We start from the raw sequence: 44,330 nt of genomic DNA on the forward strand, positions 1-44,330 counted from the left end.
ACCATGCAAAGCATAGCCACAGCAGCGAAACCTTTAAGTAAGTTTTTTGACATATTCATATTTTGCACCTCTTATGGTGTGAATTGAGATAAGCATTAGGCTCAGAACCCATAAAGGTTCATCACAGCCAAAGGGTTGGCTCCGAACATCTGGCACATGTTCATCATCGCCAACCTTTTTTCATTTTTCCTAAATACTTTTAAAGAGTGTTTTAATATTTTCTTTATTCCATATATAATTTTTCATTTTTTTCATGTTATTAATAAATGAAAACACCTATATATATATATATATATCGATTTGAATTGAATAGTAAAGTATTTATACGGCAATAGGTTTCCTAATTCCTTATTTATTTAATGGATAACCATCCATCATCTGAATGAAATGAAGGTGAGCTCTAAAATTCGAAGAGTTTTATAATCTTTGGAATAATTTAATGTTAAACTTAATAAAAATCATGGAAATCTTTTGTAAATCTGGTTTCTGTGTAGAGCTCTATAAAAAATAATTTTCCCATTTTCATATTTAAAACCAATTCTGTAATCTCCCATTCTAATTCGATAGTAATACTCTGCCCCTTTTAACTTTTTTACTTCTGAAATTTCAGATAAACTATTTTTATTTGGAATTTCATCAAAAACTAATTTTTTAATTTTTCTTTGAATGTTTTTAGGCAAATCTTTTAAATCTTTAATAAAAGATTTTTTAAAATATACTTCCATTATCCCACTACTCTAATAACTTTTTAGCCGTCTCTAAATCAATTTCCTCTTCATCTTCTACCTCTTCCATTGCCTTCAAAAGTCCATAATCTAATATTAATTCTTCAATTTTTTTAAATACTTTATAATCTAAAATGACTCCTTTAATGTTCCCTTTTTCATCAGCAATATACGATTGAACAATATTCATTTTACCACCAAATAACTATTAATTGGTTATTTTATTTAAATATTTATGTTATATAGATAACCATCCATCACCTGATGAAATGAATGTGAGCCATAAAATCCTATGGAATTTTATAATTTTTGAAGTAATAAACCATTATCTAATTACTATAATAATAATTAAAAATAGATGCACCTGTTAATTTTAAAATAAAAAAATAATAATGCTTTTTCTTATAATCTACTTTTTAATTTTCTCATGTAAAATATATTGTCATCATATTCTAATTTTATCAATTTATTCTCTTTTATCAATTTATCCACAATATCCCAGCCAGCACCGGCTTTTTTTAATAATTCTTCAACACCTTCCTTCCTCATAGGATGAACAGAAGTAATGGACAGCAAATCCTCCTCAATATTTCCAGAATATGCGAATTCGTTGCCCTCATAACCTATTAGATACTCAACTTTATCCAATCCTATGATTTTGGAGAATATTTGAAATACTCTGTTTATAGTTTCCTCATTTGCAGGTTTGATTTTTTCAGCGGGGGGCCTTATAGGGATGCTTATATAACATTTATTTGGGGATAATTTCTTTAAAAATTTTGCAGTATCCATTATTACTTCATCAGTGTAGTTGATTTCATCCAATAGCATGGTTTCGGTTATTATTTTTCCCTTAAACTCTTTTTTAAACTTCAAAATCCCATTTAAAATGTCTTTTAAGTTTAGCTCATCATGAGGTCTATCAATGATTTTCCAGAGCTCTCCATCAACAGCATTTATTTTTAAAGAAACTAAATCAAAATCCATTAAATCCTCTCTGACATCTTCCCTATACATTAAGGAGGTATTTGTGATTATGGCAATGGGAATATTTAATTTTTTTAACTCCTCAACTTCTTTTTTTAGATTAATATCAAGGGTAGGTTCTCCGTCTGGGACATATGTAATATAATCAATTTTCTCATTTCTATTTTTTAGATTGATTATTCTTTTTTCAACGGATTGAATTATATCCTCTACCTTATAAAAGGCCTGTCTTTCTATGGTTTTATTTAGCGTTCTTCCCACTTGGCAGTATACGCAGTCATAACTACAAAATTTATTTGGGATGTTGTTTATTCCCAAACTTTTTCCAAGTCTTCTTGATGGAACAGGTCCAAATACTATTTCCTTATCATCTTTGAAATATTCCATATTTTTTCCTTCTTTTATTTTTTATTTCTTATTTTTATTTATTTTATTTTTTATTTTATGTTAATTTTATTATTTTATTTTATATTTATTTCATTTATTTACTATTTTATTTTGTTAATCTCACTAACAACCTTTAAAACACTTAAAGCTACGCCTTCAACTTCAATTCCTCCCTTCCCTTTAACCCCATCTCCAACAAGATATAGTTTATCATTGACAATAGGATTTAAATCTGTTCCATTTGAAGCATGATTCACAGGTATTTCATCTCTGTATGTTTGAATATGGAGGATTTCATAATTACTTATATTATTTTCGCTGAATAACCGTTCTATATCATTTAAAACAATATCTATTTCATTTTTAACATTATCTTTAATCTGTGTCGCATGAGCCATTATTAAATTATATCCTTTTTTCGCAAGGTTTTTATCAACATTTGATGGACAGTTTAAACCGTTTATTCTCTCACACTCCGGGGTAAATAAAACACCATTATGCTCTATAAATTTTTCTTTACATCCTATGGATACCTTTATACCTTTTGATGGAATAGGTTCTTTTTCTTTTATTATTTTTACATTGGATATATTTTCTGTTAATTTTGGAGATAAATTGCTTATTACTATGTCGAATTCTTCTTCATTTTCTCCATCATTTTCCCCTGGGTTAATATAACATTTATCATCAATTTCTATCTTTTTAACAGCATGATTTGTAATTATCTTTCCATTGTTGTTTTTTATTACACATATTAGTTCATCTATTACGCCCTTACATCCACCAATTGGTATTCCGGGACCTCCAAATTTATGATAATTTTTAGTTATTTCGAGTATTTCTTCCATTGGAGTATCGTAGGCGTTTAAACTTAAAGCCCAGCCTGTAAATGAGTTCCCTATATCCAATGCCAGAGGGATGTCTTCCAAAAATTCTCCAAATGATATATCTTTATCCACCTTCCCAATTTTCAAGTTGGCGGCCATTTTTAGACCTTTTATCTTATCCTTCAATCCTACGAGATTAAATATATTCTTATATGGATGATTCTTTTTATTTACTCTAAAAAGCCCATCAGGATTGGAATTAACTATATTAACATTGCATCCTGCTTTTTTAAGTAGTTGTGCCAAATATCCATCGGCTCCATGTGGTATCATATGTAGAGCTCCTGTGGTAAGATTATATCCTTTATATTCAATATTTGTAAATCTTCCACCAACAATGGGCAATTTTTCATAAATAACCACTTCGTTTTCTTTTGAAAGTAATGCTCCTGCCAATAAACCGCCTAATCCTGCTCCAACTATTCCTATTTTCATACTATCTCCTATGTTTTAAAAAATAAAAAACATAATAAAAAATATCAATGCCAAAAATAATATTAAATAAAAGAATAAATAGAAAAGTTAAGTATTAGAACCTTTTATTTTATTAATTTGCATATTTAAGCATACATCACATGCAATGTTGTGTTTGTTTTATCTCTCTTTTTAGCCCATACTTTTTCAATGGCAGTTAGGAAGTCGTCCATCGTTACATATTCTCTTCCGTCCCTTATAGCAAACATACCCGCTTCTGTGCATATTGCTTTTAAATCTGCACCAACACAACCTTCTGTCATTTCTGCTACCTTTTTTAAATCCACATGCTTTAAATTCATGTTTTTTGTATGGATTTTTAAGATATCTAATCTTCCATCTTCGCTTGGTGCAGGAACCTCGATTATTCTATCGAATCTACCTGGTCTCAATATAGCTGGATCCAGTATATCGGGTCTGTTTGTAGCAGCTATAATCTTTACATCGCCTTTTGATTCAAATCCATCCATTTCAGCAAGAAGTTGCATGAGTGTCCTCTGAACTTCCCTATCCCCACCAGTTAATGACTCTGTTCTTCTGCTTGCTACTGCATCTATTTCATCAATAAATATGATACATGGTGCCTTTTCCTTGGCTAACTTGAATACATCCCTTACAAGTTTTGCCCCCTCTCCTATGAATTTTTTGACGAGCTCTGAACCAACAATTTTTATGAATGATGCATTAGTTTCATGCGCAACTGCCTTTGCAAGAAGGGTTTTACCTGTTCCCGGAGGTCCATATAATAAAACCCCCTTAGGAGGTTCAATGCCCACTTTTTCGAATAATTCGGGGTGTGTTAATGGAAGTTCTACAACTTCCTTAACTTCTTTTATCTGTTCTTCCAATCCCCCTATGTCGCTAAATGATACATCTGGCCTCTCATCAACTTCCATTGCCATTGCCCTATAATCTTTTTCCTTAGGCAAAACATCCACAACAGCCAGAGTTTGCTGATTTAAACAGACCCTTGCACCTGGAACAATCTCATCTTTATTTACGAACTGTGAGATGCTTACAAGGAAACTTGGACCTGTTGAGCTCTTTACAACTACCTTTCTATCATTTACTTTGTCAATTACTGTTCCAAGTATTAATGGTGGAATTCTGAGTTTATCTAATTCTCTTTTAAGAATTTCGTTTTCTTTTTTTAGCTGTGCATTTTCCCTATTTAAATCTTTATTTTCTAATTCCATCCTTAATACTTTACTCTCTAACTCAGCAATATATGTCTTTTCCTTAAATTCTTCAATATTTATTTCATTTTTCTCTTCAACATCGTCGTTCTCGTAGCTTGGAAATACCATAAGATATACCTCCATGTAAATTATAATCATAATGTAATTTAAATTAATATGATGAATAGATAATAATTATAATTATTAATAAATCAATGAAGATATATATATGTAATGGTTTATAAATACCAATTGTTATTTTAAACTTTAATATTTTAAAAATTTTAATATATATAATTATTATATTTAGTAGATTTATATTATTATTTGATTAGGTGAGTATATTATGCAGTGTGAATTATGTGGAAAAGAAGTTAATAAACTCAGAACTGTAAAAATAGAAGGTGTAGAAATGCAGGTATGTGATGAATGTGCTAAATTTGGAGTATCTCCAAAGAGTTATTCAAGAAAACCTAAAAAATTTCTTGGAAGAGGAGCCCCTCAGACAAAAAAGACCATTAGGCGACCTAAAAGAGATTTATTTGATAGCTTAAAAATGATAGTAGAAGATTATGGAGATGTTATAAAAGAGGCTAGGATGAAAAAAGGCATGGATTTAAAAGAACTGGCAAAAAGAGTAGGTATTAAGGAATCAACACTTCACAAAATTGAAAGAAACGAACTGGAACCAGAGGAAAAGTATGTGAAGAGATTGGAAAAAGAGTTAAATATTACCTTATATGAAGAGGGCGAACAGGAATACAATACTTGCTCTTCAAGGAATGAATTCACATTAGGGGACTTTGTAAAGATTAAAAAAAGGAAATAACTTTTAATTCTTATTTTTATTTATTAAATTCTTCTTATTTTATTTTTTTTATATTTTTTTATTTTTATATTATTTTTAATTATATATCGTTTTTATTTACTTTTCTATCAATTAATTTCCGTTCCCTTTACATCCCCAGTTAATGCACTATATATATTCCCTTTTTTATTTCCATTGAAGATTATTGTTTTAATGCCTGAGTTATAAGATTCCATGACTTTTAAATACATTCCACCTGTAATATCGTTTTTATCAGATGGTTTTAAATATTTTAAAATATCGTTAATATTTTCTGAATTGATTTTTTCAATTACGTTTTTGTTGGAATCAAGAACTCCATCTACATCGGAGGCATGAAGGCTTAGATTTGGTTTTAATTTTTTTGTCAAATAAGGCAGTGCGTGGTCTCCTGAAAATATTTTATAATTACTCTCACCATCTAATACTATATCGCCGTGAATTACAGGAATTAAACCTCTTTTAATCATGCCTTCTATGACATAAGTGTCAAAATGGATTTCTCCTTTATCAAATGCTATAAATGAAGAAGGCTGTATTGAAACTGCTGGAATATCGTAATCATGTAGGCTGTCAATTACTATATTGTTAAACTTTCTCATGGCTTTTTGAATATCCCAAAATCCCTTTTCCATGTTGTAAAATTCTTTTTTATTATTATTTTTATCTTTATTTAGATATTTCTTTGCGACAGGATGACCAAAAGAACCTCCACCGTGTATGATGATTAAATTCAATTTATCATTGTTATTGTTATAGCTATCAATAGCATTTCTTATTTCCATAGAAATTCTATCTAAATTATCCCATTTAATAGAAAAAGGAATGTTCTTATCGCACAAAATACTTCCGCCAAGTTTAAGAATCGCAAGCATGGTATCACATTTTATTTTGATAGTAAGTTGATTAGTTTTATATTAGTATAGTCACAGTAAATATATAATTAATATTACTTTAATAAAAATAAAATTATAATATAATAAAATGAGTGTATAAAAATAAAATAAAAAATAAAATAAAAAAGTATGGGATAAAAAAATTTAAAATAATATAAAAAATGAAATGGTGGTGAAAATATGTTCATAAACGGAGAATGGATTTTAAGGGAGGATTTAGAAGTAATAAATCCATACACTCTTGAAACCATTGGGAGTATCACTTCATTAAGCAGAGAAGAGACAAAAGAAGCTATTAAAATAGCGGAGGAGCATAAGCCAGTTATGAAAAATCTGCCCCCATCAACCAGATACAGCATTTTGATGAATATAGCATCAGAAATACAGAAAAATAAGGAAAAATTAGCAAAAATTATATCCGTAGATGCTGGAAAACCGATAAGGCAGTCCATAATTGAAGTAGATAGAACTATCGGCACATTTAAATTTGCAGCATTTTATGCAAAGGAGCTCAGGGGGGAAACAATACCATTGGAAAACGGCATCATATTAACAAAAAGGGAGCCGGTGGGACTTATTGGAGCAATTGCTCCATTCAATTTTCCATTGAATTTAATAGCCCATAAGGTAGCTCCTGCAATAGCTACGGGAAATAGCTTAGTTCTTCATCCATCAGCAAAGGCTCCAATGGCAGCAATTGAATTAACAAAGATTATTGAAAAGGTTTTAAAGAATAAAAATATTCCTTTGGGAGTATTCAACCTTTTAACTGGAATGGGGGATGTTGTAGGGGATGAAATAGTAAAAAACGATAAGATAAACATGGTTTCATTTACTGGAAGTGTGGAAGTGGGGGAATCCATTACAAAAAATGCAGGATTCAAAAAGATAACCTTAGAGCTCGGGGGCAATAATCCCATGATTGTTTTAAAGGATGGAGATATAAAAAAAGCAATTAAGTCATGCGTTAAAGGGAAATTCCTAAATTCCGGGCAGGTCTGCATATCTGTTGGAAGGGTGCTTGTTGAGGATGAAGTTGCAGATGAGTTTATAAAGGGAGTAATTGAAGAAACAAAAAAATTAAAGGTTGGCAATCCGTTGGATAGGGAAACAGATATTGGGGCACTAATAACTCCTGAAAGTGCTGAAAGAGTGGAAAATTTAATAAACCAGTCCGTTGAGGAAGGAGGAAAAATACTGTATGGTGGAAAAAGGGAAAAATCCGTCATTCATCCAACAATTATGGAGGTAAATCACGATAACATATTATCAAAAATAGAGATTTTTGCACCAGTTTTACCTATAATTAGAATTAAAGATATGGATGAGGCATTACGCTATGTAAATAATACAAAATACGGTCTTCACGCAGGAGTATTTACCAATGACATAAATAAGGCATTTAAACTTGCAGATGAGCTTGAATACGGCGGAGTTCTTATAAACAACAGCCCAACGTTTAGAAGGGACAATATGCCATTTGGAGGAATCAAAAGAAGCGGAATGGGTAGAGAGGGCATAAAATATGCCGTTGAAGAGATGAGCGAGATAAAAACAGTTATTATAAAACATGCAATAAATAAGTAGCAAAATAATAATGACATGCAACAATAATATACATTAACTTATTTTAAACTATTTTATAGGGATAGTATATGATGGAGTGGCACATAATTCACTTAAAAGAAATTGATTCTACAAATAAATACTGCTACAAATTAGGAAAAGAGGGAAAAAGAAACTTAATTGTTGTTTCGGATGTTCAGACAGGAGGGGTCGGGCGACTTGAAAGAGAATGGTATTCTGATTTTGGAGGACTTTATTTTTCCATACTTTTGGATTTAAAAGAATTTAAAAAGAAATGTAAAAACGAGAACATTGGTAAATTAAACTTTTTAGGCTCATTATCCACTCTTGAAACATTAATATATTATTCAAAAAATAATTATAAGAACTTAGGCATAAAATTTCCAAATGATGTAATTGTCAATGTAGATAATAAAGATAAGAAAGTATCAGGAGTATTGAGCGAAATAAATATAAATTATGGATTTTTAGTTTTAGGGGTTGGCATAAATGTTAATAACAAAATACATGATGAAATAAAAGATACTGCCACATCATTAAAGGTATTGGAAGGAAAAGAATTTGACAGGTTTGAAATCCTTGATAGATTTGTTGATAATTTTAGAAATAACTATTTCTTAGATGATGATGAAGTTTTAAAAAAATATAAAAAACATTCAAAAACCATTGGTAGATATGTTAAGATAATTACTCCAAAAGAAGAGATTAAGGGAAAAGTCCTTGATATTGATTATAATGGCGTTTATTTAGCAATTGACAATGAAATTAAGCATATAGCTGTTGGAGACTGCTTTCATTTGAGATAATGATAAAATGATAATAAAATTTGTAGATATAAATGAAAAATAAAATATATAAGTAAATAAAATATAGTTAAAATTAGGTGAGCTCTATGATTTACAAACTAAATGGTATAGGGTATGATTCAAATACTTATTTAATAGTTGGAAAAAAGAACATATTGATAGACCCGGGAACTCCAAATACCTTTAATATGTTAAAGGATGAAATTAAAAACACTGCAAAAGATATAGATTATATAATAAACACACACTGCCATTATGACCATGCTGGAAGCGATTATCTTTATGAAGAATATTTTAATGCACCAGTAATAATTCATGATTTAGAAGTGAATGATTTAAAGAACAATACAAATACCACAGTATCTGCCTTATTTAGTAGAGAATTGACACCACCAAAGGAAATAATACCAATAAATGAGGTTTTGGAGGAACTAAAAAAATGGGATATAGAAGTTGTAGAGACTCCTGGACATACAAAGGGAAGTATAAGCATAGCATATAAGGATAATATTATTACAGGGGATACATTATTTGCCTATGGCGTAGGTAGGTGGGACTTTCCAACTGGAAATTTAATCGATTTACGGAGCTCTATATCAAAACTTGAAAGAATTGCCTATGAAAGAAATATTATGAATATACTGCCAGGACATGGAGAAAAAGGAAATTTAAGTGCATTTTCAAATGCAAAATTGTTTTTATAAGTCATACACATAATAAAATAAAAAACAGCTAAAAATAAAAATAAAATAATAAATAACATACTAACTATATAATAAAAGTGATATAATGTTCTCAGCACTGATACCAGTTTCACCACTAAATACCGTAAAATCACGCCTAAAAAACTTCTTAACACCGGAAGAAAGGGTGGATTTAATAAAAAACATGCTTTTAGATGTACATAATGGTGTTAAATCAGTATGTGATAAAATATATGTTGTAAGTAAGGATGAGAAAATACTAAAATTCTCAAAAAAACATGGGATGATAGCCATACCTGAAAGAGAAGATATTAAAGGACTTAATGAAGCAATATCATACGCTTTTGAACACATAAAAGAAGATGCCGTGATGATAGTTCCCGCCGACATTCCCCTAATTAAAGAGAATGATTTAAGGGAGATGATAGACAAATTGAATGGGAGCTCCGTGGTAATATGTCCATCAAGGGGAGGTGGAACAAATTTGCTCCTTTTAAATCCAAAGGATGTTATTAAAACACGGTATGAAGGATTCAGTTTTTTAAAACATATTGAGGAGTGTAAAAAAAATAATTTAAAGACAATTATTTATCCATCCTTTTATATTTCAATAGATATAAACACTATTGAAGATTTGGGAGAAATTCTTATTCACGGAAAAGATACAAATACCTATAAGTATTTAAAGAGTTTGGGAATATCCATTCTTCCAAAGCATTCATCTGCTGGAAGATTTGAAGTTATACGATAAATTATTAATTACCATTTATTTAACTATTAATTGCTATTGGAGGCGATAATATGGTAGTTGCAGAAGTGAGTATAATGCCATTGGGCGAAGGTCCAATCGTCTCAAAGCAACCTTTAAAAAAGGTTGCTATCCAAAGTCCAAAACTCGCTTCGCTCGTTTTGGAACCTATATATTAAGGAGGAGATAGCATGGTAGTTGCAGAAGTGAGTATAATGCCATTGGGCGAAGGTCCAAGCGTATCCAAATATGTTAAAAAAGCATTGGGAGTTTTTAAGAAGTATAATTTAAAAATAGATCCTTGTGCAATGGGTACAATATTGGAAGGGGATTTAGATGAGGTATTAAAAGCATTTAAGGAAGCTCATGAGGAAGTTTTAAAGGACACAACAAGAGTGGTGAGCTCACTAAAAATTGATGAAAGAAAGGATAAGGAAAATACAATAGAAAGAAAATTAAATGCCATTAAATAAGATAATATCATTTTTTTATTTTTTCTATTTATTTATATCTTTTTAGTTCCTATTTTGATATTTTATGTGTATTTAATATATCTAATATCCATAAAATAAATTCATGGTAATTATATATTATTAACAAAAATTATATATAGTATATATATTTAATTTCTAACAGTATATGAACATGCAGAGAGTGATATAATGAAAAAGCTTATTATATACCTCATACCTTTATTATTCATTGGTATGATGGCTGGATGTATGGATTCGAGCACATCCACGGGTGCAACTGGAGAATCTGCCAATGCAGGAATTGGTAATAAACAATCGGAATCAAGCGCATCTAATCCAACTGTATTAAAAATATTCCACGCAGGGAGTCTATCGGTTCCATTTAAAGAATATGAAAAAATATATGAAAAGGAACATCCAAATGTTGATGTTCAAAGGGAACCTGCTGGGAGTGTTGCCTGTATTAGAAAAATAATAGATTTGAACAAAACAGCAGATGTTTTAGCATCAGCAGACTACTCCCTTATTCCAAGCATGATGGTGCCAAAATATGCAGATTGGTATTTAATGATTGCAAGAAACGAACTCGTATTGGCATATACAGATAATAGTAAATATCATAACGAAATAAATTCCACCAATTGGTATAAAATATTAAATAAACCAGACGTCAAATTTGGGTTTTCCAATCCAAACGACGACCCCTGTGGATATAGAAGTCAAATGGTTATACAGTTAGCAGAACCATATTACAAAAATTCCACAATATATGACAACTTAATATTAAAAAATACAAATTTTAAGGTTAAAGAAGAAAATGGGACTTACCATATTATAGTTCCAAAGGAAATAAATGTAAATACTAATAAAATATTTTTAAGAAGTAAAGAAACTGATTTAGTAGGACCAATTGAAGCTGGAGCCTATGATTATTTATTTATATACAAAAGTGTTGCCACCCAGCATCACCTGAAATATATAGAGCTCCCAAAAGAAATAAATCTTGGATACTATGACTGTGCTGATAACTATAAAAAAGTTAAATTAACCACAGGAGATGGAAAAACAAAAGTAGGAAAACCTATTGTTTATGGAATTACAGTTCCCAAAAATGCAAATCATCCAAAAGAAGGTATTGAATTTGTTAAAACAATATTGGAACATCCAGAAGTGTTTGAAAATGCCGGACAACCTGTAATTAAACCTGCTGTTGGGTTTGGAAATGTTCCACCTGAGCTCAAAGAATTCGTCGAAATAAAAAATAAATAATTAAAATTTAATTTTTTTATTTTATTATTCTCATTTTTTAATTTTTTTAATCGTTTAAAACTACATATTTTTTAAAAGAAATTAAAACTTTATCCCCAATATTCAAATCGTCCCCGTAATAAATGGATTTGATGGTGGAATCATTTAATGATATGATTAATTTTTTATAATGCCCAAAATCATACATTCCCGTGATTTCACCAGCGAGCTCATCCTTAATATTGGAGTTATATTTTTTAACAATTATGTTATGGGGTTCCACTCCGTATAATTTACCATTGTATTTTATTATATTATATCCAAAGAATTTTGCAATTTTTTCATTTTTTGGATTGTTAAATATCTCCTCCTTATCTCCATAATCTACGATTTCCCCATTACTCACAAATACAATATTTTTCCCAAGCATCTTAGCCTCTAAAAAATCATGGGTAATATGGATTATAGGTAGGAGCTCCCCTATTTTTTTTAATTCATTTATAATAGTTTCCTTATTATGAATATCAAGGGCAGAGGTAGGTTCATCTAAAAGCAATATTTTAGGGTGTAATACCAATGCCCGAGCAATAGCTACCCTTTGCTGTTCCCCTCCACTTAATGTAGTGGGATTACGAGACAATAATTTATCAATGTTTAAAAATTCAGATATTTCTTTAATTCTTTTTTCACGTTCTAATTTTCCAAATTTTTTTAATTTTAATCCGTAATCTATATTTTTATAAACTGTCATGTGAGGGAATAAACCATAATTTTGAGGAACATATCCGAAATTCCTTTTTTCAGGAGGTATATCTGTAATATCCTCTCCATTATAATATATTCTTCCAGAATTCGGCTTTAAAATCCCTGCAATGCACTTGATAATTATAGATTTCCCTGCACCACTTGGACCAAGTAATATTGTGTAATCCTCACTTAATTTAAGATTTACATTTTTTAATTGAAATTCCTTCCAAATTTTGCTGATATTTTTTAATTCAATCATGCAGACCACATTACAAGATTAATTAGTTTTTATATAATATAAGGTATTTTTTTATGAATCCCTATTATTTTTATACTGGAATATTCTCAGTGTAGCAAATAATAGTATGCTCACAACTATCATAATCACAGCAATAGGTTTTGATGCACTGAGCCCATATTCATTAAATCTATCCAATATAAGCACAGGTGCAGTTTTTGGGAAATATGCTACAATCAAAATTGCCCCAACTTCACTAATCCCCCTAGCAAATGTAAGAATACTCCCAGAAATCAGATTATTTTTTATTAGGGGTAATGAAATATTAAAAAATGTTTTTATTTGCGAAGCTCCCAAGGTTCGGGAAACATTTTCGAGCTCCTCATCAATCATAGAAAACCCATTTTTAGCAGTATTTATCATAAATGGAATACCAACATATAGCATTACAACAACTATTCCCCAAAAATTATCTACAATCATAACCCCGTAGTTTTTTAATACTGTTCCAATGGGTGTCCCATAAATTACCGTTAATATCATAATTCCCGTTACTGAGTGAGGTATTGCCATAGGTATATCAATTATGGCCTCGACGATATTTTTACCTAAAAATTCATATCTTGAAAGGATATAAGACAGTGGCACTCCAAATATTAGGGCTATCACTGTTGCCGTAAATGCTGCCTTTAAACTAACCAATAAGGAGTTTATAACCTCTTTATCCGCAATGGCAGTTGAAATATCGCCCGGATTTAATAACATGGTAATTATAGGAATAAATATAAACAAAAATATCATTACAGATATTATTAAAAAAGATGCCATAAACCAATAATTGACCATATTTTTGTTAAATGTATCCTTGAACATAATCATCAATATAATTTTTGGTAGTTTATATTGTATATTACTATATAAATATTATGTTAATTATAATGCATTAATATAGCGATAAGATAAAAATATTAAAAATTATCTATAAGATTTATAGAAAATATTTACATTAGAATTTAGGAGGTGAATTCAACAATGTTAAGAAAATGTCTTATTATCCTATTAGCCATTCTTCTTTTAGCGTCCCCAGTTAGTGCATTCTTTTCTTTCGATTTTTCAATGTCTCAAAGTAGGGCAGTTGCAGGAGCAACAATTGCAGCTAAAACGATAGCGGATGCAATGGTTAGCAACTACATAGATGAAAACCACCCAGAATATTCAGATGCTTATACTGTTGTTTCTTTGATATTTGACCCGACTGGGAAGGTTATTGCCAAATTATCTTCAAAAGGAGTGAAATATGCTAATGAACTCTACAAATATCTAAAGAAAGCAGATAATGGTAAAGGAATTGTAAATCCGGATGTCGCTAATAAAATATTTGATAAAGATTTGATTGAAGAATTGGCAGAGAAAGAGAGTAAAGGCTACAGCCCAAAGACAGTTGCAAAAAATACGGTTAAATTGTTGGATGAAGGAGTTGAGCCAGAGAATATAAATAAGTTGTTTAAAGATGCAGTTAAAAATGATAAAAAACTCGGTTGGATAGATAATAGAATAGAAACCCTTGAGGAAAATGGAGTAGATATAGATACAATAAACAATATCATCAAAAACAGTGATAAACCAAATGATGCTCTTAAAAAGGCAGTAGATGAAACTAATAAGTTATCTAAAATGGGTATTAGTAAGAATAACATAAATAAATTAACTAAAAATATCAACAATGTAGATGATTTAACTAAAATAAGAAAAACTATTGGAAAACTAAAACAAATGCTAAAAAATAAAAATAAAATATCAAAAAAGGAAATTCCTCAAGAAGAAGTTATAAATGAACTTATAGAAAAAGGCTATGATATAAATCAGATTGTTAATGATTTAAAATTATTCAATAAATTAGAAATTATAAGGGCCAATAAATACAAAGTCAAATTATTTGCTGGAAATGTTAATGAAGGATTAGACCATGTATGGCTAAGACATGTTATAGGATATAACCTAGAAAACGAAAAAGCTACAACGATTTTTCCAATTGGACAGAAAATAAAATATTTCAAAAATGACAGATTAGAAGTAGAAAATATCCAACAGATTATAAATGGCCCTGAAGAATTAAAAGAAATTATTATAAAGGCAGTTGAAGACAATAAGAATAAATTTAATGGAGAGACTAAAGTAGAGTTCTCATACTATATTAAAGATAAGAATATTAGAATAAATTTGGTTTTCTTAAGGGGTAGTGATGGTAGTTATTACTTACAAACCGCTTATCCAATTAATGGAAAAGGTGTTGAAAAGTATATCCCAAATGTAGGATGGTTTAAATATAATGAAAAATCTGGCAAATGGGAAAGAATAAGGTGAATTATCTATGAAAATCGAATTAATATATAATAAAGAAAAATATCTAAAAAATCCTGACAAAATTGATACATTATTTAAAATTGACAATAATATACTTGGTGGTATTGTAAAGGTTGAAGAAGGTAAAATCGAAGGTGATGACTGTAATTTATATGGGTTTTTCCAAGATATTTTAATTGGTATAGCATATTTACTTAGTTTTGGGAAAAGTGATAAATATATGTCTATATCTAAAGAAGAAATAAAAGAAATTGCGAAAATATATGGATTTCCTATAAAAAATATTGATATGGCATATACTTCTTCTTTATCTTTTCCTTTTAATAAATATATTTTTGAATTTAATAAAAATAGTGATGAGATGATAATTTATTATTATAATGATATGTATATATATGATAACCATTTGGGAAAAAAAGGAATTATCAAAATTCCTATGAAGGAGTTCGTGAAAAATATAATTAAATTAGCTGAAGATTATATAAATTTTATTAAAAAACATAATAATATATGGAAAGAATATGAAATTAATTTTCTTGAGGATAGATTAAGAGATGTCAAAAAATATTATAAAGAGCGTTACGGTGAAGAACTGTAAATAGATTTTTCTTTTTTATTTTTAATTAGAATATTAATTTATATGTTTAAATAAATAACCTAAATAACTATGATTTAGAAAAAACAAAAGAGATTGTTAAAGAGTTAAGAGATAAAGGAATAAAAACTAAGACAATAAATAAACTGATAGAAAATGGATATGATATAACAAAATTCTATGAAGAATATAAAGCTGTAACGGACTCGGATCCGGTATTAATGAAAAAATTAGCAAAATATATTAATAGTTGGGATTTGGATAGAAGTAATCCATTAGACGAATCAGAAGAAGCTCAGAAATTGATTAAAGTATTTAACGCTAAGGGAATAAAAACTAAAGTGGGTTATACTGAGATAAGTGATTTCGCCGTACTTAAAGAAGGTAATAATGCATGGGGTTGGAAACATATTATTAAGCAGAATCACCATAACCATATTAAAGACGCATTTAAACTACAAAATAACAATAAAGCAGTAATAGAATTAATCGGAGAAGCCCTACAAAAGGGTATAAAGGGTACAGATAGTAAAGGAGCAACAGTAGTTTTTTATAAACCTGCTGGTGCAAGATATTATTTAAGAGTGGTTCTAAGTAAAAATAGTCCTGGTAGTATTCAAGATGCATATCCACAAAAAAACTTTGATTTTAAATAATAGGGGTGAAAAATTGGGAAAATATATTTATAAAGCTGAAGTGTTAAAAATTGAGCCATTATGTATAGATGAAAACTGGACTAAAGAAAAGCCAATAGATGAATACACTTACAACTACCTCGTTACTTTAAAAATTGATAATATAATCGTTCATGCATTTACACCAACAACTTATGGGTGGCATACATCTCTGGAAGGTAAAAGTGTATATGTGTATTTTTATTTAAATAATTTTAAAGGAGAGATAATTAAATATGATAAACATGATAAAATTATACAATTGGATCAAAATAGATTCATGTACTCAATTATTGGTAAAATCATGGAAATTTCTAAGGATACTGAAACAATCTATGTTGATTGTGGTATTATTATAGAAACTGATTATAATTCAGAAAATGAAGAATTTAAGGAAGGAGATTTTATTTTAATTCCTGAAGGGCGATTAGATGTATTTAGAAAATAACTAGTCCTAAAAGAGTTTAAGGAGATATAAATGGTTAAGCACACAGGTAGAGTTACTGATGTTAAAATTACTCATGGAGAGTATGAAGACATAATTTCCGAAATTTGGATGACTTTTGATATAAATGGATATGAAATAGAAGCGTTTATAGGAGAACTTCCTTCAAAAGTACCAGAAATTGGTGAAACATGCATAGTAGATTTAGATATAATGACATTCGACTTACAAAAAGTTAATGTTCCTAAAAAACAAAAACTAATATATCAACTCACTACAAAAGATTATATACCTGATTATATATTAGTTGGTGAAGTATTAGATATAGATAGGAAAAATAAAAGATTAATTTTTGATTGTGGTGTTAAATTAGAATGTGATATTAAAGGAATAAATATAGAGTCTAAAGCTAAGAAATTAAAAGAAGGGGACTGGGTATTTATAATGGGTAAGATGTATGGATACATTGAGGAATAAATATTCTTATTATTTTTCTTTTTATTTTTAATTGGAATAATAATTTATATATTTGAATAAAATAACCTAAATAACTATGATTTAGAAAAAACAAAAGAGATTGTTAAAGAGTTAAGAGATAAAGGAGTTCCAGCGAAAGTAATAGATGATTTGATTAAAAAGGGAGCTTCATTAGATGACTTAGAAAAGATATCCAAAATCAATATAAAAAATCCTAAGAAGTATTTCAAAGAGTTAGAAAAATTCTCTAAACCAGAACCAATACCAATAGATGATAAAATAACCATTAATCTAATAGCAGGAGATACCGAAAAAGGTTTAACACACATATGGTTAAGGCACATTATGGGATACGAATCTAATGAAAAAGCTACATCATTCTTCCCTATGGGTCAGACTGTAAATGGAAAGAAATTACCTAAGATTATAGATGATGCTAATGAGTTGAAAGAGATTATTAAAAAAGCGATAGATGAAAATAAAAAGGAATTCTTTAAAGATAAAAATGACAATCCAAAAATTAGGTATAATTACACAAAAAATGGTAAAATAATTGAAATCGTATTAATGTTCAAAAAAGATAAGACTGGAGCATATAATCTAATGACCATGTATCCGGAAAAAGGGGAAGGAGTGTATATGTATGCTCCAAAAAAGCCAAATGAAAAATGGAAAACATGGAAAAGAAATGATAATGGGGAATTAGTTGAAACATGGACTAATTAAAGGTGGTAGTATGAAATTAATAGAGTTAATCTACGATAAAGAGAAATATAGGGAAAAAATAAAAGAGAATATAGTTTCAGAAATCGAAACAATATTTAAAGTTAATGGAATGTTGTTGGGAGGAGGCTGTCTAAAATCTGAAGGAGGGATTTATGGAGATGATTGTGATTTATATGGATTCTTTCAAGATATCCTAGAGGGTTTAGCATTCTTATTAGATGAAGGAAAACATACTAGAGAACTATATTATAGGAAAAATGTTGAACATATTGTAGGATGGAATAGATTTAAGGTGAAAAATTTTGACTTGGCTTACGGTACTAGTTTATTTTTTCGATACAATGATTATATCTTCGAACTCGATAAAGATAAAGATGAATTAATAATCCATTACCGTAACGACCCCTTGTCATATACTGACTGTGAGAAGTATAAAGGTAAAGAAAGAGGTATCGTTAGAGTTCCTTTAAAAGATTTCACTAAAGAAATCGTTAAGTTAGCAGAAGAATATCTTGAGTTATTGAGAAACTCAGAGATTCCAGAGGGGTATGATTTTTACATAGACGATTTACAAGAATATTTAAATGATGTTAAAAAATACTACAAAGAAAGATATGGAGAAGAGCTATAAATGCAATTTTCTTTTTTATTTTTAATGAGAATATTAATTTATATGTTTAAATAAACTGATAGAAAAAGGTTATGATATAACAAAATTCGATAAAGAATTTAAAACTATAACTAACTCAGATCCTAAACTAATAAAAAAATTATCAAAATACATCAATAATTGGGACTTAGATAGAAGTAATCCGTTAGATGACTCAGCAGGAGCTCAGAGATTGATTAAGGTATTTAACGCTAAGGGAATAAAAACTAAAGTTGGTAACACTAAGATAAGTAATTTTGCTATACTTAAAGAAGGAAATGATAAATTTGGCTTAGAACAGCGAGCTAAAATCCGAAGGATTTTTTAATCCCTTATCTTCTAGAAGCGAGGAGATTTTACAATCAAACGAAGTTAAAATCCGAAGGATTTATAACGGAAGGGGTGTCTCGCGGAATAAGTTAAATAATATATAAAAAATTTATTCTTTTAACCTCCAATCAATATTTAACAGTTTATTATATTCATTTGAAACTCTTTTTATATATTCTCTGAGCTTTTCTTCACCACATTCTTTAAATACCTTAGACCATTTGTCATTTCCAAACTCCTCTGCACCAGCCATTATTAAATCCTTAACCCGTTGGCTTTCTATATAATTTGGGTATCCTATTTTTTTATCGTATTCACAGATATCTTTAATTAGTTCTTCAATTGTGGAATTTAAATTCACATCCGTTATTTCTTTTAAAAGTGATTCAATTACTGGATAAATCCATTTTCTATGGAATCTACAAATGCCTAAATTTTCTATCGTTATCTCCTCAATAACTCTTTCAACACTAAGTTTTGCCAATTTTTCTGGTTCTAAAAATTCTCCACACTGATAATATGTTAAATATTTTCCTTGAATTAAATAGGGCATAAAATTTCCAATAGACCAATAAAGTGTTGGTGATATCTCTCCATTATCCCCAAAAGGTATATATACAGCATAATCTTCAAATTTTTTATACTTTAAATCTTCGTTATTATTGGAGTTATGTTTAAATAATCTATCTTTATATTTTACATTCAATATTTTAGAAGCCTTTCGCTTTCCAAGTGCGAATATCTTTCCAATTTCATTTTCATTAAATGCCACAATATTTGCAAGTTTCACTGCGAGCTCTGCGTTATAGTTAGAATTTTTTAATATATCTTCATCTGTTTGATAATCATTTATATCAAATGCTGGTTTGGCTATTCCAACTTCTTCTGGTTTTAAAAGACCAACATGGAGTAATTCAAATACCCAGGATGCCAAATTTCCAAATTCTATGGCATCAAAACCAAGAGCATCCACAGTATGGACTACCCTATCTGCTGCATGTATATCAAATATTCCCAATAAGGGACCATTTGATTCATAAGGTTCATAATCCACCTTTAAACCATTTCTATACTTTTTACATAAAACTGGACAGGGTTCCCCGCAATTAGTCCATTTTTTTGGTTCTATGGACTCTTTATTGAACTGTTCCACAAAATATTTCATTATTTTTTTATGGAGAGCTATTCTAATGTTTTTATGTATATAGGGCATTCTCCAATTAAATATTGGTGTAATATCAAGGGTATAATGATAGTCATTTCCAAATGTACCCCCTGTTTGTGTTTCTTCGTTATATCGATATTTTTTAGTATGTTCCAATATCACAGTCATATATGGTTTATTGTAATGCTTTTCTACAACCTCCCTCATTCTTTTTTCTAAATCCTTCTGTTCATTTAATTCTTTTTCTGTTTTATCTTTGCCATAATACACAACTCCTAAGATATTGTGAGCCCTATATAGCACTGAACCTCCTCCACCTCTTGCAGCCCAGTCTTCAGAACCCTCAATGAATTTTCCATTTTTTACAGTTTGGGAGAATATTCCCCCCATATTTGTATTTAATGAGGCAGGGCCTACAATAAATGCTCTATAATTTTTTTCATTGAATTTTTTTAAAATATAGTTGTTTAAATCATATACATTTTTATAATTTTTTATATCGTAATCTTTAAGTTCCATAAAATCTATTTTTAAGTCTTCATTTTCCCTATCCAATATTAACAAACTTGGTTTTTCACATCTCCCAATTATAGCTACATTGTTTAATCCAGTATTTTTAAATACATAGCCTGCACCACCCATTGCTGAGAAGTGAAATCCATCCCACAGCGGAGATTTAAATGAAAATATGAGCCTATGTCCGCCTATTATTGGTAAAATCCCTCTTCCGAAACAGAATATATTATTTTTATCATATACATTATATTTCCATGTTTCATACTTTTTATGTAAATATATGCCCCAATTTATTGGAAAAAATTCCCCCTCTACAATATTATATTTTTTGTTTGAGGCATCTATTATTATATTTTTAGTAGCCATTTTCTCACCTACTACTTGATGTTTTATATTATTATTATTTTATAATAGTCTATTTAGAAGTATCTTTAATAAGAGTCATATTTAAACTTTTCGATATATTAATTAATTTTAATATATTTTAAATAATTCCATATATATAACTATATAATAATATATTTTTATATATCTATAATAATACATAAGATTATTACAGATTATTATTTAAATTAAAAGGGTAAATTATGAATGATAGAGAGTATAGATTGTTAATAAAGATATTTGTTTTGGCGGTGTTTTTATCTATTGCGTGGATGACATATGGTTTTTTGGATACGCTGGCTCTTTCATGTGCCTTTGCATATATGGGAAAACCGATATATGATAAAATTAAACCTTATACTGGTAATTCCATTGCTGCACTAATATGTTTGTTAATATTTATTATTCCAACGGTTATTGTAGGTTATATTATATTAAAAGAGTTTTTAGTATTTGTTCAACAATCCAATATCTCTATGAATATACAGGATATCGATGTGGTAAATAAATTAAACGAGGTGCTATATAGATTATCCAGTATTTTTGGTTATCCCATGCATATAAATGAAAAAATACTATATAGTTATTTATCTCAAATTTGGCTATATATAGAACCCTATATAAAACATTCATTATCTCAAATTATGGTATTACCAGAACTTACCATAAAAACAATGATTGTTTTATTTATGACCTATTATTTTTTAAAGGATGGTTATAAAGTTAAAAAGGCTTTGTTATCTCAGGTGCCAGATAGATATTATAAAAAAACAGAGATATTTTTAAACGATTTAAATGAATCTTATAAAAATCTATTTATTGGAAATGCCTTAACATCCATTGCCATAGGTATAATTTCTGGAATAGGTTATTATCTTATTGGGATACCCAATGCTTTTATTTTAGCAGTAATAACCTGTGTTTTTGCACTTTTACCAGTAATAGGGGGGTGGACTGTTTATATTCCTATTTCGATATATTATATAATAATGGGTGAGGTATTAAAAGGTATTGAATTGTTATTATTCGGTGCAATATTCTTATCCACTTTACCTGATTTTGTTATAAGGCCTTTAATAGTAAAAAAAGAAAGTGATGTTCATCCTTCATTAATTTTAATAGCCTTTTTGATAGGACCTCTTGCATTTGGTCTTGGAGGATTTGCAATAGGACCTTTAATCGTGGGGGCATTTGATGCCATATGGAAGGTAAAATTAAAAAATTATGATAAGAATTAAATATTGTAATTACATTATATAGAATTATAAAAATATTATAGAGGATAATAAAGATGATATATCATGGGGAAAAAGAAAATAGTAATAACTGCTGGAACTTTTGATTTATTACACCCTGGACACTACAATACATTAAATTACGCAAAAAGTTTAGGCGATGAGTTAATTGTTATTATAGCAAGGGACGAAACTGTAAAAAAAATAAAAGGAAGAAAACCAATAATTCCAGAAGAACAGAGACGTATGATGGTTGAAGCAATTAAACCAGTAGATAAAGCAATATTAGGAAGTTTAACTGACAAATTAGAACCAATATTAAAAATAAAGCCCGATATTATAGTTTTAGGTCCTGACCAAACTACATTTAAAACCCAAGAGTTAAGGGATGAATTGAAAAAACATAATTTAAAAACAGAAGTTGTAAAGGTTGAAAATTATACAAAATGTCCATTTCATAGCTCATATGACATAGTTAAAGAGATAGTTAAAAGATGGTGTAATAAAGAATTGTAGTTTTAATATTATTTAAATACTGCTACCTTCTTTTAGCGATTTTTCTAGCAATGGCGATTTCTCCAATTTTTATCAAACCTGCAAAGAATTTTTCCAAACCTCCACAAGCCCATAAAGCTTGACCAAAGGTTGTATTCTCTATTCTTTTTTCATACTCTTTTGGAGATATTTCCTCTCCAGTGGTATGTTTTGTTACAACTGCTGCGGCTTCCATGAGTTCATTCCAAGTTATTCCCTTTATCTCTTTTTCAAAGGTTTTAAATAGGTTATATACTGGAATATCATATAATTTCGCAAGGGTCTTTGTAATATCACAATTTCTAACCATACCTACAACTTTTCCTTCATTATTTAGAACTGGTATGCTTGTTACCTTATATTCCACGATTTTTACAACTGCATCCCTTGCAGGGTCATTTTCATTCAATGTGATTACATCCTCAGTCGGATGCATAATTTCCTTTATTTTTTTATTTTTATCGTCAATTAATGCCAAATCTATTGACATTACCCATCCAATTAATTTATCCTCATCATCAAGAACCGCTGTGCTATATCTTTTTTTTCTATACATAAGCTCGATAGTTTTTTTGGCAGTATATTCTGGATATACTCTTAAAAATTTAGTATCCATTAATTCCTTTACTCTCATAATATCTCTCCTATTTATATTCATAATTTTTTATTTAAGTTCTTTAATCTCAATGGCATGCACGGGACAGACTTTTTCGCATCTACCACAATATATACAGGATGATTTATTTATTTCCACCCCTTCATTAATTTCAGATATAGCATTTACAGGACATTCATCTATACATGAGAGACATTTTATACAGATGTCGTTATCTACATTTATCTCTTTATTGAATGGTATGTCCCCCAACTCTGTATGTACTTTTATTACCTTTTTTGGACAGACATTTTCACAGGCTTTGCATCCAACACATAGTTTTAAATTCACATCAAAACTTTTTCTTTTCTCCACATGGATTGCTTTTGTTGGGCAGTATCTCTCGCAGATACCACATTTTATACAATTTTCTAAGTCTATATCATATTTTATCAATCTAACTGTCCTATGTTGGACCTCTCTCTCCTTTAATTTATACACTATACTATCTCCATTTAAATATGCTCTTCCCTCTAAAACTTCGATAGCATCTACTGGACAGGTTTTGGCACATATTTCACATTTTACACATTTTTCAGATATTATTTCAGCAGGTTTTCTTAAAGTGGGTTTTGTTATTGCATCAATAGGGCATTCCTCATAGCATAATCCACATCTTATGCATTTTCTTGGAAATACATAGATGTATTTTTCAGAGAGCTCCGTTATTTCTTTAAGTATGTTTTGGATTTCATTGCTATCAATACATAATTCCTCTGAAATGTTGGATATTATATTTTCAATAGGTTTTTTTATGGTTATCATAAAAACCACCATCATTTAAATTTTAATTAAATTTAGATTCCTTCAAAATCAATTGCATTGGATGGACAAAGATATCCACAATACCCACATAAACGACATTTTTCCATATCAAATTCAATAACTTCTTTTGATTTATTTATGGCACAAAATGGGCAGTTTTTCATGCACACAAGGCATGAAACACATTTTGAACGATTGTATATAAGTTTCTCATTTCTGTTCCATCTCTCAATGATTACATTACCTTTAAAAACCCTGCCCACTATATGAAAAATTTCTATGGCATTTACAGGACAGGCATTTACACAGGTTGAACAATATACACAATCTTCCTTGCTTATTTTTGGATGGTATGGAGTATTTGATTTAATAATGTTAATAGGGCAGACCTCAACGCATATATTGCATGATAAACATTTTTTACTATCGATATCAATCCGCTTTTTTACAATTTTATCATCTAAACTTAACTCGACATCTAAATCTCCAAAATGCCTCTTTATTACTTTTTTAGCAGATATAGTTTTTGATAACATAGGCATCATTTTTATCTTTATTTATTAATCATCATACTTTATAAATTTATTAACTTCCTTATTTACTTTAATTTTTGCAAATTCCACTATGTCATTTTTTGACATGACATAATTCTTAGAGAGCTCTTCTAAATCAGACTTTATTATGGCATCAAATTTGTCTTTTATTCTTCTTATTTTGTATATCTCTAAAACTTTCTCTGTGTTGGTTAGACTTATAGCATCTACGGGACATTCTCTATAACACAATCCACATCTAACACAGAGTTCTGGATTTATATAGGGTAATCGGGTTTCAGTTGATATAAATATAGCGTTATCGACATTGCATGATTTATAACAAATTCTACATCCAATACAAGATTTTTCGTCAATGATATAACATTTATCTTTTAATTTGATACCTTTTACAACCTCTCCAATTCTCATTGCCGTGGTTGGACATACCTCTATACAATCTCCACATTTTACACATTCGACTACTTTGTAGTTTTTTAAGTCGATATTTCCAGGACAAACATCTACACAGTTTTCACATGATATACAGAGACTTTTTACTATTCTTGGAATCTCTGAAATTTTTTCATATACGTTTCCTTTTTCTTTTTTTATATCTAAATTTCTATCATTACTATTACTACTATCTTTATCACAACTTAATAGTTTTTCAAATTTTAGATATTGGCATTTATCGATTTTTTCTTTTAATATCTTTTCATCATAGGTTTTTATCGTATCAATCACAGGACAGGCTTCAATACATCGCTTACAACCAATACATCCATTTTCATCAATAACGTGAGTAATTCCATTATATTCAATTACATCAACAGGACATACCAATTTACAGGAACCACAATTTACACAGAGCTCTTCATCAATTATAACATGGCTATATTTTGGAATATTCCATGGAAGCCCCCTGGTTTCTTCCATTATTACCCCAATTTCTAAAACCTTGGTAGGACAGGACTCCACACAATTTCCACAACTTATACAAGAACCCACATCTATTTTAGGAATTTTTTTGTTATATTTCTTATTATCTATCAATTTAATGGCAAATGATGGACACGAACCTTCACAGGCTCCACAACTTATACATCTTTCAGGATATAGAATTTTTGGAGGAACTTTTCTATATCTTTTTGGAGCTATAACTATCTCTTTTTCGGTTTTAGCGTCTAAAAACTTTTTAATCCATTTTTTTCTTACAAATTCGTAAAGGTACCACATCGATGATGACATAAAAACCCACTCCTTAACTTATATATTAATAATTAAATAATATATATTAATTTATTTGAATGAATATGGTTTGATTTTTCCAGTTTTTTTATCTTTCAATACGATAGTTCTTTCAGTGCAGGATACACAGGGGTCAATTGAAGTATAGGTGGTAACTGCATCTGAAACCGTTGGACAGGTTTTTAGCATATATTTATAAGCTTCAAGATTCATAACTGTTGGAGTTCTAATCATTATTCTTTTAATCAATCCTCCGTCTGTAAGAGACATTTTATAATAAACTTCACCTCTAGGAGCCTCATTTTTCCACTCACCAGAACCACCCTTTATATCTACCTTAACCCTTACACCACCTGAGCTCTCCTCATACAATTCCAGAGCTTTTCTGATAAGATTTATACTTGTCATAACCTCTTCATGTCTGACTATCATTCTTGCAGAGTTATCTCCTTCGTCCCTCCATACTGGTTTAAATTTGAGTTCCTTATATGTAGGATGTCTCAATCTCCAATCGGATTCTGGCATTGCAGAAGCTCTGGCTACTGGTCCCACCGCTCTAGTTTTCATTATCTCCCTGTATCCAATAACACCTATGCCCTCACCCCTTAAATTTATCAATGGTCCTGTTTCAAATACTTCCAGTATATTTTTCATATCATCTTCAAGTTCATTTATTTTTTTATAAATTTTATCTATTATTTCCTTATTAATGTCCAATCTAACTCCACCAACTACATTAAAACCCATATTAACTCTATTTCCAGTTATCAGCTCCATTAAATCCATTACGTGCTCCCTTGCATTTAAACACCACATCGCTAGTGTTTCGTGTTCAATAGATAGGTCATATACTGCGGCGGCTATTAAATGACTGTGTATCCTCTCTAACTCTGCTGTAACTACTCTTAAATATCTTGCCTTATCTGGAACCTCTATTTTAGACATGTGTTCAATACACTCTGCAAAGGTTTGAGTATGAATATATGAACATATACCACATACCCTCTCGGATAGATATATTCCTTTTAAATAATGCTTTCCTTCCATTATCTTCTCAATACCTCTATGAACATACCCCATTTCTAACTCTGAACCCACTACATTTTCTCCTTCAACTATGAGTTTTATACGTATAGGTTCCTTTAATACTGGATGTATAGGTCCTATTGGCACTACATTCATTGTATCACTTTTTTTACTTTTCTTTTTCTATTTTTTATTTATTTTATTAAAGTAGGTTCTTTTAATCGTTTAAACCGTTGATTTAACTCCTTCTTTTCTTTTTTTAAGAATTTTTTCTTTTGAAGCTATGGCATCAGGTGCTATTTTCAATATTGCATCAAGTATCTCAGCAGGTCTTGGTGGACATCCTGGAACCTTTGCATCAACAGGTATAATTTTATCCACTGGACCGCAAACATGACCTTCTTTAAATATGCCACAGCTTAAAGCACAGGCTCCAACAGCTACTACTATTTTTGGTTCAGGTGTTTTTTCATATATCTCTTTAAGTCTATTTTTCCATGGAAGCGTTACAGGTCCTGTAACAACTAAAACATCAGCTTCTCTTGGATTGTTATGCACATGTATTCCATATTGCTCAATATCGTATCTTGGAGCCAAGCACGACACTATTTCTATATCACAACCGTTGCATCCTCCGGTATTTACCACACATACATTTATATCCCTTTTCCTGAAAAATTCTTTTATCATCCTATTTCCTCCAATTTTATGTATTGTTTTTTAATGATTATCTAAAACGCTAAACTCCACTAAACACCCTCATTTTTTCAATAGGTTTATAACTAACTTCCTACCAATTTTCAATGCTTCCCTATAAGGCTTATGATGCATTAATGTGTCTTCAACGACTTTTTTTCTTATTAAATCAGCTTCTTCTCTTGGAATTAACTCAAAAAAATCAGAAATCCAGCAAAGTCCCAAATCTATATCCACTTTTCTTCCTAAACATGCCATTCTTGCCTGTTCAGCAAAGGCATGGGTTTCATAAAGTGCTGTACCATCGTATTTTTTTATAAATATTTCAATAACCTCCTCCAATGGAAGTTTTAAGGCTTTTGAAATTGGAACTATAACTTCCTCCATAATGTATCTGTTGTCCTTTATGATATTGTATTTCTGCTCCAAAGTTCCCTTACACTGGATTTCATCTATTTTTTTTAAATCAGTTAAATCCTTCATAATATCACCTCTATAAGTTAGCCTTAATTAAATAACCTACAAATGCTATAATAAGCCCAATATATAGCTCTACATTTCCATAACCTGGCCTCATTCCAAAGGGAAAGCCAATTAAAAGACAGGCAATTGGGTAATTTATATGATAAGGTAAATCAATTGAAAATATCAATCCACCAATTATGGAACAAATCAATGCATATTTATCCCTAACTTTTTCCACATAGGGTGTGTTGTATTTTTTATAACTATATGATAGTCCCACAAATCCCCCAATTACAAGGCAAATTGCACTGTAAAGTATATTGTAGGGTACTTCATTCATAGAATCACCTTATATTACAATAATGAATTGGTATTTATATACATTGAATAACCTAAATATAATAATCCTACAAATACCAAAAACATGAATAATATCTCTAAATTATCCATGATATGAGCAGCAGTATTGGTTTTTGATTTAAAGGCAAGGGCAATTATTACAAGAAATATTATAACAAAAAGCCCAATTACAGGAGTAATATTATTTTGAAATATATTTATTGAAATCAGGACAGCCAATATCGTTAAGCATGATATTGCCAAGAGATAGATATAATTTTTCATAATATCACCTAATGAATAACCCTATATAACAAGTCTATTACAGTTAGGGATGCAATCAATATTTGAAGCATGACAGAGTGGTTTGGTGTCAACAATGGAGTTATAGCACAAATCATTGATATTATAAAGGTTAATACCACCATGCCAATTAAAGTTAGTATTGGACTGGATATCAATACTGGGCCAATAAATAATGCTATGAACAGCCAAAGAAGAACGAACCATGCCACTGCCTCCGAGATTAATACAATAGATTCGAGAGTTCCAAAATGTTCCGTTAAATATCCACTAACTATACATTTGTCCTTAACTATGCCAAATGGACTTTTTGGTGCTTTGGAAACAAGTAGTATGAAGAATGCAAATGCTGCAAAAGGAAGTTTAAACAATATTGGTCCATTTATTGCTTGATAGTTTATTATATCTCCTATCATAAGTGAATGAGTTATCACATAGATTATACCAACTACTGCAAATAAAGGAACCTCAGCAGCAGCTGAGAACACACTTCTGACCCCTCCGAGTTTTCCATAGGGCGAGCCACTACTGAGACCACATCCATGTTCAACAATCTTTTGAAGAACATACAATCCAATTAATATCAACAACGAAGATTCAAATACAACCCCTACAAATAACGCAGACATCCACACCATAATATCCATCAATGCCACAAATAGATAAAGAGGATTTCCCGCAGTAATTGGGAATGTAATCTCTTTGATATAAAATTTAAATGTATGTATCAAATATTGGATTATTGGTGGTCCAGGCCTACTCTGTACCCTTGCCACTATTTTTCTATGAAATCCCAACAGTAATCCACCAATTATGAAAGCATACAAGGTGTAGGATAGAGCACCTATTATATATTTTATTGATAATATTGCATCCATATTACCACCCTCTAAATGGGATTTGCCCTTCGTCTTTTCTTCTAGTATTAGGATTTAGCAATATTCCAAATCCATAAACTATAAATGGAGTAAATAGTGCAGTGCCCATATAGATTAAAAATGCACTTTTTAAATATAATATAATCCATACAAATCCCAATAATCCTATAATTAATGAAATAATTCCACTCTTTTTTTCTGGCGTCATTATATCACGCTTTTTTTATTTTAAGGACACTTTTATTATATTAATATAAGATTTAAGCATAATTAAACTAATGAATAGATAGTAAGATTTCAGCTGTTCTTATGATTATAAGCAATGATGAAAGGTGTATCATTAAAATATATGGTGCTCCCGGAGCTTTGAACATCTCCGCCTTTGCCGCATAAAATGGAGCTATACCAGTTTCACCAACCATCCCTACGGCATAAATTATTTTTTGGTAGAATATATCATGGGCTGTTTTTGATAATTCCAATATGGACAATGTTCCGGTTTTTGCCAATATCAATCCTGCAGCTCCAAATAATGGCAGTGAAGAAATCATGGCTATTATACCATATTGATATGCAGCATTTAGAACCCATTCTTTTTTAACAGCTGATACAATGCCTATGTTGGATATACCTATTACTGCAAGAAATAGTGCATAATCAAATAAATCCCCAGTTAGCATGGCAAATGCTGTGCTTATTCCACAAATAATTGCCATTAACCTCCTTATCTTTAATTCTTTTAATGATACAATATTGAATTTATCGAAATCATTTATCTGAGCCTCCAACTGTTTTTCAGGTTTTGTAAGATATACCACCAATGTAAAGAATAGTGCAACAAGAAAGGCTATCACTGAAAAATCTGTTAAATAGAATACAATATCCCCGAAAGGAATATACCCATAAAAATTCCCTGTTATTGGGTCTATAAACATAACATCACCATATTTTACTCCTATTCACCTAATTTTATATTAAGTTCATTTTAGAATGTTTCCAATCAACCCAAGTTTTGAGCCAACTTTTAATGCCAATGCACAACCTGCTATTAATAGGAAATATAGGTATTTTTGAGGGTATAGAAAGAAGCCTATAAATCCAAATAATATCCAAAATGCCCACATTATACCTGAAAATCCAGAAATTGATTCCCATATATTTTTTAACCTATTTAATGAAATTCCATTTCCAGTAGCCCCCAGTGATAAGAGGTAGAATAACAAACCACTTGCCATTACAGCACCACCTGTAAATCCAGTCAATAATGCACCATACACTACCAATATAAAGGCTACAAATTTTGGAGAACTGTACAACACCTCCATTTTACCAAATTTTATATTAATATTGGGGGGAGTTTCCTTTGCTATGAACTCTTCAAGAAGTTTTGACTTTTCATTTGATTTTTTTTTGTATTTTATTTCATTTCTAAGCACAAGCACCTCGGAAACTGCCAAAAGTTCTGCCATTCCAACAACCAATCCTGGTAGTATAAGTGCCTCTGCAAGGTCTGTTCCAACAGCGGCTATTACTACCAACATGGCACATTCTACAAGGTCAGATAATAGAAGCATGTGTAGATCGGATTTTTGGCGTGATATTGCATACAATGATAATATACCAATTATAAATCCAACAATAACAGTCTTATTAAATAAATAACTTACAATATTCATTATTCCACCTCATCTCTATTGAGGTATATCCAGCTAAATATTATAAATGAAATCAATAATGTGGTGGATTCAAGCACTGTATCAAATCCTCGCGTATAATATAATATCTCGTCCAAGATACCCCCTGGAGTGGATACAATACTCGTTCCAAAGTAGGGGGTTTTTTCACTAATCCAGATAGATATTGGCGTTAAGTATGCAGTTATTTTTCCCCTTATAGGTTCAAATTGTGGATATTGTGTTTTAATGTCAGCGGCTTTTTTAAGGGGAATACCTCCTCTATCATAAGGGGCTAGAGGAGTTTTAAAAACTTGAGCTTGTGGAACATCCTTTGGATATAGTTGGTGTGTATTATATGATGTAGGAGCAAAAAATTCAATAAATAACACCAAACATAAAAATCCTGCAAATAGTCTTGGAACTACCTCGGGTTTTGACATATAGTTCCATATTCTGCTGAGTTTTCTCATACTATGCCTCCAATTCCTCATTTTTGATAATAGCTCTAACAAACACCAGCATAAGCACGGAATTCACTGCGATATAGGTCATAAGTGCAAGTGTTTCATTGTATGCTAAAAAGATTAACGCTACGCCCATAGAGGGAACTTCTATATTTAAGAGTCTTTTAAGTGGGTCATTAGTCATAGGACCAAATATTGCACCTATTACTCCTATTATTAATAGGAAATAACCAATGTATGTTGTTAATACAACTAAATTCATAGTATTCATAATATTCACCACCTATCTTGCAAGTATTGGAACTTCTGAACTGTATTTTTTCTTAGTTCTTTTTAGATGGGCATATTTTAAAGCACCCAACAACAATATTACTGTGCCTATGGGTTCCAATATCGATGAAATTATTGACACATCTAAATAATAAAATGAAGTAATTAATCCTATCAATCCAGCTTCTAAGAACGCAAACATAATAATTTTATTTATATAATCGGTATGTAGAATTACCCCAATTCCACCAAGAATACACGATAATATAGATATTAAGGGTAAAACATCCATTTTATCACCTCATAATAATAAATTATTTTTAATTACTTCATAGTTTTTTCAATTTTCTTCATTTCCCCTATGGTATGTGCTATGGCATTGCTTGATATAGTTGAAGATATAAAATATACCACTGCTGTTAAGGCACCCATTGGACTTTTTATATATAGAACAATTAAGGCAGCCATGCAAAAGTTTAAACAACACACATAAGGTAATTTTAGAGCTCTACTTCTTGTAAGGAATATTCTTAACCCTACAATAACCATTATTGTGCCTATTGTTAATATTACGATATCCATTTATATCCTCCCCATCTTTTTTGCTATACTGCCCAATAATTTAGAGGCGTATGCATGATGGAATCCTTGAATTGTGAATATTGCAATTACCATTCCAGCAATAAAATACTGAGGTTCTATAAATCCACTGCATAAATATATCAAGATTGTTGCAGTTATAGTTCCAATGGTCCCAGCATAACCTGGATCATTACACAATCTATTGCCTATAAATATCAAAAGTGCAGCAATAAGGCCGCCTTCAAAACCCATTGCATAGTAGAATATGGCTGCCATTAATGTCCCAGCTGATGCATCAGGGGAACATACGATATTTCCCATGAAATATCCCCCATTAATATTGCCTCCAATTTTTTCTATTTTCTTTCCAATTACCTCAGCACCAGATACTCCGGGTTTTTTTGGCAATCCAAAGTATGTATCTACCACTACAAAGTTTATCCAACATATGATGGATGCTATAATTAATTTTATAACTTCAATTTCCATAATCAACACCTGGAAATATCCTATTTATGTATTTTGAAAACAATGCAGAAAATACGCCTATAATAACACATAAAATGATATCTAAACCAAATAAAAATTCAGCAATTGCAGTTAATCCCAATGCAACAAATACCGTGGGAAATAAAATATTGCCTTCAAAAGAATTAGTATTTGGTTTTAAAGGCATTTTTAACAATATTCCAATAATTATTGAAGAAATTATTGAAATACCATAGAAGTAAATTAAAGTATATGGTACATTCATAATATCACCAATTAATATTTATTTACCAACAATGTATTACAATACCGTCCTTTTTAATGGAATAAATAGGAGGCATTTCTTCTTTTGGAAATATTTGAATAGTTGTTTTTTTTTCAAGAACATTGGATATTTTATTTTCTAATCGCCTAATATCCGAACAATCCAAATATATATGAACATCTCGGTTATCTGAATATATGGCTTTAACATTTAATCTTCCTCTGAAAAACTCTACTTTCTCAATATTAACTACTTTAAGATTTTTTTTTATGTATTCAGTAAATGAATCTTTGTCAACAATAAAAACTGGATATCCTTCAATGTATTTTTTATGTAATGTATCATTTTCAACGAGCTCCTTAACAAATTTCACTATTGTGGATTCAAGTTTTGTTAGAGATAACACATCGAGTAGGTATAATATAGGATTCTCTTTATCCCAGATATTACTGCATTTTAATAACCCAAGGGTTATTGCTGCGGCATGAGATTTTGTGGCTTTTCTTTTTCCCTTTTCAAGCATACTCAAATGAGATTGACTAACTCCACTTTCCTCAGCAAGTTTTGACTGAGTTATTTTCAATTTATTACGAAATATTTTTATATACTTAGGATTCAATAAAATGGCATGCTCTATAATATCAAGTTTCTTATACATAATATCCCATTATATAGGAAGTATATTTCCGATATATATCATATTCAATAATTATCTATTTTGTAAGAATAATATTATTCTTGACGGATGCCATATATATAATTTTTCCCTACAATTAAACCAAAAATTATTTATATTATTATAATAATTCGACAAAGACCCCTAAGTTTTATAAGCTATCAATTCCCTAAATTCACTTCTAAATCCAAATGGTGTTGTAATAAGGTAAAAAATAAAAAAAGGAATAATAAAATATACGTATGATATAAAATATACTTATAATACATAATAATCTAAAAATTTGGTGAGAACATGGAAACTAAATCGGTAAATATTATAGATTGTCCAATATGCGGTGCTAAAAATGCACTGAAAATCATGACAAATGAATTGGATATCCCATATCTTGGAAAGGTAATTGAAACCACTATGATATGTGATAAATGCAAATATAGAAAGAGCGATATACTCCCTGTGGAAGTTAAAGAACCAAAAAGATTTATTTTAAAAATATGTGGGGAAGAAGACCTGAATAAAAGGGTTATAAAAAGTTCCACAGGTTATATAAAAATACCTGAATTAGGTTTCGAAGTTAAACCAGGTCCAGCTTCACAGGGGTATATTTCAAATGTTGAAGGCGTGTTAAACCGTCTTGAAGATTCATTAAAAACATTGATGAACTGGGTAGAAACCGACGAAGAGAAGAAAAAAGCAGAAGAAATATTAAAAAGAATTGAAAATATCAAAAATGGAGAAGAAACTGCAACACTTATAATTGAAGACCCCCTTGGACACAGTGCCATAATTGGAGATGGAGTTAAGGAGGAAAAACTTACAGAGGAGGAAATAAAACTGTTAAACAGTGGCAGTGTTTTTATTATGGAAAAATAAAATTAAGAAAAAATATAAAAAATAAATAAATAGAAGAAAAATAAAAATTAAATCCAAAGTTTCAATAATAATTTTCCAAAATCTGTTATCTTTATAAGTGCATGTTCTTTTTCAATAAATCCATATTGAAGGAGGGGCTCTATCCTATCATAAGTTGTTCTCCTATGAATACCAAGTGCTTTTGCGAGTTCCTCTATCTTTACTACACCACCCATTTCATTTATTTTTAATATGGTTTCTTTTGTAGCAGGATATTTTGTAACCATATGGATTCCGTCTTTTGCACTAATGGAAGCTAAATCAGGAACTATGGAACACATTGATATAGTATAATTCATATATTCCCTTAAAACCACTTCTCCATAGGATGTAAATCCAAAAATATTTAAAGGACTAGATTCTAAACTATTTTTTACAGATTCTTCCGATATTTCGGGTAAATATATGGATGAACAGCAGAATGTTAATGGAGAATCATACTTTGGTGCAGTATTAATCAGTAATTCTGTGGAGTTCTCAAATAATTGCTTAATTTTTTCATCGGTTATATTTACCATTTTCAATTCGTTTCCTTCAACAATATTCGAACCACATATTAAAACTCCGTTTTTTATGGATATAGGGCCTTTTAAAAGAATCTCGCCATTGGTATTTAACAATCCAAATGTATGAGATAGATAAAATTGCCTATCTTTTTGGAGCTCATCATAGGTGCCTTTGAATTTTGAAATATTTTTATAATAATCAAGTGCATTTATGCTGTTTAGCTTGTAAATATATCGTTTATTTGTTTCTGTTATGACCGTTTTATTTTTGGTTTCTACTGTATTGGATGATTTATCAGTTTCTGAGTAATTTCCATAAGCCATTTTTGGTAAAATATCTCCGCCAAATGCTACGCAAACTACGCTATCAAAATAAACATCGTTGCAGTATTGGTATGTTTTTTTAAATTCAAAGTCATCAGTATTAGTTCCCCCAAATATGGGAATTGTAATACCCAATACATCAATTATGCCTTTTAAAACCTCTTCTTCAAATTTACAGAAGTCCATAAATACCATGACGAATTTTGGAATCATGCCAAGATTTTTCATTGCATCCTGAATGGCTTTTTTCCCAGACTCCCTAGGGTTTATGGACACTCCCAAACCTACTCCAACACCTATATTGATATACTTTGAATAGAGGATTCCAATCCCCACTCCTTTTTTTAGTAGTTTATTATTTACAATTTGAAATTTGGAGCTCCCCCCCACAACTGGTGTTTTAGTATTCATTATAAGCTTTACTCCGTTTAATATTTCCTCTGGGTCATAATCAGGAGAGGAAAATAAAAAAACGATGTTTGGGTGTTTTGAATATTTATTTAATTGTTTCAATGCATTTGATGTGGCATGAGCTCCTGCTTTTAGTGGGTTGTCGTCGTCTGAAAATCCCTGTCCGAACTCTATGAATCTCACATTAACACCGCCATATTATGCTTTTGATAAAATAAACAACATATAATAAAACTATAATAACTGTAATTAATAAATTATATTATTAATTAAATATGGTCAATCTATTAATGTTATACTTATAAATTTTGAATTTTTCAATAATAAATATATTTATTTAAATTTTCATAAACATAAATATTAAGGTAAATAAACTATAGAAAATATTATTTTATAAATTTTGGAGGATAATAACTATGTAAAAATTCATTTATATATTCGGTGAAACATTTTCTAATAATTTTATTAAAATGATTGCTATTTAATCAATGCAACTATAATAATTTCTTACCATATAATTAAATCAAGGAGATAGCATAGGCGAAATAAAAAATTTCCTCCTACTGTTATCACTAAAAAAACAAAAATCGTGATAACATCTTGGGGAAACCTTCGGTTTCCTACTGTTATCACTAAAAAAAGAAAAATCGTGATAACATCTTGGGGAAACCTTCGGTTTCCTACTGTTATCACTAAAAAAAGAAAAATCGTGATAACATGGCTAAAATTCTTGTGGTTGAAGATAACAAAGACATATTGAATCTTGTGAAAATAATACTTGAAGTAAATAATTATGAGGTTTTAACAGCACATGATGGTTATGAGGCCATAAAATTAATGGAATGTATGCCAGATTTGGTGTTGTTGGATATAATGATGCCGGGAATGAGTGGATGGGAAGTTTTAGACATTATAAGGTCAAAAAAAGAGTGGAAAAATACTCCTGTGATAGCCTTAACAGCCCTTGCTCAGGAGAAAGACATTAAAGCAGGTGTTAAAAAGCACTTAGATAATTATATCATAAAACCGTTTGAAAAAAAGGAATTGCTTGATAAAATAAACCGTGTTTTAGAAGAATATAAATTAAATAAATAATAGATGAAATAAGATATATATAGGTGTAAATATGGGCAAATTACCCACCATAAAAAAATTTGGAACAAAATTAACAATTTATTCAATAGTTATTGCATTAATACCCATATTGATTTTAGGGACGACATCAACGGATATTATAACAAAAACCATGAATGAACAGGCCCAGGGAAAAATAAACACTGATTTACACACCGCTGAAGGTTTCATGGCAGATCAAATTGATAAATTATCTACGGTATGTCAGTATTCTGCCAATTCAAAAGATACAATAACTGCACTTAAAAATAACAATATTTCAGAATTAAAAAAAATCACCATACTGGCAAAAAAATCAGGGGGTGCTGATTTTGCAACAATATTTAACAGTGGTGGATATGTTGTGGCAAGGTCAAACAGTAATTTAACAAATGATACTGAACTCTTACCTCTTGTAAAAAAAGCACTTAATGGAAGGGGTATATCATCTATCGAAATATTGGATGAAGATACTGTAAAAAAGGAAAATCTTGAAAATAAAACCAAAATAAATATTATCAAAACAGAGGATTATGAATCAATTTCAGGAGATTCAATAATAAATAAATCCGTAGAAAAAAGAGCTCTCGCACTGGTATCCATTAAACCTATTAAGGATGATAATGGAAGTATTATTGGAGCAATAATGATATCAAAAATATTGAATAAAGACAATTCCCTTGTGGATAAGATAAAGAAAGCTACAAATGATACTGCAACGATATTTCTTGATGGTCTTAGAATATCCACAAATGTTCAGGAGGATAATAAAAGAGCTATTGGAACCTTTGTTTCAAAGGAAGTTTATGATAAAGTTATAAAAAATGGAAAAATTTATTATGGAGGGGCTTTTGTTGTTAATGAATGGTATTTAACTGCATATGAACCTATAAAAAATAGCAACAATGAAATTATAGGAATGTTGTATGTGGGAATGCCTAAAAAACCATTTATAGTTCTTCAAAACAGTATAAAAAACCTTATACTTGAGGTTGGAATACTGGGGCTCCTCATAGCTCTAATGGTGTCTTTTGTAATGAATAGGAAAATTACAAAACCTCTTAAAGAGTTGAAAAAAGGAGCAGAGATGATTAGTAAAGGAAATTATGATTTCAGAGTTTATGTAAATACAAACGATGAATTTGGAGAACTTGCCAAGGTATTTAATAAAATGGCTGATGAGATAAAAAAATCAAATGAGAAACTCAAAAAACAAGCGAGAGAATTGGAAAAATCTTACAATGAATTGAAAGAATTGGATAAATTAAAATCAGACATTGTGGCAATAGTATCTCATGAATTAAGAACACCTCTAACATCAATAAAAGGATATGTAGAGCTCGTGTTGGATGGAACGATGGGGGCAATTACTGAAACTCAGAGAAAGTGCCTTAAAATTGCAAATGAAAATATCGATAGATTAAAAAGATTAATAGATAACATGCTTGATTTATCCAAAATAGAGCGTGGAGAATTGGAAATGCAAATGGAAAAGATAAATTTAAAAGAAATCGTAGAAAATGTTATTAGTACTTTAAAACCAATTGCAGACGAAAAAAATATTAAAATAATATGTAAAATAAATGATGTGATTATAAATGGAGATAAGGACAGAATAACTCAGGTTTTAACCAATTTAATTGAAAATGCCATAAAATTCTCACCTGTTAATGAGAAGGTAGAAATTCAGGCATTAAGAGAGGGCAACTCTATTCATATAAAAGTTATAGACAATGGTCCAGGCATACCTAAGAAAGATTTAGATAAAATATTTGATAGATTTTATCAAGTAGATTCTCCTGCAAAACGGATAAAAGGAGGCTCTGGATTGGGTTTGGCAGTGTGTAAAAGTATTGTAGAAGCCCATGGTGGAACTATTTGGGTAGAGAGTAGCTTGGGCAGTGGAAGTATATTCCATATAATTATTCCAGTAAAAAATTTTTATTAATTCTTAAATCTTCATGATTTAAATGTTTTTTATAACAAAGTTTTAAATATAATAATTTGTTAAATAAATAATCTCAAATATATTAAAATGTTTTCTCATGTTTGGTGATATTATGCATTTATTAACTTTGGGAGATTTAGAGAGAAATGATGTTGAGAATATTATTAAAGACGCCATTTATTTTAAAGAGAATAGAAAAACCGAGGATATATTAAAAAATAAAAATATAGCATTAATATTTGAAAGCCCCTCAACAAGGACAAGAATAAGTTTTGATATTGCAGTAAATGAGTTGGGGGGCCATTCTTTAATGCTCAATACCGGAGAAACCCACTTGGGAAAAAAAGAGAGTATAAAAGATACTGCAAAGGTAATGAGCAGATATGTGGATGGGATTGTTGCAAGGGTTAAAAATCATAAAACACTTGAAGAACTGGCAAAATACGGCGATGTTCCTGTAATCAATGCACTGAGTAATTTGGCACACCCGTGTCAGATATTGGCAGACCTATTAACAATAAAAGAGCATAAAAACAAATTAAAAGGTCTTAAATTATCCTACTTTGGCGATGGTAATAATGTGTGTAATTCCCTATTGATTGGCGGAGCTCTGCTTGGAATGGATGTATATGCTGCCACACCAGAAGGTTATGAACCAAATGCAATGTTTGTAAAAAAGGCATTGGAAATAGTGAATAAATACGGAGAAGGCAGTATAACATTAACAACTGACCCAAAAGAAGGGGCAGAAGATGCAGATGTATTATACACAGATGTATGGATAAGCATGAGTGATAAAAACAAAGATTTGGAAGAAGTCAAAAGAACATTCCCGCCTTATCAAATAAATGAAAAACTATTAAGTTATGCAAAAAATGATGCTATTGTAATGCACTGCCTTCCTGCAAATAGGGGAATGGAAATAACTGATGATGTAATTGATGGAGAACAATCTGTTGTTTATGATGAAGCTGAGAATCGATTACACGCCCAAAAGGCCGTGTTTAAATATATATTTGATAAAAAATAAATTCAATTTAGGTTAATACGACGATAATTTAAAAAGCTAAATATGGAAATCGTCTTTAATATCGGGCAGTTCATCGTGGGGTGTAATCAATATTGGCCTTTCCAATTCCTTCATTCTCTCTAATATTAATTCTTTTCCATCCTGGGTAAGTGCAAATATTGGAACAGATTTTCCCACCTGAACCTTCACGTGCCCTTTTACTGCCTCCAAAACACCCTTTGAAGCACAGCATGTAATTAAATCAAGATATTTCAAATATTTTTCAACACATGATTTATTATACCCTGTTGTATGAACGCCAAATGTTATAATTCTTACGGATTTATCACATGTTTTTAATTCTTTAATTTTTTTAGCATCTTCTAAATTGCCTATACTTACCCCTATTTTTTTATATCCTAATTCCAATGCCCTTTTAACTCCCTTATATTGGCTGATTTCTGCACCATCTTTATTTAATACAACACCACCGGCATTTTCTATTTTTTCAATAACTTTTGGAATTGGCGTAGTTTTTATTATTCCAGATATTCGCCCACACAACCCCTGAACTAAATATGGATTGTTTGTTATTACTGTTCCAGCACAGTCACTAACAATTACCACAGCATCAAGTAGTTTATTTTTCAGTGCAGTCATGAATATTTCAGATGTTCCAAATCCAACTATACATTCTCTTGATTCAACGACCCTATTTTCCGTAAATAGTCCAAAATCCTTTATTCTAAATTCTATATTTTTTTTAATGGTTTCTTTATTTAATTCATCCATACCTCTATGTTTTGCAAATAATGGACAATATTTTATTAGGGGCTCTCCAACTTCAACGACTTTTCCATTTTTTACAACCACCTTACATTTTCCAAGGGCCTCCATTATATGAATATCTTCCATATTTTCCCTTTATTCTTCTTCATTTTTTATCCCAGCAGCAGATGTTTCCTCAGGTTCTTTAACCAACTTTTCAATTACTACATTGTGAGGAACTGCCATTATCTTGCTTTCACATACTTTGATTATTGTTCCATTACATTCTGAAATTTTATCCTTCAAATATGCCAACAACTTTGCGTAATCCTCATCTATATCTCTATCCAAATTTATTGTGTTTGCAATAACAATATATCCAGCTTCAACCATTACAGATATGTCAGTTGCATCCCTGTAATCGTCGAGCTCGCAAACTTTTATTTTTATAATATTGCCGTCATCGTGAATCTTAATTGGGACTTCAACATAATCATCAATTGTTACTGGATTAGAGTTTAATGTTTTTCCATCTCTTCCTTTAATTAACTCCATTATTGATTTAAATACCATATTTTCACCATTTATATTTTTATTTAATTCACTTTTTTAGGAATTTTATAATCGTATCAATCAGATTTGTTATACCTTCGTATGTTATTGTTGATGTAAAAATAACTTTATTTTCCAATCTATCTTCAATATGGTTTTTTAAATAATCTCTTTTATCGTTATCAAGCAAATCACATTTATTGATAACAACTATAATGGGCTTTTGGTATCGATATTTAAGTAAATGATGAAGTTTTTCAAAGCTTTTTGATAGACCTTTTTCACCATCAACAACATGGATAATTACATCTGCCTTCTCCATCTCTTTATATGTTTCTTCAAGAATTTTTCCAACCATTATTGGAGATTTTTTCTCACCTACATAGAGCCCACCTAAATCTACGAATGATATATTTGCAATTTTCGGCTCTTTTTTTGATTTACCGTATTTTAATTTTCCCCAGAATTTTTTTACCGGTCTCTTCGTAGTCCCTCCAACTTCCGAAACATTTGAAATATACCTTCCAAAAATAGCATTCAAGAGTGCCGATTTCCCAGAATTTTCTGGACCTACCAAAACTATTTTAAATTCTTCTTTATGTGGAGTATTATCTATCATACTACACCTTTTTTTAAACAATAATATATAAATATTTTTATTTATTTTTAAATCTTAAAAAAATCCTTTTTACCTTATCAATAAAACTTTTATTGTAAACTTCTTCTTCAATTTTATTCATATCCACATAAGAGCCAACAATTTTAAGTGCCAGCTCCATATATGCCTTTGATGAAGGGGATTTTGGAGAATACTCAATTACGCTCATCCTTTTCAATGTGGCATTTCTTATATTCTCATCCTCAGGTATGGTGCTAATTACTTTTTCATGAACAATCATTTCAATTTCATCAATCCCCATTTCTCCAAAATCTCTTCCAGTTCTATTTAAAACAGCACCCAATATTGAAGTTCCTGCCATTTCACTACTTTGTTTTATTTTAATTCCATCAGCTATTGAAAAGAGCTCAGGTGTTAGAACAATTAAAACCTTATCTGCTATTGCCAAATGGATAGCCATGTCTCTGTTTAACCCGGCTGGTGCATCTATTATTACATAATCGTAATCATCGGCAACATCGGATATAACTTCGGGAAATAAATCCAAATCAGATCTTTTATATCCTTCTATTGATAAACTTGTAGGTAGTATGTGAGCTCCGGTTTTATGTTTATATATTGCATCCTTTACATCACATTCTCCCGAAAGAACATCATGTAATGAAGGTCTATTTTTTTCAAAATTAAATATTAAACCTAAATTAGCCATTGAAATGTCCCCATCTACAATAAGGGTCTTTTTTCCAATTTTTGATAGTGCAACCCCTAAGTTTGCAGAAGTTGTAGTTTTTCCTACACCACCCTTTCCAGAGGCTATGGTAATAATCATGAAATCACCAGTATGTTTAATAATAATTAGTTTTATGATAAATAACATTTAAATTTTATAATTTATTATTTTCATAATTTTTTCAGAACCTTCTGTTGGCTCGATTAATCCATCATATACATTTGACACTATTCTGTTTATCAATTTTATTTTTATATTACTATTTTTTTTGCAGGATTGTATCATTAAAGGGCAGTTTAAGTATCGGTTTCTTAAAGAGTTTCTTTTCAATGGAAATATGTTTAGAAAATTTAAAATATATATTCCAGTTGATTCATCTCTTTTATAACTCTCAGATATGTGATTATTTATGATGTATTTTATATTTTTATCCACACATTCCTTTATAAGATATTTGTTCATATTACCACAGATGATATCACAGGGATAACCATTTAATGCGTCTAGTATGTCTTTTCTACTTAATTTAACAGGTTTTATAAAATTATAAGGTATGTTGTTGCTTATGAAATAATCTTCAATTATCTTTTTACTCTTTAATGGTAATACCGCAGTTCCAATATCCAAAGATACTGCATATACATTAAAATATTTTTTCAAGAAATCTAAAATGGATAAATCATAACTGCACTGAACTAAAACCATTATTTTTTGACCTTTTTTTAATCCTATTCTATTCAAAAATAAAATTGCCTTTTCTTTTTTTTCATTTAGTATAACTCTGTCGATATAGTTTTCTACCCTTATTATTAAATTTTTGTCAATTTGGTGTTTTAAATCCTCTCTTAATTTTCCAACGACCCACCCTCCAGGTCCTATAATTGTAGATTTATCGGAACGGGTTAAAGCGTAGATTATCAAAAATATAGATTCATTTTCTTTATTTGTATTCTTATCTATTAGCTCAATATCCACTATTTCAAAATTCGTATTTTTCAGATTTAAATTTTTTCTTATTTCTTTTATTTTTTTAATTATTTCTTTTAATAATTTTTCTTTTTCTTTAAATTGCATACTAT

56 protein-coding genes are annotated in these 44,330 nt (G+C 30.0%); 21 read left to right on the forward strand and 35 right to left on the reverse strand.

Annotated elements, in window-relative coordinates; genetic code table 11:
• Positions 1 to 458: 458 nt before the first annotated feature.
• The 5 genes from F7B34_RS07220 to F7B34_RS07240 form a co-directional block, all read right to left on the reverse strand.
• Positions 459 to 725, reverse strand: coding sequence for a type II toxin-antitoxin system RelE/ParE family toxin (locus F7B34_RS07220; RefSeq protein ID WP_292461158.1), 267 nt, complete (start codon positions 723 to 725; stop codon positions 459 to 461).
• A gap of 7 nt (positions 726 to 732) precedes the next feature.
• Positions 733 to 915 carry an antitoxin gene (locus F7B34_RS07225; RefSeq protein ID WP_292461159.1) on the reverse strand — a complete coding sequence of 61 codons (183 nt, stop codon included), beginning with the start codon at positions 913 to 915 and terminating at the stop codon, positions 733 to 735.
• 212 nt (positions 916 to 1,127) lie between these two features.
• On the reverse strand, positions 1,128 to 2,099 hold the full coding sequence (locus F7B34_RS07230) for a radical SAM protein (RefSeq protein WP_292461160.1): 972 nt from the start codon (positions 2,097 to 2,099) through the stop codon (positions 1,128 to 1,130).
• Between the two features lie 101 nt (positions 2,100 to 2,200).
• Positions 2,201 to 3,421 carry an FAD/NAD(P)-binding protein gene (locus tag F7B34_RS07235; protein ID WP_292461161.1) on the reverse strand — a complete coding sequence of 407 codons (1,221 nt, stop codon included), beginning with the start codon at positions 3,419 to 3,421 and terminating at the stop codon, positions 2,201 to 2,203.
• 125 nt (positions 3,422 to 3,546) lie between these two features.
• A complete protein-coding gene (locus tag F7B34_RS07240) occupies positions 3,547 to 4,767 on the reverse strand; it encodes a proteasome-activating nucleotidase (protein WP_292461162.1) in 1,221 nt (406 codons plus the stop codon).
• Positions 4,768 to 4,984: 217 nt separating this feature from the next.
• On the opposite strand from F7B34_RS07240, the gene F7B34_RS07245 reads away from it, so the two are divergent.
• On the forward strand, positions 4,985 to 5,467 hold the full coding sequence (locus tag F7B34_RS07245; protein WP_292461163.1) for a multiprotein bridging factor aMBF1: 483 nt from the start codon (positions 4,985 to 4,987) through the stop codon (positions 5,465 to 5,467).
• A gap of 107 nt (positions 5,468 to 5,574) precedes the next feature.
• Here the strand turns inward: F7B34_RS07245 and F7B34_RS07250 are convergent, their stop codons facing one another.
• Positions 5,575 to 6,360 (reverse strand): isopentenyl phosphate kinase, encoded by a 786-nt coding sequence (locus tag F7B34_RS07250; protein WP_292461164.1) that lies wholly within the window; start codon positions 6,358 to 6,360, stop codon positions 5,575 to 5,577.
• A 201-nt stretch (positions 6,361 to 6,561) separates the two neighbouring features.
• On the opposite strand from F7B34_RS07250, the gene F7B34_RS07255 reads away from it, so the two are divergent.
• From F7B34_RS07255 to wtpA, 7 genes are all read left to right on the forward strand, one after another.
• The gene (locus tag F7B34_RS07255; protein ID WP_292461165.1) at positions 6,562 to 7,968 is read left to right on the forward strand and encodes a lactaldehyde dehydrogenase; all 1,407 of its coding nucleotides are present in this window, start codon (positions 6,562 to 6,564) and stop codon (positions 7,966 to 7,968) included.
• Positions 7,969 to 8,036: 68 nt separating this feature from the next.
• The gene (locus tag F7B34_RS07260) at positions 8,037 to 8,774 is read left to right on the forward strand and encodes a biotin--[acetyl-CoA-carboxylase] ligase (protein WP_367116348.1); all 738 of its coding nucleotides are present in this window, start codon (positions 8,037 to 8,039) and stop codon (positions 8,772 to 8,774) included.
• A gap of 86 nt (positions 8,775 to 8,860) precedes the next feature.
• Positions 8,861 to 9,478 carry an MBL fold metallo-hydrolase gene (locus tag F7B34_RS07265; protein WP_292461166.1) on the forward strand — a complete coding sequence of 206 codons (618 nt, stop codon included), beginning with the start codon at positions 8,861 to 8,863 and terminating at the stop codon, positions 9,476 to 9,478.
• Between the two features lie 85 nt (positions 9,479 to 9,563).
• Entirely contained in the window at positions 9,564 to 10,229 is a 666-nt protein-coding gene (gene cofC / locus F7B34_RS07270; protein ID WP_292461167.1) for a 2-phospho-L-lactate guanylyltransferase, read from the forward strand.
• A 50-nt stretch (positions 10,230 to 10,279) separates the two neighbouring features.
• Complete coding sequence (locus tag F7B34_RS07275; protein WP_292461168.1) at positions 10,280 to 10,405, forward strand: hypothetical protein; 126 nt, start codon at positions 10,280 to 10,282, stop codon at positions 10,403 to 10,405.
• Positions 10,406 to 10,417: 12 nt separating this feature from the next.
• Entirely contained in the window at positions 10,418 to 10,699 is a 282-nt protein-coding gene (locus tag F7B34_RS07280; RefSeq protein WP_292461169.1) for an MTH1187 family thiamine-binding protein, read from the forward strand.
• A 189-nt stretch (positions 10,700 to 10,888) separates the two neighbouring features.
• Positions 10,889 to 11,968 (forward strand): tungstate ABC transporter substrate-binding protein WtpA, encoded by a 1,080-nt coding sequence (gene wtpA / locus F7B34_RS07285; RefSeq protein WP_292461170.1) that lies wholly within the window; start codon positions 10,889 to 10,891, stop codon positions 11,966 to 11,968.
• Positions 11,969 to 12,014: 46 nt separating this feature from the next.
• On the opposite strand, the gene F7B34_RS07290 is transcribed toward wtpA, so the two are convergent.
• Both F7B34_RS07290 and wtpB read right to left on the reverse strand, forming a co-directional pair.
• On the reverse strand, positions 12,015 to 12,953 hold the full coding sequence (locus F7B34_RS07290) for an ATP-binding cassette domain-containing protein (RefSeq protein ID WP_292461171.1): 939 nt from the start codon (positions 12,951 to 12,953) through the stop codon (positions 12,015 to 12,017).
• A gap of 51 nt (positions 12,954 to 13,004) precedes the next feature.
• Positions 13,005 to 13,805, reverse strand: coding sequence for a tungstate ABC transporter permease WtpB (wtpB, locus tag F7B34_RS07295; protein ID WP_292461172.1), 801 nt, complete (start codon positions 13,803 to 13,805; stop codon positions 13,005 to 13,007).
• A gap of 159 nt (positions 13,806 to 13,964) precedes the next feature.
• On the opposite strand from wtpB, the gene F7B34_RS07300 reads away from it, so the two are divergent.
• The 7 genes from F7B34_RS07300 to F7B34_RS07330 all read left to right on the forward strand — a co-directional run bounded on the left by F7B34_RS07300 (position 13,965) and on the right by F7B34_RS07330 (position 18,844).
• Positions 13,965 to 15,296 carry a hypothetical protein gene (locus F7B34_RS07300; RefSeq protein ID WP_292461173.1) on the forward strand — a complete coding sequence of 444 codons (1,332 nt, stop codon included), beginning with the start codon at positions 13,965 to 13,967 and terminating at the stop codon, positions 15,294 to 15,296.
• 7 nt (positions 15,297 to 15,303) lie between these two features.
• The gene (locus F7B34_RS07305; protein ID WP_292461174.1) at positions 15,304 to 15,894 is read left to right on the forward strand and encodes a hypothetical protein; all 591 of its coding nucleotides are present in this window, start codon (positions 15,304 to 15,306) and stop codon (positions 15,892 to 15,894) included.
• 218 nt (positions 15,895 to 16,112) lie between these two features.
• On the forward strand, positions 16,113 to 16,547 hold the full coding sequence (locus tag F7B34_RS07310) for a hypothetical protein (RefSeq protein WP_292461175.1): 435 nt from the start codon (positions 16,113 to 16,115) through the stop codon (positions 16,545 to 16,547).
• Between the two features lie 40 nt (positions 16,548 to 16,587).
• Complete coding sequence (locus F7B34_RS07315) at positions 16,588 to 17,013, forward strand: hypothetical protein (protein WP_292461176.1); 426 nt, start codon at positions 16,588 to 16,590, stop codon at positions 17,011 to 17,013.
• A gap of 30 nt (positions 17,014 to 17,043) precedes the next feature.
• Complete coding sequence (locus F7B34_RS07320) at positions 17,044 to 17,487, forward strand: hypothetical protein (RefSeq protein ID WP_292461177.1); 444 nt, start codon at positions 17,044 to 17,046, stop codon at positions 17,485 to 17,487.
• 150 nt (positions 17,488 to 17,637) lie between these two features.
• Complete coding sequence (locus F7B34_RS07325) at positions 17,638 to 18,213, forward strand: hypothetical protein (RefSeq protein WP_292461178.1); 576 nt, start codon at positions 17,638 to 17,640, stop codon at positions 18,211 to 18,213.
• Complete coding sequence (locus tag F7B34_RS07330; RefSeq protein WP_292461179.1) at positions 18,194 to 18,844, forward strand: hypothetical protein; 651 nt, start codon at positions 18,194 to 18,196, stop codon at positions 18,842 to 18,844. Before F7B34_RS07325 ends, F7B34_RS07330 begins: the two co-directional genes overlap by 20 nt.
• Positions 18,845 to 19,301: 457 nt before the next feature.
• Here the strand turns inward: F7B34_RS07330 and F7B34_RS07335 are convergent, their stop codons facing one another.
• Positions 19,302 to 21,239, reverse strand: a complete 1,938-nt coding sequence (locus F7B34_RS07335; RefSeq protein WP_292461180.1) for an aldehyde ferredoxin oxidoreductase N-terminal domain-containing protein — start codon at positions 21,237 to 21,239, stop codon at positions 19,302 to 19,304.
• A 221-nt stretch (positions 21,240 to 21,460) separates the two neighbouring features.
• Between F7B34_RS07335 and F7B34_RS07340 the strand changes: the two genes are divergently transcribed.
• Together F7B34_RS07340 and F7B34_RS07345 are read left to right on the forward strand one after the other, a co-directional pair.
• A complete protein-coding gene (locus tag F7B34_RS07340) occupies positions 21,461 to 22,495 on the forward strand; it encodes an AI-2E family transporter (RefSeq protein WP_292461181.1) in 1,035 nt (344 codons plus the stop codon).
• 63 nt (positions 22,496 to 22,558) lie between these two features.
• Positions 22,559 to 23,008, forward strand: a complete 450-nt coding sequence (locus tag F7B34_RS07345) for an FAD synthase (RefSeq protein ID WP_292461182.1) — start codon at positions 22,559 to 22,561, stop codon at positions 23,006 to 23,008.
• Positions 23,009 to 23,030: 22 nt separating this feature from the next.
• Here the strand turns inward: F7B34_RS07345 and F7B34_RS07350 are convergent, their stop codons facing one another.
• From F7B34_RS07350 to F7B34_RS07445, 20 genes are all read right to left on the reverse strand, one after another.
• Positions 23,031 to 23,660, reverse strand: a complete 630-nt coding sequence (locus F7B34_RS07350; protein WP_292461183.1) for an HPP family protein — start codon at positions 23,658 to 23,660, stop codon at positions 23,031 to 23,033.
• Between the two features lie 30 nt (positions 23,661 to 23,690).
• Positions 23,691 to 24,446 (reverse strand): 4Fe-4S binding protein, encoded by a 756-nt coding sequence (locus F7B34_RS07355; RefSeq protein ID WP_292461184.1) that lies wholly within the window; start codon positions 24,444 to 24,446, stop codon positions 23,691 to 23,693.
• A gap of 32 nt (positions 24,447 to 24,478) precedes the next feature.
• Entirely contained in the window at positions 24,479 to 24,982 is a 504-nt protein-coding gene (locus F7B34_RS07360) for a 4Fe-4S binding protein (protein WP_292461185.1), read from the reverse strand.
• Between the two features lie 24 nt (positions 24,983 to 25,006).
• A complete protein-coding gene (locus tag F7B34_RS07365) occupies positions 25,007 to 26,230 on the reverse strand; it encodes a 4Fe-4S binding protein (RefSeq protein WP_292461186.1) in 1,224 nt (407 codons plus the stop codon).
• A gap of 51 nt (positions 26,231 to 26,281) precedes the next feature.
• Positions 26,282 to 27,412 (reverse strand): nickel-dependent hydrogenase large subunit, encoded by a 1,131-nt coding sequence (locus tag F7B34_RS07370; protein ID WP_292461187.1) that lies wholly within the window; start codon positions 27,410 to 27,412, stop codon positions 26,282 to 26,284.
• Between the two features lie 69 nt (positions 27,413 to 27,481).
• Positions 27,482 to 27,946, reverse strand: coding sequence for an NADH-quinone oxidoreductase subunit B family protein (locus tag F7B34_RS07375; protein ID WP_292461188.1), 465 nt, complete (start codon positions 27,944 to 27,946; stop codon positions 27,482 to 27,484).
• Positions 27,947 to 28,015: 69 nt separating this feature from the next.
• On the reverse strand, positions 28,016 to 28,435 hold the full coding sequence (locus F7B34_RS07380) for a DUF1959 domain-containing protein (protein ID WP_292461189.1): 420 nt from the start codon (positions 28,433 to 28,435) through the stop codon (positions 28,016 to 28,018).
• A 10-nt stretch (positions 28,436 to 28,445) separates the two neighbouring features.
• On the reverse strand, positions 28,446 to 28,757 hold the full coding sequence (locus F7B34_RS07385) for a DUF2104 domain-containing protein (RefSeq protein ID WP_292461190.1): 312 nt from the start codon (positions 28,755 to 28,757) through the stop codon (positions 28,446 to 28,448).
• A 14-nt stretch (positions 28,758 to 28,771) separates the two neighbouring features.
• Positions 28,772 to 29,041 carry a hypothetical protein gene (locus F7B34_RS07390; protein ID WP_292461191.1) on the reverse strand — a complete coding sequence of 90 codons (270 nt, stop codon included), beginning with the start codon at positions 29,039 to 29,041 and terminating at the stop codon, positions 28,772 to 28,774.
• 8 nt (positions 29,042 to 29,049) lie between these two features.
• Positions 29,050 to 29,937: a respiratory chain complex I subunit 1 family protein gene (locus F7B34_RS07395; RefSeq protein ID WP_292461192.1), complete on the reverse strand. Its 888-nt coding sequence runs from the start codon at positions 29,935 to 29,937 to the stop codon at positions 29,050 to 29,052.
• Between the two features lies 1 nt (position 29,938).
• Positions 29,939 to 30,145 (reverse strand): hypothetical protein, encoded by a 207-nt coding sequence (locus tag F7B34_RS07400; protein ID WP_292461193.1) that lies wholly within the window; start codon positions 30,143 to 30,145, stop codon positions 29,939 to 29,941.
• Positions 30,146 to 30,212: 67 nt separating this feature from the next.
• On the reverse strand, positions 30,213 to 30,872 hold the full coding sequence (locus F7B34_RS07405) for a hypothetical protein (RefSeq protein WP_292461194.1): 660 nt from the start codon (positions 30,870 to 30,872) through the stop codon (positions 30,213 to 30,215).
• 45 nt (positions 30,873 to 30,917) lie between these two features.
• Positions 30,918 to 31,613 (reverse strand): EhaG family protein, encoded by a 696-nt coding sequence (locus F7B34_RS07410; protein WP_292461195.1) that lies wholly within the window; start codon positions 31,611 to 31,613, stop codon positions 30,918 to 30,920.
• Entirely contained in the window at positions 31,613 to 32,083 is a 471-nt protein-coding gene (locus tag F7B34_RS07415; protein ID WP_292461196.1) for an EhaF family protein, read from the reverse strand. Before F7B34_RS07415 ends, F7B34_RS07410 begins: the two co-directional genes overlap by 1 nt.
• A gap of 1 nt (position 32,084) precedes the next feature.
• A complete protein-coding gene (locus F7B34_RS07420) occupies positions 32,085 to 32,339 on the reverse strand; it encodes an EhaE family protein (RefSeq protein ID WP_292461213.1) in 255 nt (84 codons plus the stop codon).
• A gap of 21 nt (positions 32,340 to 32,360) precedes the next feature.
• A complete protein-coding gene (locus F7B34_RS07425) occupies positions 32,361 to 32,639 on the reverse strand; it encodes a DUF2108 domain-containing protein (RefSeq protein ID WP_292461197.1) in 279 nt (92 codons plus the stop codon).
• A 32-nt stretch (positions 32,640 to 32,671) separates the two neighbouring features.
• The gene (locus tag F7B34_RS07430) at positions 32,672 to 32,929 is read right to left on the reverse strand and encodes a DUF2109 domain-containing protein (protein WP_292461198.1); all 258 of its coding nucleotides are present in this window, start codon (positions 32,927 to 32,929) and stop codon (positions 32,672 to 32,674) included.
• On the reverse strand, positions 32,930 to 33,418 hold the full coding sequence (locus F7B34_RS07435; RefSeq protein WP_292461199.1) for a hypothetical protein: 489 nt from the start codon (positions 33,416 to 33,418) through the stop codon (positions 32,930 to 32,932).
• Positions 33,408 to 33,683 (reverse strand): energy-converting NiFe hydrogenase A subunit EhaA, encoded by a 276-nt coding sequence (gene ehaA, locus F7B34_RS07440; RefSeq protein WP_292461200.1) that lies wholly within the window; start codon positions 33,681 to 33,683, stop codon positions 33,408 to 33,410. The genes F7B34_RS07435 and ehaA overlap by 11 nt, the downstream gene beginning before the upstream one ends.
• Positions 33,684 to 33,705: 22 nt before the next feature.
• Complete coding sequence (locus tag F7B34_RS07445; protein ID WP_292461201.1) at positions 33,706 to 34,341, reverse strand: helix-turn-helix domain-containing protein; 636 nt, start codon at positions 34,339 to 34,341, stop codon at positions 33,706 to 33,708.
• A 312-nt stretch (positions 34,342 to 34,653) separates the two neighbouring features.
• Here F7B34_RS07445 and F7B34_RS07450 point away from each other — a divergent pair, with 312 nt between their 5' ends.
• A complete protein-coding gene (locus F7B34_RS07450) occupies positions 34,654 to 35,232 on the forward strand; it encodes a ZPR1 zinc finger domain-containing protein (protein WP_292461202.1) in 579 nt (192 codons plus the stop codon).
• A 47-nt stretch (positions 35,233 to 35,279) separates the two neighbouring features.
• Here the strand turns inward: F7B34_RS07450 and F7B34_RS07455 are convergent, their stop codons facing one another.
• The gene (locus tag F7B34_RS07455) at positions 35,280 to 36,695 is read right to left on the reverse strand and encodes an FIST N-terminal domain-containing protein (RefSeq protein WP_292461203.1); all 1,416 of its coding nucleotides are present in this window, start codon (positions 36,693 to 36,695) and stop codon (positions 35,280 to 35,282) included.
• A gap of 534 nt (positions 36,696 to 37,229) precedes the next feature.
• On the opposite strand from F7B34_RS07455, the gene F7B34_RS07460 reads away from it, so the two are divergent.
• From F7B34_RS07460 to argF, 3 genes are all read left to right on the forward strand, one after another.
• Positions 37,230 to 37,607 (forward strand): response regulator transcription factor, encoded by a 378-nt coding sequence (locus tag F7B34_RS07460; RefSeq protein ID WP_292461204.1) that lies wholly within the window; start codon positions 37,230 to 37,232, stop codon positions 37,605 to 37,607.
• Positions 37,608 to 37,638: 31 nt separating this feature from the next.
• A complete protein-coding gene (locus F7B34_RS07465; protein WP_292461205.1) occupies positions 37,639 to 39,573 on the forward strand; it encodes a cache domain-containing protein in 1,935 nt (644 codons plus the stop codon).
• 112 nt (positions 39,574 to 39,685) lie between these two features.
• Positions 39,686 to 40,603, forward strand: coding sequence for an ornithine carbamoyltransferase (gene argF, locus F7B34_RS07470; protein WP_292461206.1), 918 nt, complete (start codon positions 39,686 to 39,688; stop codon positions 40,601 to 40,603).
• 36 nt (positions 40,604 to 40,639) lie between these two features.
• On the opposite strand, the gene F7B34_RS07475 is transcribed toward argF, so the two are convergent.
• From F7B34_RS07475 to F7B34_RS07495, 5 genes are all read right to left on the reverse strand, one after another.
• Positions 40,640 to 41,497: a methanogenesis marker 8 protein gene (locus F7B34_RS07475; RefSeq protein ID WP_292461207.1), complete on the reverse strand. Its 858-nt coding sequence runs from the start codon at positions 41,495 to 41,497 to the stop codon at positions 40,640 to 40,642.
• 9 nt (positions 41,498 to 41,506) lie between these two features.
• A complete protein-coding gene (gene sepF / locus F7B34_RS07480; RefSeq protein WP_292461208.1) occupies positions 41,507 to 41,923 on the reverse strand; it encodes a cell division protein SepF in 417 nt (138 codons plus the stop codon).
• A 28-nt stretch (positions 41,924 to 41,951) separates the two neighbouring features.
• Positions 41,952 to 42,521 carry an Era-like GTP-binding protein gene (locus tag F7B34_RS07485; protein WP_292461209.1) on the reverse strand — a complete coding sequence of 190 codons (570 nt, stop codon included), beginning with the start codon at positions 42,519 to 42,521 and terminating at the stop codon, positions 41,952 to 41,954.
• Between the two features lie 37 nt (positions 42,522 to 42,558).
• Positions 42,559 to 43,350 carry a cell division ATPase MinD gene (gene minD / locus F7B34_RS07490; RefSeq protein WP_292461210.1) on the reverse strand — a complete coding sequence of 264 codons (792 nt, stop codon included), beginning with the start codon at positions 43,348 to 43,350 and terminating at the stop codon, positions 42,559 to 42,561.
• A gap of 48 nt (positions 43,351 to 43,398) precedes the next feature.
• Positions 43,399 to 44,330 (reverse strand): hypothetical protein (locus F7B34_RS07495; protein WP_292461211.1); only part of this gene is annotated, 932 nt, incomplete at its 5' end.

The organism is Methanothermococcus sp., from assembly GCF_015523155.1.
Lineage (GTDB): Archaea > AGJL01 > Methanococci > Methanococcales > Methanococcaceae > Methanofervidicoccus.

Excerpts from the sequence above, each read along its gene's own strand:
- F7B34_RS07220 (WP_292461158.1), bottom strand. The coding sequence starts at position 725 with ATGGAAGTATATTTTAAAAAATCTTTTATTAAAGATTTAAAAGATTTG.
- F7B34_RS07225 (WP_292461159.1), bottom strand. The coding sequence starts at position 915 with ATGAATATTGTTCAATCGTATATTGCTGATGAAAAAGGGAACATTAAA.
- F7B34_RS07230 (WP_292461160.1), bottom strand. The coding sequence starts at position 2,099 with ATGGAATATTTCAAAGATGATAAGGAAATAGTATTTGGACCTGTTCCA.
- F7B34_RS07235 (WP_292461161.1), bottom strand. The coding sequence starts at position 3,421 with ATGAAAATAGGAATAGTTGGAGCAGGATTAGGCGGTTTATTGGCAGGA.
- F7B34_RS07240 (WP_292461162.1), bottom strand. The coding sequence starts at position 4,767 with ATGGTATTTCCAAGCTACGAGAACGACGATGTTGAAGAGAAAAATGAA.
- F7B34_RS07245 (WP_292461163.1), top strand. The coding sequence starts at position 4,985 with ATGCAGTGTGAATTATGTGGAAAAGAAGTTAATAAACTCAGAACTGTA.
- F7B34_RS07250 (WP_292461164.1), bottom strand. The coding sequence starts at position 6,360 with ATGCTTGCGATTCTTAAACTTGGCGGAAGTATTTTGTGCGATAAGAAC.
- F7B34_RS07255 (WP_292461165.1), top strand. The coding sequence starts at position 6,562 with ATGTTCATAAACGGAGAATGGATTTTAAGGGAGGATTTAGAAGTAATA.
- F7B34_RS07260 (WP_367116348.1), top strand. The coding sequence starts at position 8,037 with ATGATGGAGTGGCACATAATTCACTTAAAAGAAATTGATTCTACAAAT.
- F7B34_RS07265 (WP_292461166.1), top strand. The coding sequence starts at position 8,861 with ATGATTTACAAACTAAATGGTATAGGGTATGATTCAAATACTTATTTA.
- cofC (WP_292461167.1), top strand. The coding sequence starts at position 9,564 with ATGTTCTCAGCACTGATACCAGTTTCACCACTAAATACCGTAAAATCA.
- F7B34_RS07275 (WP_292461168.1), top strand. The coding sequence starts at position 10,280 with ATGGTAGTTGCAGAAGTGAGTATAATGCCATTGGGCGAAGGTCCAATC.
- F7B34_RS07280 (WP_292461169.1), top strand. The coding sequence starts at position 10,418 with ATGGTAGTTGCAGAAGTGAGTATAATGCCATTGGGCGAAGGTCCAAGC.
- wtpA (WP_292461170.1), top strand. The coding sequence starts at position 10,889 with ATGAAAAAGCTTATTATATACCTCATACCTTTATTATTCATTGGTATG.
- F7B34_RS07290 (WP_292461171.1), bottom strand. The coding sequence starts at position 12,953 with ATGATTGAATTAAAAAATATCAGCAAAATTTGGAAGGAATTTCAATTA.
- wtpB (WP_292461172.1), bottom strand. The coding sequence starts at position 13,805 with ATGTTCAAGGATACATTTAACAAAAATATGGTCAATTATTGGTTTATG.
- F7B34_RS07300 (WP_292461173.1), top strand. The coding sequence starts at position 13,965 with ATGTTAAGAAAATGTCTTATTATCCTATTAGCCATTCTTCTTTTAGCG.
- F7B34_RS07305 (WP_292461174.1), top strand. The coding sequence starts at position 15,304 with ATGAAAATCGAATTAATATATAATAAAGAAAAATATCTAAAAAATCCT.
- F7B34_RS07310 (WP_292461175.1), top strand. The coding sequence starts at position 16,113 with ATGAAAAAATTAGCAAAATATATTAATAGTTGGGATTTGGATAGAAGT.
- F7B34_RS07320 (WP_292461177.1), top strand. The coding sequence starts at position 17,044 with ATGGTTAAGCACACAGGTAGAGTTACTGATGTTAAAATTACTCATGGA.
- F7B34_RS07335 (WP_292461180.1), bottom strand. The coding sequence starts at position 21,239 with ATGGCTACTAAAAATATAATAATAGATGCCTCAAACAAAAAATATAAT.
- F7B34_RS07340 (WP_292461181.1), top strand. The coding sequence starts at position 21,461 with ATGAATGATAGAGAGTATAGATTGTTAATAAAGATATTTGTTTTGGCG.
- F7B34_RS07345 (WP_292461182.1), top strand. The coding sequence starts at position 22,559 with ATGGGGAAAAAGAAAATAGTAATAACTGCTGGAACTTTTGATTTATTA.
- F7B34_RS07350 (WP_292461183.1), bottom strand. The coding sequence starts at position 23,660 with ATGAGAGTAAAGGAATTAATGGATACTAAATTTTTAAGAGTATATCCA.
- F7B34_RS07355 (WP_292461184.1), bottom strand. The coding sequence starts at position 24,446 with ATGATAACCATAAAAAAACCTATTGAAAATATAATATCCAACATTTCA.
- F7B34_RS07360 (WP_292461185.1), bottom strand. The coding sequence starts at position 24,982 with ATGTTATCAAAAACTATATCTGCTAAAAAAGTAATAAAGAGGCATTTT.
- F7B34_RS07365 (WP_292461186.1), bottom strand. The coding sequence starts at position 26,230 with ATGTCATCATCGATGTGGTACCTTTACGAATTTGTAAGAAAAAAATGG.
- F7B34_RS07370 (WP_292461187.1), bottom strand. The coding sequence starts at position 27,412 with ATGAATGTAGTGCCAATAGGACCTATACATCCAGTATTAAAGGAACCT.
- F7B34_RS07375 (WP_292461188.1), bottom strand. The coding sequence starts at position 27,946 with ATGATAAAAGAATTTTTCAGGAAAAGGGATATAAATGTATGTGTGGTA.
- F7B34_RS07380 (WP_292461189.1), bottom strand. The coding sequence starts at position 28,435 with ATGAAGGATTTAACTGATTTAAAAAAAATAGATGAAATCCAGTGTAAG.
- F7B34_RS07385 (WP_292461190.1), bottom strand. The coding sequence starts at position 28,757 with ATGAATGAAGTACCCTACAATATACTTTACAGTGCAATTTGCCTTGTA.
- F7B34_RS07390 (WP_292461191.1), bottom strand. The coding sequence starts at position 29,041 with ATGAAAAATTATATCTATCTCTTGGCAATATCATGCTTAACGATATTG.
- F7B34_RS07395 (WP_292461192.1), bottom strand. The coding sequence starts at position 29,937 with ATGGATGCAATATTATCAATAAAATATATAATAGGTGCTCTATCCTAC.
- F7B34_RS07400 (WP_292461193.1), bottom strand. The coding sequence starts at position 30,145 with ATGACGCCAGAAAAAAAGAGTGGAATTATTTCATTAATTATAGGATTA.
- F7B34_RS07405 (WP_292461194.1), bottom strand. The coding sequence starts at position 30,872 with ATGTTTATAGACCCAATAACAGGGAATTTTTATGGGTATATTCCTTTC.
- F7B34_RS07410 (WP_292461195.1), bottom strand. The coding sequence starts at position 31,613 with ATGAATATTGTAAGTTATTTATTTAATAAGACTGTTATTGTTGGATTT.
- F7B34_RS07415 (WP_292461196.1), bottom strand. The coding sequence starts at position 32,083 with ATGAGAAAACTCAGCAGAATATGGAACTATATGTCAAAACCCGAGGTA.
- F7B34_RS07420 (WP_292461213.1), bottom strand. The coding sequence starts at position 32,339 with ATGAATTTAGTTGTATTAACAACATACATTGGTTATTTCCTATTAATA.
- F7B34_RS07425 (WP_292461197.1), bottom strand. The coding sequence starts at position 32,639 with ATGGATGTTTTACCCTTAATATCTATATTATCGTGTATTCTTGGTGGA.
- F7B34_RS07430 (WP_292461198.1), bottom strand. The coding sequence starts at position 32,929 with ATGGATATCGTAATATTAACAATAGGCACAATAATGGTTATTGTAGGG.
- F7B34_RS07435 (WP_292461199.1), bottom strand. The coding sequence starts at position 33,418 with ATGGAAATTGAAGTTATAAAATTAATTATAGCATCCATCATATGTTGG.
- ehaA (WP_292461200.1), bottom strand. The coding sequence starts at position 33,683 with ATGAATGTACCATATACTTTAATTTACTTCTATGGTATTTCAATAATT.
- F7B34_RS07445 (WP_292461201.1), bottom strand. The coding sequence starts at position 34,341 with ATGTATAAGAAACTTGATATTATAGAGCATGCCATTTTATTGAATCCT.
- F7B34_RS07450 (WP_292461202.1), top strand. The coding sequence starts at position 34,654 with ATGGAAACTAAATCGGTAAATATTATAGATTGTCCAATATGCGGTGCT.
- F7B34_RS07460 (WP_292461204.1), top strand. The coding sequence starts at position 37,230 with ATGGCTAAAATTCTTGTGGTTGAAGATAACAAAGACATATTGAATCTT.
- F7B34_RS07465 (WP_292461205.1), top strand. The coding sequence starts at position 37,639 with ATGGGCAAATTACCCACCATAAAAAAATTTGGAACAAAATTAACAATT.
- argF (WP_292461206.1), top strand. The coding sequence starts at position 39,686 with ATGCATTTATTAACTTTGGGAGATTTAGAGAGAAATGATGTTGAGAAT.
- F7B34_RS07475 (WP_292461207.1), bottom strand. The coding sequence starts at position 41,497 with ATGGAAGATATTCATATAATGGAGGCCCTTGGAAAATGTAAGGTGGTT.
- sepF (WP_292461208.1), bottom strand. The coding sequence starts at position 41,923 with ATGGTATTTAAATCAATAATGGAGTTAATTAAAGGAAGAGATGGAAAA.
- F7B34_RS07485 (WP_292461209.1), bottom strand. The coding sequence starts at position 42,521 with ATGATAGATAATACTCCACATAAAGAAGAATTTAAAATAGTTTTGGTA.
- minD (WP_292461210.1), bottom strand. The coding sequence starts at position 43,350 with ATGATTATTACCATAGCCTCTGGAAAGGGTGGTGTAGGAAAAACTACA.